The sequence below is a fragment of the Pseudomonas sp. TNT3 genome, assembly GCF_010095445.2.
Lineage (GTDB): Bacteria > Pseudomonadota > Gammaproteobacteria > Pseudomonadales > Pseudomonadaceae > Aquipseudomonas.
In genome coordinates this window covers 1-57,671 of the sequence record NZ_WFGV02000005.1, presented here as the reverse complement: position 1 = coordinate 57,671, position 57,671 = coordinate 1, and the positions used below count along the sequence as shown (strand labels likewise).

The 57,671-nt window shown below is 60.5% G+C and carries 51 protein-coding genes (1 of these 51 running past the window's edge); 25 read left to right on the top strand and 26 right to left on the bottom strand.

Features of this window, described 5'->3' with window-relative positions:
- Positions 1-67, top strand: partial view of a bifunctional aconitate hydratase 2/2-methylisocitrate dehydratase gene (acnB, locus tag GBC55_RS04970; RefSeq protein ID WP_162436832.1) — the final stretch only. The gene continues 2,543 nt to the left of window position 1, outside the view; 67 of the gene's 2,610 nt are visible here — the last part of the coding sequence; the start codon falls outside the window, past its left edge; its stop codon occupies positions 65-67.
- 245 nt (positions 68-312) lie between these two features.
- Here the strand turns inward: acnB and GBC55_RS04965 are convergent, their stop codons facing one another.
- Both GBC55_RS04965 and GBC55_RS04960 read right to left on the bottom strand, forming a co-directional pair.
- On the bottom strand, positions 313-1,965 hold the full coding sequence (locus GBC55_RS04965; RefSeq protein WP_162436806.1) for a SulP family inorganic anion transporter: 1,653 nt from the start codon (positions 1,963-1,965) through the stop codon (positions 313-315).
- A gap of 94 nt (positions 1,966-2,059) precedes the next feature.
- The gene (locus tag GBC55_RS04960; RefSeq protein WP_162436807.1) at positions 2,060-3,340 is read right to left on the bottom strand and encodes a serine/threonine transporter; all 1,281 of its coding nucleotides are present in this window, start codon (positions 3,338-3,340) and stop codon (positions 2,060-2,062) included.
- 278 nt (positions 3,341-3,618) lie between these two features.
- Here GBC55_RS04960 and GBC55_RS04955 point away from each other — a divergent pair, with 278 nt between their 5' ends.
- The 8 genes from GBC55_RS04955 to GBC55_RS04920 all read left to right on the top strand — a co-directional run bounded on the left by GBC55_RS04955 (position 3,619) and on the right by GBC55_RS04920 (position 9,324).
- Positions 3,619-4,002, top strand: a complete 384-nt coding sequence (locus tag GBC55_RS04955) for a tautomerase family protein (RefSeq protein WP_162436808.1) — start codon at positions 3,619-3,621, stop codon at positions 4,000-4,002.
- Between the two features lie 29 nt (positions 4,003-4,031).
- Entirely contained in the window at positions 4,032-4,616 is a 585-nt protein-coding gene (locus GBC55_RS04950) for a TetR/AcrR family transcriptional regulator (RefSeq protein ID WP_162436809.1), read from the top strand.
- A gap of 225 nt (positions 4,617-4,841) precedes the next feature.
- Entirely contained in the window at positions 4,842-5,366 is a 525-nt protein-coding gene (locus tag GBC55_RS04945; protein ID WP_162436810.1) for a DUF4822 domain-containing protein, read from the top strand.
- 100 nt (positions 5,367-5,466) lie between these two features.
- A complete protein-coding gene (locus tag GBC55_RS04940; protein ID WP_162436811.1) occupies positions 5,467-5,907 on the top strand; it encodes a hypothetical protein in 441 nt (146 codons plus the stop codon).
- Positions 5,908-6,117: 210 nt separating this feature from the next.
- A complete protein-coding gene (locus GBC55_RS04935) occupies positions 6,118-7,083 on the top strand; it encodes a 2-hydroxyacid dehydrogenase (protein WP_162436812.1) in 966 nt (321 codons plus the stop codon).
- Between the two features lie 144 nt (positions 7,084-7,227).
- Positions 7,228-8,295, top strand: a complete 1,068-nt coding sequence (locus tag GBC55_RS04930; protein WP_162436813.1) for a phosphotransferase family protein — start codon at positions 7,228-7,230, stop codon at positions 8,293-8,295.
- Between the two features lie 44 nt (positions 8,296-8,339).
- Positions 8,340-9,107 (top strand): SDR family oxidoreductase, encoded by a 768-nt coding sequence (locus GBC55_RS04925; RefSeq protein WP_162436814.1) that lies wholly within the window; start codon positions 8,340-8,342, stop codon positions 9,105-9,107.
- 61 nt (positions 9,108-9,168) lie between these two features.
- A complete protein-coding gene (locus GBC55_RS04920) occupies positions 9,169-9,324 on the top strand; it encodes a hypothetical protein (protein ID WP_162436815.1) in 156 nt (51 codons plus the stop codon).
- Between the two features lie 277 nt (positions 9,325-9,601).
- On the opposite strand, the gene GBC55_RS04915 is transcribed toward GBC55_RS04920, so the two are convergent.
- The 5 genes from GBC55_RS04915 to GBC55_RS04895 form a co-directional block, all read right to left on the bottom strand.
- Complete coding sequence (locus GBC55_RS04915; protein ID WP_162436816.1) at positions 9,602-9,850, bottom strand: DUF1652 domain-containing protein; 249 nt, start codon at positions 9,848-9,850, stop codon at positions 9,602-9,604.
- 194 nt (positions 9,851-10,044) lie between these two features.
- Complete coding sequence (locus GBC55_RS04910; protein ID WP_162436817.1) at positions 10,045-11,541, bottom strand: helix-turn-helix transcriptional regulator; 1,497 nt, start codon at positions 11,539-11,541, stop codon at positions 10,045-10,047.
- A 307-nt stretch (positions 11,542-11,848) separates the two neighbouring features.
- Entirely contained in the window at positions 11,849-12,745 is an 897-nt protein-coding gene (locus GBC55_RS04905) for a LysR substrate-binding domain-containing protein (protein WP_162436818.1), read from the bottom strand.
- Positions 12,746-12,751: 6 nt separating this feature from the next.
- A complete protein-coding gene (locus GBC55_RS04900; RefSeq protein ID WP_162436819.1) occupies positions 12,752-14,956 on the bottom strand; it encodes a molybdopterin cofactor-binding domain-containing protein in 2,205 nt (734 codons plus the stop codon).
- A complete protein-coding gene (locus GBC55_RS04895) occupies positions 14,956-15,420 on the bottom strand; it encodes a (2Fe-2S)-binding protein (protein WP_162436820.1) in 465 nt (154 codons plus the stop codon). Before GBC55_RS04895 ends, GBC55_RS04900 begins: the two co-directional genes overlap by 1 nt.
- Positions 15,421-15,538: 118 nt before the next feature.
- Here GBC55_RS04895 and GBC55_RS04890 point away from each other — a divergent pair, with 118 nt between their 5' ends.
- The 8 genes from GBC55_RS04890 (at position 15,539) to GBC55_RS04855 (ending at position 25,019) form a co-directional block, all read left to right on the top strand.
- Positions 15,539-16,429, top strand: coding sequence for a LysR substrate-binding domain-containing protein (locus GBC55_RS04890; RefSeq protein WP_162436821.1), 891 nt, complete (start codon positions 15,539-15,541; stop codon positions 16,427-16,429).
- 333 nt (positions 16,430-16,762) lie between these two features.
- The gene (locus GBC55_RS04885) at positions 16,763-17,692 is read left to right on the top strand and encodes an amidohydrolase family protein (protein WP_162436822.1); all 930 of its coding nucleotides are present in this window, start codon (positions 16,763-16,765) and stop codon (positions 17,690-17,692) included.
- Between the two features lie 4 nt (positions 17,693-17,696).
- On the top strand, positions 17,697-18,602 hold the full coding sequence (locus tag GBC55_RS04880) for an amidohydrolase family protein (RefSeq protein WP_053158646.1): 906 nt from the start codon (positions 17,697-17,699) through the stop codon (positions 18,600-18,602).
- 277 nt (positions 18,603-18,879) lie between these two features.
- Positions 18,880-20,265, top strand: a complete 1,386-nt coding sequence (locus GBC55_RS04875; RefSeq protein ID WP_162436823.1) for a UbiD family decarboxylase — start codon at positions 18,880-18,882, stop codon at positions 20,263-20,265.
- The gene (locus GBC55_RS04870) at positions 20,262-20,909 is read left to right on the top strand and encodes a UbiX family flavin prenyltransferase (protein WP_162436824.1); all 648 of its coding nucleotides are present in this window, start codon (positions 20,262-20,264) and stop codon (positions 20,907-20,909) included. The genes GBC55_RS04875 and GBC55_RS04870 overlap by 4 nt, the downstream gene beginning before the upstream one ends.
- A 73-nt stretch (positions 20,910-20,982) precedes the next feature.
- The gene (locus GBC55_RS04865) at positions 20,983-22,020 is read left to right on the top strand and encodes a GTP-binding protein (protein WP_162436825.1); all 1,038 of its coding nucleotides are present in this window, start codon (positions 20,983-20,985) and stop codon (positions 22,018-22,020) included.
- A gap of 241 nt (positions 22,021-22,261) precedes the next feature.
- Positions 22,262-23,617, top strand: coding sequence for a nucleobase:cation symporter-2 family protein (locus tag GBC55_RS04860; RefSeq protein ID WP_162436826.1), 1,356 nt, complete (start codon positions 22,262-22,264; stop codon positions 23,615-23,617).
- Positions 23,618-23,630: 13 nt separating this feature from the next.
- A complete protein-coding gene (locus GBC55_RS04855; RefSeq protein ID WP_247266861.1) occupies positions 23,631-25,019 on the top strand; it encodes an amidohydrolase family protein in 1,389 nt (462 codons plus the stop codon).
- Between the two features lie 265 nt (positions 25,020-25,284).
- Here the strand turns inward: GBC55_RS04855 and GBC55_RS04850 are convergent, their stop codons facing one another.
- On the bottom strand, positions 25,285-26,568 hold the full coding sequence (locus tag GBC55_RS04850; RefSeq protein ID WP_162440250.1) for a Zn-dependent hydrolase: 1,284 nt from the start codon (positions 26,566-26,568) through the stop codon (positions 25,285-25,287).
- Between the two features lie 157 nt (positions 26,569-26,725).
- Positions 26,726-28,210, bottom strand: a complete 1,485-nt coding sequence (locus GBC55_RS04845) for an NCS1 family nucleobase:cation symporter-1 (protein ID WP_162440249.1) — start codon at positions 28,208-28,210, stop codon at positions 26,726-26,728.
- A 551-nt stretch (positions 28,211-28,761) separates the two neighbouring features.
- On the opposite strand from GBC55_RS04845, the gene hydA reads away from it, so the two are divergent.
- The 3 genes from hydA (at position 28,762) to preA (ending at position 32,953) form a co-directional block, all read left to right on the top strand.
- Positions 28,762-30,201, top strand: a complete 1,440-nt coding sequence (gene hydA / locus GBC55_RS04840; RefSeq protein WP_162440248.1) for a dihydropyrimidinase — start codon at positions 28,762-28,764, stop codon at positions 30,199-30,201.
- Positions 30,202-30,310: 109 nt separating this feature from the next.
- Positions 30,311-31,678, top strand: a complete 1,368-nt coding sequence (locus tag GBC55_RS04835; RefSeq protein ID WP_162440247.1) for an NAD(P)-dependent oxidoreductase — start codon at positions 30,311-30,313, stop codon at positions 31,676-31,678.
- The gene (preA, locus tag GBC55_RS04830) at positions 31,679-32,953 is read left to right on the top strand and encodes an NAD-dependent dihydropyrimidine dehydrogenase subunit PreA (RefSeq protein WP_162440246.1); all 1,275 of its coding nucleotides are present in this window, start codon (positions 31,679-31,681) and stop codon (positions 32,951-32,953) included.
- A 133-nt stretch (positions 32,954-33,086) separates the two neighbouring features.
- On the opposite strand, the gene GBC55_RS04825 is transcribed toward preA, so the two are convergent.
- Positions 33,087-33,707: a TetR/AcrR family transcriptional regulator gene (locus tag GBC55_RS04825; RefSeq protein WP_162440245.1), complete on the bottom strand. Its 621-nt coding sequence runs from the start codon at positions 33,705-33,707 to the stop codon at positions 33,087-33,089.
- A gap of 140 nt (positions 33,708-33,847) precedes the next feature.
- Here GBC55_RS04825 and copC point away from each other — a divergent pair, with 140 nt between their 5' ends.
- Entirely contained in the window at positions 33,848-34,213 is a 366-nt protein-coding gene (gene copC, locus GBC55_RS04820; RefSeq protein ID WP_162440244.1) for a copper homeostasis periplasmic binding protein CopC, read from the top strand.
- Positions 34,214-34,216: 3 nt separating this feature from the next.
- A complete protein-coding gene (gene copD, locus GBC55_RS04815; RefSeq protein ID WP_162440243.1) occupies positions 34,217-35,077 on the top strand; it encodes a copper homeostasis membrane protein CopD in 861 nt (286 codons plus the stop codon).
- A gap of 27 nt (positions 35,078-35,104) precedes the next feature.
- Here copD and GBC55_RS04810 read toward each other — a convergent pair whose 3' ends face one another.
- Both GBC55_RS04810 and GBC55_RS04805 read right to left on the bottom strand, forming a co-directional pair.
- Positions 35,105-36,280, bottom strand: a complete 1,176-nt coding sequence (locus GBC55_RS04810) for an HlyD family secretion protein (RefSeq protein ID WP_162440242.1) — start codon at positions 36,278-36,280, stop codon at positions 35,105-35,107.
- Positions 36,277-37,932, bottom strand: coding sequence for an MFS transporter (locus GBC55_RS04805; protein WP_162440241.1), 1,656 nt, complete (start codon positions 37,930-37,932; stop codon positions 36,277-36,279). The genes GBC55_RS04810 and GBC55_RS04805 overlap by 4 nt, the downstream gene beginning before the upstream one ends.
- 331 nt (positions 37,933-38,263) lie before the next feature.
- Here GBC55_RS04805 and GBC55_RS04800 point away from each other — a divergent pair, with 331 nt between their 5' ends.
- Positions 38,264-39,121, top strand: coding sequence for an aldose 1-epimerase (locus tag GBC55_RS04800; protein ID WP_162440240.1), 858 nt, complete (start codon positions 38,264-38,266; stop codon positions 39,119-39,121).
- Here GBC55_RS04800 and GBC55_RS04795 read toward each other — a convergent pair whose 3' ends face one another.
- From GBC55_RS04795 to pedF, 12 genes are all read right to left on the bottom strand, one after another.
- A complete protein-coding gene (locus GBC55_RS04795; RefSeq protein WP_162440239.1) occupies positions 39,122-40,849 on the bottom strand; it encodes a NahK/ErcS family hybrid sensor histidine kinase/response regulator in 1,728 nt (575 codons plus the stop codon). It abuts the gene before it with no gap.
- Positions 40,833-41,996, bottom strand: coding sequence for an alcohol dehydrogenase-like regulatory protein ErcA (ercA, locus tag GBC55_RS04790; RefSeq protein ID WP_162440238.1), 1,164 nt, complete (start codon positions 41,994-41,996; stop codon positions 40,833-40,835). The genes GBC55_RS04795 and ercA overlap by 17 nt, the downstream gene beginning before the upstream one ends.
- 264 nt (positions 41,997-42,260) lie before the next feature.
- The gene (pqqE, locus tag GBC55_RS04785; RefSeq protein WP_162440237.1) at positions 42,261-43,394 is read right to left on the bottom strand and encodes a pyrroloquinoline quinone biosynthesis protein PqqE; all 1,134 of its coding nucleotides are present in this window, start codon (positions 43,392-43,394) and stop codon (positions 42,261-42,263) included.
- Positions 43,391-44,143, bottom strand: coding sequence for a pyrroloquinoline-quinone synthase PqqC (gene pqqC / locus GBC55_RS04780; RefSeq protein ID WP_162440236.1), 753 nt, complete (start codon positions 44,141-44,143; stop codon positions 43,391-43,393). Before pqqC ends, pqqE begins: the two co-directional genes overlap by 4 nt.
- A gap of 141 nt (positions 44,144-44,284) precedes the next feature.
- Positions 44,285-45,199 carry a pyrroloquinoline quinone biosynthesis protein PqqB gene (gene pqqB, locus GBC55_RS04775; protein ID WP_162440235.1) on the bottom strand — a complete coding sequence of 305 codons (915 nt, stop codon included), beginning with the start codon at positions 45,197-45,199 and terminating at the stop codon, positions 44,285-44,287.
- Positions 45,200-45,254: 55 nt separating this feature from the next.
- A complete protein-coding gene (gene pqqA, locus GBC55_RS04770) occupies positions 45,255-45,326 on the bottom strand; it encodes a pyrroloquinoline quinone precursor peptide PqqA (RefSeq protein WP_010455123.1) in 72 nt (23 codons plus the stop codon).
- Between the two features lie 256 nt (positions 45,327-45,582).
- The gene (locus GBC55_RS04765; protein ID WP_162440234.1) at positions 45,583-47,103 is read right to left on the bottom strand and encodes an aldehyde dehydrogenase family protein; all 1,521 of its coding nucleotides are present in this window, start codon (positions 47,101-47,103) and stop codon (positions 45,583-45,585) included.
- A gap of 384 nt (positions 47,104-47,487) precedes the next feature.
- On the bottom strand, positions 47,488-49,263 hold the full coding sequence (locus GBC55_RS04760) for a PQQ-dependent methanol/ethanol family dehydrogenase (RefSeq protein ID WP_162440233.1): 1,776 nt from the start codon (positions 49,261-49,263) through the stop codon (positions 47,488-47,490).
- 340 nt (positions 49,264-49,603) lie between these two features.
- Complete coding sequence (locus GBC55_RS04755) at positions 49,604-50,542, bottom strand: quinoprotein relay system zinc metallohydrolase 1 (protein WP_162440232.1); 939 nt, start codon at positions 50,540-50,542, stop codon at positions 49,604-49,606.
- 15 nt (positions 50,543-50,557) lie between these two features.
- Positions 50,558-51,319, bottom strand: a complete 762-nt coding sequence (locus GBC55_RS04750) for a quinoprotein dehydrogenase-associated SoxYZ-like carrier (protein ID WP_162440231.1) — start codon at positions 51,317-51,319, stop codon at positions 50,558-50,560.
- Positions 51,316-52,194 (bottom strand): transporter substrate-binding domain-containing protein, encoded by an 879-nt coding sequence (locus GBC55_RS04745; RefSeq protein ID WP_162440230.1) that lies wholly within the window; start codon positions 52,192-52,194, stop codon positions 51,316-51,318. Before GBC55_RS04745 ends, GBC55_RS04750 begins: the two co-directional genes overlap by 4 nt.
- A gap of 3 nt (positions 52,195-52,197) precedes the next feature.
- Positions 52,198-52,659, bottom strand: a complete 462-nt coding sequence (gene pedF / locus GBC55_RS04740) for a cytochrome c-550 PedF (RefSeq protein WP_162440229.1) — start codon at positions 52,657-52,659, stop codon at positions 52,198-52,200.
- Positions 52,660-52,913: 254 nt separating this feature from the next.
- On the opposite strand from pedF, the gene exaA reads away from it, so the two are divergent.
- Positions 52,914-54,806 carry a quinoprotein ethanol dehydrogenase gene (exaA, locus tag GBC55_RS04735; protein WP_162440228.1) on the top strand — a complete coding sequence of 631 codons (1,893 nt, stop codon included), beginning with the start codon at positions 52,914-52,916 and terminating at the stop codon, positions 54,804-54,806.
- A gap of 351 nt (positions 54,807-55,157) precedes the next feature.
- On the top strand, positions 55,158-55,805 hold the full coding sequence (locus GBC55_RS04730) for a pentapeptide repeat-containing protein (protein WP_162440227.1): 648 nt from the start codon (positions 55,158-55,160) through the stop codon (positions 55,803-55,805).
- A 169-nt stretch (positions 55,806-55,974) separates the two neighbouring features.
- Here GBC55_RS04730 and GBC55_RS04725 read toward each other — a convergent pair whose 3' ends face one another.
- The gene (locus GBC55_RS04725; protein WP_162440226.1) at positions 55,975-56,613 is read right to left on the bottom strand and encodes a response regulator transcription factor; all 639 of its coding nucleotides are present in this window, start codon (positions 56,611-56,613) and stop codon (positions 55,975-55,977) included.
- On the bottom strand, positions 56,610-57,671 hold a 1,062-nt coding region (locus GBC55_RS04720), incomplete at its 5' end, for a histidine kinase (RefSeq protein WP_247266860.1). The genes GBC55_RS04720 and GBC55_RS04725, both read right to left, overlap by 4 nt.

Sequence of the window (57,671 nt, the reverse complement as noted above, 5' to 3'; positions counted from 1 at the left end):
CTTCGACCAGATCGCCGAGTTCCGTGAAGCTGCAGCGAACGCCAACATCCCGGTCGTTCAAGCCTAACGTTACACAGCAATAAAAAACGCCGCCCATCGTGAGATGGGCGGCGTTTTTTTGTGTGTAAGAAAGGTCCTTATAGTACTGGCCTCATCGCGGGCAAGCCCGGTTCCCACAGGGTTTGTGGTGTGTCTAGATGCAGTGCTCGAACGCAGTCACTGTGGGAGCCGGGCTAGCCCGCGATAGCGGTATGTCAGTGGGTACATGGCCAGCAGTCACACTGTCGCAAACAGCCTCACTCTCACGTTAGGTCAAGTGTTCAGCCTCAAGGCCTGCTGAACCGCCCCATCCACGCTCAATCCACTCAGCACCACGCTGTTAGCCTCTACCTCCGGCAACTCAGTCAGCGCGATTTGCGCGCGATACTTGAGACGGGCCAACACCAGCCGTTTACCTTCGCCATGCACGCGTCGAAAAAACTCCTGCAACGCTTCAATACTGGTGCCATCAAGGTCCGGCGACTCCTCCAGACTTAAAATCACCGTGTGAATCGGCGTCTGCGAATGCCGGATCAAGTGCAAAGCGCCGCCCAGAATCCGTTCGACGTTAGCAAAAAACAACGCCTCACTCGGCCTGACAATCAGCACACCGGGTTCCGTTACAGCCGCAGGATGGCGCTGCACATCGACAAAATCGTGTCCGTCATCGATGCGGCCGAGCACCTGGATATCCGCAGCCGACAGCTGCTTGAGCATCAGCAACACACTGATTGCCACCGACACCAGCAAGCCGTCCAGCACACCCAGGACCAGCACCGCGCCGACGGCACAGATCACCAGCACTCGATCACGGCGCCAAATGAAATACCGCCCCAACGGTTGCAGGCTCAAACCACGGCCCAAGGCATGAATGACGATGGCAGCGAGAATGGGCTCCGGGGTCAGGGCAATGTAGGGCAGCACGGTCAAGAGAATCAGCAATACCACCATCGCTGCCACTCCACCGGCCAGGCGTGAAGTGGCGCCCGCGGCTTCATTGGCCGACGTCGCCGAATACCCGGCTCCCGCCGGCATGCCGTGAAACAGGCCCGACAGCAGATTGGAGGCACCCAGGGCCAGCAGATCGCGGTTCGACGTGACGCGATCCCCGTGTTTGAGTGCATACGAACTGATCGAACCAAAGGACTCGGCGTACAGGATCATCACCATGGCAAACGCCAACTCGCCCAGCCGCAGCCAGTCGGTGAATGGCAACGCCGGCCAGGTGGGCACATCCAGGCTCAGGTCGATGACACCGATCAGCTTCACCCCATAGGCCGACAGGTTCAGCCACTGCCCCGCCATGATACCGATCACCACCACCAGCAACCCGCCCGGCAGGCGCCGAAAGCGCGCGAACAGACACAACAAGGCCAATGCCACGGCGCCCACCGCTGCCGCCACCCAGTTCCATTGCGGCAGTTGTTCCAGCAATTGCGGCAGAAACCGCACCAGATTGGTTTCGGTCAGGTGCACGCCAACCACGTTGGCAACCTGCTTCAAGATGATGGTCAGGGCCAGGCCAAAGGCAAAGCCGCGCAGTACCGGTTTGGCGATGAAGGATGTCACGCTCCCCAACTTGAACAGCCCCGCGAGCAGGAAAAACGCGCCCGTCATCAGCACCAGGCCTACGGCCAGGGTTGAGCGCAGTTGCGGATCACCGTCGGCCAGCGTCGCGGTGGCAGCAGCCAACACCGCCGCAGAGGAGGAAGTCGCCGAGACAATGGCAAATCGGCTGGTACCGAACACGCCATAACAGAGCAAACCGGCAAACAGCGCGATCACTCCAGCCTGGGGGGCCAGCGCGGCGATACTCGAATACGCGACCGCTTCCGGCAGCAGCAGGCCGGCAATCGACAACCCGGCCAACAGGTCCCGCCAACGGTTGGGCTGTTCGGTAGAATTTGAGGCTTTGGCACTGGGCAATCCGCTGTCTCCAGGCGAAAAAAAACCGCTGCAGGTAACGCCTGCAGCGGCCACTGTAACTGTCATTCAGGCACTGCGCGAGCAGGCCGGGCGATCACGCACTCAACGAATAAATCAACGCCGAAATCGCCACCAGACCTACCGCCGTCACGAACACATTGGAAGCCTGCCCACGGTACCGCGCCATCGCCGGAACCTTGCGGATCGCGTACATCGGCATCAGGAACAGAATCGCCGCAATGATCGGTCCGCCAAGGGTTTCGATCATGCCCAAAATACTTGGATTGAGCGTCGCAACGATCCAGCACACGATCAACATGAACGCCGCCGTCATGCGATCCAGGGTCTTGGGCGCCGGACGCTTGCCGCTTTTCGCGATCAGGCCCTTGAGACCTTCACTGGCACCGATGTAATGCCCCAGGAACGACTTCGAAATCGCCACAAAGGCAATCAACGGCGCCGCAAAGGCGATGGTCGGATTGCTGAAATGGTTAGCCAGATACGAAAGGATCGACAGGTTCTGCGCCTTCGCTTCTGCCAACTGCGCCGGTGACAAGGTCAACACACAGCTGAAGACGAAGAACAGCACCATGACCACCATCAGCGCGTGGGCGCGCGACAGGATCTGCGAGCTGCGCTCTTCGGCATGCGCACCGTAGCGACGTTTCTGATCCACCGCGAACGCCGAGATGATCGGCGAATGGTTGAACGAGAACACCATCACTGGAATGGCTAGCCACAGCGTGTGCAACAGCGCCGACGGCTCGGGAAGCGTCGACGCGGTGGCCAGGATGCCGCCATTCCAGTGCGGAATCAGGAACACTGCCAGAAACAGCAACGCAACGATGAACGGATAGACCATCAGGCTCATCGCCTTGACGATAACCTGCTCACCGCAGCGCACCACGGCCAACAGGCCAAGAATCAACACCAACGACAACACGGCGCGCGGTGGCGGCATGATGTGCAGCTGATGCTCGAGGAAACTGCCCACGGTATTGGTCAGGGCCACGCTGTAGATCAGCAGGATCGGGAAGATCGCGAAGAAGTACAGCAATGTAATCAGCGCGCCAGCCTTGATCCCGAAGTGCTCTTCAACCACTTCGGTGATGTCGGCACCTTCACGCCCGGACAACACGAAGCGGGTCAGGCCACGGTGCGCATAAAACGTCATCGGGAACGCCAGCACCGCAAGCACCAGCAACGGCCAAAAACCGCCCAGCCCTGCGTTGATGGGCAAAAACAACGTGCCTGCACCGATTGCAGTGCCGAACAGGCCCAGCATCCAGGTGGTGTCATGGCGATTCCAGCCTTCGAGGCTGGTCGGTTTCGCCGTTACATAGCGTTCGTCGACGCTATTGGCCTGATCATTCATCCGGTGGGATCTCCGCATTCCGGTCAGTTGCTACCCGGTCAGGACGAGTCGGAAAAATCCGACAGGCAGCGCCCTGGCCGAAACAGGGGCGCGATTGTCCGGGATTAATGAACAGAAGCAAAGACTTAGCTGAGGAGTGGTTGTACGGATCAGATGATGTACGCGAAATCACCCACCTACAGGTCCCCATTACATTAAAGGAGAACCGTCATTCCCCGCTTGATAAAGGTCCACCATCATGTATTTTGGCTTGACTGACAATTGACTGGAGTCATCCCATGCCACTGGTTCGCGTCGACATCAAAAAAAATCAGGACCCCACCTTCGCCAAACGTGTTGGTCAGCAGATTTATGCCGCGATGCGTAGCGCCATATCTGTGCCGGAGAACGATAATTTTCAGGTCCTGAACGAACACGACGAAGATCATTTCATCTTCGATCCTCAGTACCTGGGCATCCACCGCACCGACAATTTGGTAATGATCCAGATCACCCTGAGTGAAGGCCGTTCCGATGACCTGAAGAAACTCCTCTACAAGACCATCGTCGACAACCTTAATGCTGAGCTGGCGGTGCACCGGGAGGATGTATTCATTAATCTGGTGGAAGTGAAGAAAGAAAACTGGTCGTTCGGCAACGGAATTGCCCAGTACGCCCTCTGATTTCCCACCTTTATAGCTGTGAGCCGCCCATGCCCCGTGTTTCCCGCAAACAAGCTGATCTCAACCGCGAAATCATCGTTGATTCCGCCACGCGCCTGTTCCGTGAGCGGGGGCTGCACGGAATCAGCGTCATCGATGTCATGGCCGCTGCAGGTCTGACCCACGGCGGCTTCTATGGCCATTTCGAGTCCAAGGAAGCCTTGGCGCGGGAGGCCAGTGATCGCGCGTTCCAGCAGTCGGGTGAGCGTTGGCAAGCCAGAATCGCTGAGAGTGCGGATAACGACACTGCCCGCCGCGCCCTCATCGAGCCTTACTTGTCAGCCGCCAGTCGCGACAACCCGGGTGACAGTTGCCCGGTAGTGGCCTTTGCCGGGGACATGTGCCACGAAGCCGTCGATAGCGGATTGCATCAGACATTCAATGAAGGGCTCAACCAATTGCTACAAATTTTTGGATCGTTGCAGAACACTGGCGACGACGCTCAGGATCGACAGCAGGCGCTGGTGCAGTATTCGTTAATGGTGGGGGCACTCACTCTTGCCCGGGCCACTCGGGGCGAACCGTTATCCGATGAGATTCTCGAGGCAGCACGGTGTTTTCTGAGCCAGGCTTGAAATACTCTTCAAGCAATATGATCTATCACTTTATATAAGCAGGAATAGTCCTACAGACAAAACATATAAAAACCTATACAGCGCACTACTTTAAACATAAACACTTAATTGTAACAAGCATCCGCCCGCTATTGAGCGACCCGTCTTCTCGGACTATATTTTTTGCGCTTTGAATGTGTACACCTAAAAAGCGGCAATCAATAAATCTGAGAAGGCGATAGTTCCATGCATAAAAAAACGATGACGTTCAGATGCCTGCTTCTGGCGGCACTGTTGTGTCCACTCGGTAGCTTTGCACAACAAGCGCCCGCCACGGCCGATATCCGAGACCTGGCCTCCTCTCCTCGATGGCTGACCACCAAGGTGTATATCGAGGGTGCCCCACAAACGGACGTGAAAGCCAATTATCCAGGCGTGGTCGGAATATCGACGTGGGACCCGGAACGCAATCGCTATGAGTTTTTTTACACCGACACAGGAAAATCAAAGTACGACAATGGAGGTGGCGGGTACTTCTTTATCACCGGCGATCATAAAACCCACGTTCTGGTACCCGATGTCGGGCCGACCAAGACAATGGTCAGGCGGCTGGAAACATTGAATCAGAGTGAGTTCACCTACTCTCGTGAAGTGCCCCGAGACATGGTAGAAAACAACCCGCTTGTGCGCATTCATGTCGTTCATGCCCCTTACACTGGAACTGTAGAGACACCCTCTGCGCTTAAGCCGGGCACACCTGCAATTCCATAAATCAATCGATCATCTCTACATTATCTCTCTGCCGGGTCCTGACCCGAATTGTAACTTTATTTGAATTACCATCGACCAAGTTCAAACATGGAGATTCACCGTGCGGAAAACAATCAGGACATTGCTGGTATCTACGCTATTTGTTTCCGCAGCCTTCTGCGGCGCGGTCAATGCGCAGACAACAACAAACTCCGCTGCTAAAACTGCCGTTGCCACACCGGAAAATGCCGTCATGCTGACAGTTTTTTTAAAGCATGATCAGTCAAGGCCCCTGGGCGAACTGAAAGCTCAGCTTGCCCGCCAAGGCTTCTATAAGACATTCCCTCCCGCGGGAGTCGAGGTTGTCAGCTGGAACATCATGATGGGCATCGGACAAGTCGTCACACTGCGACTTCCAGCCTCTCGTTTGGCTGAAGTAAACCTTGCACTCGAAAATACGGCGTGGGGAACCTACAGAACCGAGTTCTACCCGACCTATGATTTCAAAGCCATCGCACTGGCGGAACAAAACAAGGCTAACCAGTCGCTAACGACCCAGTAACACTTAAGCAGCACACTGCATTTGCAGTGTGCTGCGCCATGACCTCAAAACCCTTGCAGGTAGCTGAGTCGTAAATTTGCTTCTTGCGCGAAGCAGGCCAGACTGAAAAACACCGACGCGGCGATAACCACCATTGCCAAGTGGTTCTGTAATCAGCACTCTGAAACGACGTATGACGCCCGACACGCCTACGACCACAGGAGCATAGTAATGCCCGCAACCGTTCTGATACTGGTTGAAACTATCAATGACTACCTGCCGATTCTCGAACACCAGGGCTTCCACCTGATTCTGGCCCCGACACCTGCCGAACGCGCGGCAGCCATCACCCGCCATGGTGCTCAAATCGACGCAGTCCTGACCCGTGGCCCGCTGGGTTTATACGCCGATGAAATTGCCGCACTGCCGGCGCTCAAGATCATCTGCGTGATCGGTGCCGGTTATGAACACGTCGACCTGCAAGCCGCTGCCGACCGGGGCATCACCGTCACCAACGGCGCCGGGGTCAACGCCTCCTCGGTTGCCGACCACGCCATGGCCATGCTGCTGTCGCTGGTGCGCGATATCCCCCGCTGTGATTCTGCCGTACGCCGGGGCGAGTGGCCGAAGATCATGCGCCCTTCCCTGGCAGGCAAACACCTGGGCATTCTCGGCCTCGGTGCCGTCGGCATGGCCATCGCCAAACGCGCCGCCCTTGGCTTCGACATGACGGTGAGCTATCACAACCGGCAACACCGCAAAGACGTGCCGTACGATTTTTGCTCCACCCCAACCGAGCTGGCGCGTGCATCGGACTTCCTGGTGGTCGCAACACCCGGCGGCATAGGCACCCGGCACCTGATTAACAGGCAAGTGCTCGATGCTTTGGGCCCGAACGGCTTTATCGTCAACATCGCTCGTGCCAGTGTGGTCGCAACCGCAGACCTGATCAGCGCCCTTGAGCAACGCAGGATCGCCGGAGCGGCGCTGGATGTCTTCGACAATGAACCCCATGTCCCGGATGCCCTGAAAGCCCTGGCCAATGTGATCCTTACTCCGCATGTCGCCGGGCTGTCGCCCGAGGCCACTCAAGGCACCGTGGAATTGGTGGGTCGCAATCTAGTGGCGTTCTTCTCGGGCGAGCCGGTGCTGACACCGGTCAGCCTGCCGACTGCCCTGAGTAGCGCAGTGCTGTAAGCGCAATTCAAACAGCTGTATCAAAAACAATGATCGCCCGGCAACACGCTCACCTATAAGGGCGGTTGGTGGTTGTGGGTGCCGGGTGTGCGCATTAGATTAGCCAATAGTTTCAGGCCACCAGAATAAGCAGAAGGGATAAGCATGGCGCTTACTGACCAGTCCACCCGTACTCGCACCGGCGAAGAACTCGATGCCAGCCTTATCGACCCCTACCTCAAGGCCCACATTCCTGGCTTGAGTGGCTTGCCTCGCATCAGCCAGTTCCCGGGTGGCGCATCAAACCTCACCTATCTACTGGAATACCCCGAACAAGAGTTTGTCCTGCGTCGGCCACCTTTTGGCCACAAGGCCAAGTCCGCGCATGATATGGGCCGCGAATTTCGCATCCTCAATCAACTGCGTGACGGCTTCCCGTACTGTCCCAAAGCCTACGTACACTGCACCGACGAATCGTTGATCGGCTCCGAGTTCTATGTGATGGAACGGGTCAATGGCATCATCCTGCGCTCTGAACTGCCACCGGAACTGGGGCTCGATGCCGCGAACACCGAAACCCTGTGCAAGAGCTTCATCGACAAGTTCGTCGAGCTGCACCAGGTCGACTACAAGGCCTGTGGCTTGGGCGACCTTGGCAAACCCGAAGGCTACGTGGCGCGGCAGATCCGCGGCTGGAGCGATCGCTACGAAAAAGCCCTGACCCCGGACGCCCCTCAATGGGAAGTGGTGAAAGCCTGGCTTAATGACAAGATGCCCGCCGATCACCCAACGTCGAGCATCGTTCACAACGACTACCGCTTTGACAACGTAATCCTCGACCCGAACAACCCAATGCAGATCATCGGTGTGCTCGACTGGGAACTGACCACTCTCGGCGACCCGCTGATGGACCTGGGCAATACCCTCGCCTACTGGATCGAGGCTGGTGATCCCGCGCCGGTCCAACTCATGCGCCGCCAACCGAGCCATGCGCCTGGCATGCTCACGCGCCGCGAGTTCGTCGACTACTACGCCGAGCGTGCGGGCATTCAGATCGACAATTTCGATTTCTACTACACCTACGGCCTGTTTCGCCTGGCCGGGATCGTGCAGCAGATCTACTACCGCTTCTTCCATGGTCAGACCCAGGACAAACGCTTCGCGCAGTTCATTCACATGAACAAACTGCTGGAGCAGATGAGCTTGCAGGTCATCCAGAAATCCAGCCTTTGATAACGCTTCAGGCCCAATAACAAGACTTTTTACAAGGGAATTCCATGTCCAAGACTCAGTTGTTCGACCTCGACGGCAAGATCGCTTTCGTCTCCGGCGCCAGCCGCGGTATCGGTGAAGCCATCGCCAAACTGCTGGCCCAGCAAGGTGCCCACGTGATCGTCTCGAGCCGTAAGCTCGACGGTTGCCAGCACGTCGCCGACGCGATCATCGCGGCAGGCGGCAAAGCCACCGCCGTCGCTTGCCACATTGGTGAAATGGACCAGATCAGCCAGGTCTTCGCCGGTATCAAGGAACAGTTCGGTCGTCTCGATATCCTGGTCAACAATGCCGCGACCAATCCGCAATTCTGCAACGTATTGGACACTGACCTCAGCGCCTTCCAGAAAACCGTCGACGTGAACATTCGCGGCTACTTCTTCATGTCGGTGGAAGCCGGCAAGCTGATGCGCGAGAACGGCGGCGGCAGCATCATCAACGTCGCGTCGATCAATGGCGTTTCGCCGGGCGTGTTCCAGGGCATCTATTCGGTGACCAAGGCCGCCGTGATCAACATGACCAAGGTCTTCGCCAAGGAATGCGCGCAGTTCGGCATCCGCTGCAATGCGCTGCTGCCGGGCCTGACCGACACCAAGTTTGCGTCTGCATTGGTGAAAAACGAGGCCATTCTCAATACCGCACTGCAGCAGATCCCGCTGAAGCGTGTGGCCGATCCGAGTGAAATGGCAGGGGCGGTGCTGTACCTGGCGAGCGATGCTTCGAGCTACACCACCGGTGTTTCCTTGAACGTGGATGGTGGATTCCTTTCCTGATACAACAGCGTCCCCCTGTGGGAGCGTGGCTTGCCCGCGATGGCCGTTAACGATGACGCGTATGTCCAGTAAGAACACATCATCGTTGACGACCATCGCGGGCAAGCCTTGCTCCCACCGGGTGCGGTATTTACTGAGTGATACAGCGCGTCAATTCGGTCTGACGCGTTACCTGACCATCACCTCGCATATCACCTTGCACCTCAGTGCTTTGTGATGTTTCGCAGGTGCGTTCGAGCGGCGGTGGCGGAGCGGGAGGTGGCGGCGGTGGCGGACTGGAACAACCCGCCACAATCAGTGCGCAAAGGACAAGCGACAGCGGCGAAAAAATACGTTTCCCAAGACTGTTCATAGGCTGACCCGCGGTAAGTAATCGACACTTTCCGCGACACGACGACAACACCGCGAAATCGCGGACCGGTCACAGAAAATAATACCCTCGCTTTCCTTATAGCCTAGCCAGCGTTCAATGCCAGTAAATGGCCACTTTGTGACTACAAAGGGCCGAGTTGATGCAGATTGTTACTTTCAAGCTCGTAGCGCAGCTCTTCTACCAGCGCCGCCACCGCATTGGGCGTTCTGAGGTTGTGCAGGCTCAATCCACTGACCACCAGATCCACCTGGCCTGATGCGGGATGGTAAAGCTTCACCGTTAACGAGTTGTCACCCGTCAAACTACAATCACAGGCCAAGGGTGAAAAACTCCGCTCCAGTTCGGTACGCAATTGCACTAGAGAAATCATAAGAATTCACCTCGGCAGCGGCGCAAAATCGACCGGCGTACTGCTGTGTTCGTTGTCAATATTGCAATTCCTTCAGCGGGTTCACAAAAACGCAACCAGGGTCTGGACCCCCATGTCGCATTCTTTACAGGCTACGAGTAGCGCCTCCCGCACGACACGTACATTTGCACCCCCTCGCTTAGTGCATTTGCACCCTATCGCTGTCCTTTGGTTCTCCATTCGCCCGAAAACAAGCCACGCTCCCTCGCCCAGACAATCGCCTCACTCCGGCTGTGTACATTGAGCTTCGAATAGATGGTCGATACGTGATTACGCACCGTGTTGGGCGCCAATTTCAGTCGAGCGGCAATTTCCTTGTCAGCCAAGCCTTCGCAGATCAACTCCAGCACGTCACGCTCGCGCGCCGTCAGATCAGTAAAAGACGCGCTGAGGAGTTTCGGCGAATTGACGCTTTTCACATTGGCAAGCTTCTCGATCAGCGTGCGACTGAACCATGACGCGTCTTTCATCACTTCTTCGATCGCCGCCACCAGCTCCAACTCAGTGCGTTTACGCTCGGTGATGTCCATCATTACCAGCAGGTAGCAAGGGTTGTCCTGAATGTTCACGGTGTCGGCCGACACGGCGCAGTCGATCAGCTCGGCGTTTTTCTTTCGCAGGCTGACATCGATGCGGTCCAGGCTGGCCGATTTCTCCAAGGCGGCAAACAGGCGTGCCTGAGCACCCTTTTCATGGATAAAGCCGATTTCCGTAATGGTCTTGCCCAGCACTTCTTCACTGGGATAAGCGAAGGTGTCGAGGAAGGCTTCATTGATATCCATCACCACCTGATCGCTGGCGCCGCATACCAGGATCGGTACCGGAGTCAGACGAAAAGCCTTGGCGAACCGCTCTTCACTTTGACGCAGCGCTACCTCGACCTTGCGCCGGGGTTCCATATCGACAAAGGAAAACAACATGCAGTCCTCTTCGTTGAAATCCAGCGGCTGCCCGGCAACGATTACCTGTTTGCTACCGCCCTCAGGAAGTTTCAATTCAGCCTGCATTTGCGGAATGGTCGCGTGTTCACGCAATCGTGCGATTGCCAGGTCCTTTTTTTCGGCACCCTCCAGGATATCCAGCTCATAGGTCGAAGCACCGATCACTTGATCGCGGGTGTAACCGGTCATCTCCAAAAAGCCCGAGTTGACCTTGATGTAGCGCAAATCGCTGAGACGGCAGATCACTGCCGGCGCCGGATTGGCATGGAATGTCTTTTCGAACCGCTGTTCAGCGCTGGCCCATTCCGTCACATCGTCCATGATCAGCACCAGCGACTCAGGGTCGCCGGCACTGTCGGTCAGCACCATGCTGCGCACGTTGTGTACCCAGACGCGTTCGTCATCGTCAACCGGGGTCACTTCAACCAGCACGTCGCCGAAGGTCTCGCCACGGGCAACGCGGTTGATCGGGTAGTTTTCGACGGCGACCGGGTGATTATTGCGATAGCGCAAGGCAAAACGCTTGGCGTACTCCGTGGAATCGGCGCCCAGATCGCTGATGCGACCCACACCGTGCATCGTCAGTGCAGCTTCGTTCGCCCACAGAATGGTCTGGTCAAGTTCGAGCAGGATCACACCATCAGACAGGCCGGCGATGATCTGCTGCAATTGGCGGCGATTGGTTTCGGTGGTCAGGACGTCCTGGCTCATTGGCTCTCCACTTATAGGTCCGCACCAACTTGCGGTGCTCAGTGAAGATGTCGACCTCAGCGACTTGCGATAGTGCAAAGACCTTCAACGGCCGCTGCAGTTTCCCTATGTAGCAGCTGTCGAGCCTGCGAGGCTGCGTTCGGCTGCGGTGTGGCGAGGGGATTTAGTGAACCGTCGCACCGCCCCGTTGGGTCGCGCAGCGGCCCCAAAATCTTTGCGACTGCTGCGCAGTCGAACGGGGATAAATCCCCTCGCCACACCGCAGCCTCGCAAGCTCGACAGCTGCTACAGCTGACGACGCCGGTTGTTACTGGTTTTTCGTATCCTCCAGGACCAACTCCCGCAAGGTATCCAAAAACAGCTTCAGCACCGGCGATTCGTCGTCAGCGCGGTACGTGGCGTACAGCGGCACTTCCGGCAATGCCGGCGTCAACCGACGGAACACCAGTCCTGCAGGCGCCAACTGCTCAATAGACGCAGGCAACAGCGCCACGCCGAACCCGGCCCGCACCAGGCTGAGCAGCGTTTGTACTTCGATCACCTGCTGGCGAATCTGCGGGGTGAACCCGGCCTTGATGCAGCACTGATACAGAAAATCCGCAAACCTCGACTGCTTGAGCTCCAATGCCACGAAGGGCTCGGTTGCCAGGTCCAGCGGCTCCAAAACCTCTCGCGCCGCCAAGGGATGTTCAGCGGGCATTACCACGCGAATCGGCTCATAGATCAGCAGCTCATTGCGCAGCAACGGATCGTCGTAACCCACACGAAACACGCAGGCATCAATGCGCTTTTCCTTCAGCGCCTTGACCTGCGCCGCTGGCGTCATCTCATGCAGGCGCCAGTTGACCTGCGGATAGCGCTCGCGAAACAGGTGCAACGCACGAGGCAATACGCCGACCATGACCGAACTGATCATGCCGATTTCCAGCTCACCCAATTGCCCGCGACCGGTCTGACGCGTCAGGTCGAGGGCGCGGTTCAGTTGCTCGAACACCAGCGGCGCCTGTTCCTTGAGCATTTGCCCGGCCGCCGTCAACTCGACCCGGTGGTGACTGCGCTCGAATAACGGTGTGCCGAGTTCATCCTCCAACAAACGAATCTGCTGACTCAACGGCGGCTGGCAAATGTGCAACCGCGTGGCCGCCCGACCGAAATGCAGCTCTTCGGCCAGTGCCATGAAATAGCGCAACAGTCGCAGGTCCATGGCGGTTTATCCCAAGGTCAGAGGCGTCGAACGCTGGCGTACGCCGGTCAGGCTGAACAAGGCGTTGGCGATGGCCGGCGCCACCGATGGGCTGCCCAATTCACCGACGCCACCGGGCTTGCCCGGCTCACCGTCCAGCACCAGGATGTCCACCGCCGGCATGTCGGACATGCGCGTCACCCGGTAGTCATGGAAGTTGCTCTGCACCACCCTGCCCTGTTTGATGTCCATGCGGTCGAACAACGCGTGGCCGAGCCCCCACATCAGACCGCCGTAGATTTGCTCTTCGACGCCTCCCGGTGACACTGCCAGGCCGCAATCGACCACGCAGGTCAGCTTCTCCACGCGAGCAACGGCGTCCTTTTTCGACACCTGCGCGACCACTGCAATAAAACTGGTGTAACCCTGGTTGGTGGCGATACCGAGCGCCGTCCCCTCCGGCAACGACTGCCCCCAACCGGCACGCTCGGCGGCGCTTTTCAGCACCGCGACATGCCGTGGCCGCTCTTGCATGTGGGCGAGCCTGAAGTTCAGCGGATCCTGCCCGGCACCATGGGCCAGCTCATCCATGAAGCTTTCGACCGCGAAAACATTCGGGATGAAACTCACCGAACGGTACCAGCCGCTGGGCACCTGGCTTTCATGCTTGACCCACACCAGATCGAGATTCGCCGGGCGGTACGCAAAGTCCCACGCGGTGATGGCCTCGGTGGTGCTGTAGTCCATGTGATCGGGACGTTCGAAATAGCCCGGTTCCCACTGCTCCGGCGACGCGGGCGACACCGCCTCAAGTCGCAATGCCGTCAAATGTCCCTGGGCATCCAGCGCGCCTTTGGCTCGATGCAAGGTCGCCGGGTGCATGAACAGCGAGCGCATTTCATCTTCGCGGCTGTTCATCAACTTCACCGGCACCTTGGCTTGTTGCGCCAGGTAAGCCACTTCAAACAACCAGTATTTGGCCTCGCGCGCACCGAAACTGCCACCGGACACCAACTCATTGATCGTGACCTTTTCCTTGGCGATCTTGCACACGGTTTGCGCCGCTTCCAGTGCCGAGGACGGCACCTGTACGCCACCCCAATAGGTGATCCCGTCGTTCTGAACCTGTGCGGTGATGCACACCGGCTCCAACGGGTTTTGCACTTTGTAGGGCATGCGGTAATCGGCTTCGAGCAGCTTCGTCGCCATAGGCCATTGACCATCGACATCGCCGGCCTTCATGGCAGACACCCGCTGAGCACGCGTGTCATCGAGGGCCAACGCTTGTGCGGCAGCCAGTTCATCACTGTCGAACCTGGCCAGCGGAGAATCGCTCCACTGCACCTTTAGCACCGCACGCCCCTGCTGCGCGGCCCAGTAGTTCTCGGCCAACACCGCAACGCCTTCCTGATTGCCGCCCAGCACGTCCGGCCGCCCTGGAATCGCGATCACTTTACGCACGCCCGGCACCTGCATCGCTGCCGCCGAATCCACCGACACCACCTTCGCGCCGACCACCGGCGTGCGCTCGATCACGGCCACCAACATCTCGGGCAACACCACATCAATGCTGTACTTGAATCGCCCGCAAACCTTCGCCGCGGCATCACGTTTATGCCGTAGCTTGCCAATGTATTTGAACTGCGCCGGGTCTTTCAGGGTGACGTGGGTCGGGGCGGGCAAATGCGCGGCGACTCCGACCAGTTCGCCGTAACCGAGGCGGCGCTGGCTGGCGCTGTGAACCACGTAACCTTCTTGCGTGGTGCAACTGTCAGGTCTGACCTTCCACTGTTTGGCGGCAGCGCTGATCAGCAACGCCCGAGCCGTGGCGCCGGCCATGCGCAAGCGATCGTACTCCAGGGAAACGCTGGTGCTGCCGCCAGTGGAGAAGACTTTCCAGACCGGGTGAATGTAGGTGTCGAAGAACGGATTTTCCGGGGTGATCACCTGCACGGTCATCGGATTGACGTCCAGTTCCTCCGCAACGCAGGCCGCCAATGCCGTCTGGGTGCCGGTCCCGGAATCGTGCTTGTGCACCACCAGTTTCACCGTGCCATCGGGCAACACCCGAACCCAGGCATTCGGTTCGAAGGTGGCGGCAGGCGCTGGCGCTTTCGGGTCGCTGGCGGCCCCACCCGAAGGCAGGTAAAACGCGATGGCCAGACCGGCAGCAACGGTCGCGGTTTGCTTGAGAAAAAGTCTGCGGGGCAACTCAACTTGAGTGAAGCTCATCACGCCTCCTTCGGCGCATTGGCGGCGCGCTTGATGGCTTTGTTGATCCGTCCATAGGTGCCGCAACGGCACAGGTTGCCGGACATCGCGTTGCGAATAGAGTCATCGGTGACCGCCGCCCCGGTGTTGAGCAATGCTGCCGCCGACATGATCTGACCGGATTGACAGTAACCGCATTGCGGGACATCTTCGGCAACCCAGGCCAGTTGCAGCGGATGCTGTTCGGTCGCTGACAAGCCTTCGATGGTGGTGATGCTGTGCCCCGCCACGGCGGCAACCGGCAGTTGGCACGAACGCACTGCGACACCGTCAAGGTGCACGGTGCAGGCGCCGCACAGCCCCATGCCGCAACCGAACTTGGTGCCCGTGAGTTTCAAGTGGTCACGCAATACCCATAACAAGGGCATGGAGGGCGACGTCTCTACCAGCTCGCGTCGTTCGCCGTTTACCGTGAATTCGATCATTGTCAGGCTCCAAGAGAGCGGCCCGTCTTTGTGCAGGCCTGGTGATCGATTATTGGAAGCCTGCGCAATATCGGGCCAGCGACGATTTCTGCCACGTTGTGTAAGTAGGACTAACAGCATGTACAAGCGATACCCGTCGGTGCAGTCCATGAGCGCATTCATTCAGGCCGCCCGCAGCGGCAGTTTCTCCAGCGCTGCGCGCAAGCTCGACCTGACCCACAGCGCCATCAGCCAGCAAATCCGCTCCCTGGAAGACTTCATCGGCCAGCCCCTGTTCGTCCGGGAAGGCGGCGGCAGCAACCTGACCGACGCCGGGCAGCTGTTCGCCAGCGTGTTGTCCGATGGGCTGGCACAAATCGACCGCGCACTGTCCTCGGTAAAAAACCGCAGCGTGGCGCAACGGCTGACCCTGGATGTCGACAGCGAACTGGCCCAGAGCTGGCTCAATCCACGCCTGCCGCAGCTGCTGGAACTCTTGCCCGACCACGAGGTGGTGCTGCTGTCGATGCCACGCTCGGATCGTAGCTCGTTCGAACGAGTGGACCTGGCGTTGCGCTACGGGTATGGCGATTGGGAAGACTGCGAGATGACGCAGATTTGTGGCGACAGCGTCAGTGCCGTGGCCTCACCGGCGCTGCTTGAGCGGCATGGTTTGCAAGTGCCGATCACGCCAGCGCAGATCCTGCAATTGCCATTGCTGGGGTACACGCGCAGGTCGTGGATTCCGTGGCTGGACGCCGCCGGAATGACCCCGACCGAACCGGCGGCGCGAGTGGTATTCGATAATGCGGCGAACCTGATTGCGGCGGCCGAGGCTGGCGTAGGTGCGGGCTTGGTTCGGGGATTATTGGCGGCGGATGCGCTGCGCAGCGGGCGACTGGTGGCGCTGAACGAGGCGCGGATTCCGGCGCATTACAACCTGTATGCAGTGTGGCCGACCGGGCATCGAGAGCGGGTGGCGCCGGTGGTTGAGGCGATCAAACAGTTGGCTTTGCGTACACAACCCTGACGCCATCGCTGGCAAGCCAGCTCCCACAGGGGCCGAAGTGTTAACCAGATCTCTGTCACACGACAAAAACCTGTGGGAGCTGGCTTGCCAGCGATGAGGCCCGCCCAGTCAACACAAAACCATATCGAACAAGTATCAACCCCTCGCCCAATTAATATTGTACGAACACCACCCCCCCTTCCAATACTCCTCCCCAAGCAGCCAGCGTCCCGAGCCGGATGCGACCAGGCGAGGGAATGCGCAGCCATCTGCGCATAGAAATGGCCGATTGCCCGGGATGCGACTGCTGTGAACCGCAAGGTTCCCTTCCCCGCTATCAGGAGATCGACTTCAATGATCATCGATATCAGCTGCTATCCCACCGACCTGGTGGACCTCGCCTGGAGGCATGACGGTGACCCGTTCACCGGCGAGCGTCTGCTGGAGATGATGGATGGCCCGTACATGGTCAACGGCAAACCTCGCCGCATCGACAAAGCCTTCATCCAGCCGCCGCAGGGCAACACCATTTACACCTGGACCGACGGTGACCTGACCGGTCGCGAGTCCATCGACGCGTACATGGCCTACACCCTGAAAATGGTCCAGACCTACCCGGACCGCTTCATCGGCTGCTTCGTCTACAACCCGCGTTGCGGTGTCGAAAACGGCGTCGAAGCGATCGAGCGCTACGTCAAGGAACACGGCTTCAAGATGGTCCAGATGCAGGCCAACATGCATGCCTACCGTCCTGACCGGGCGCTGGACTGGGTCCGCCCGTGCTTCGAGAAGTGCGCCGAGCTGGGCATCCCGGTCAAGCTGCACACCGGTGACGGGCCCTACAGCATCCCGTCGGAATGGGTGCCGATGATCAAGGAGTTCCCCAACGTCGATTTCATCATGGCCCACTTCGGCGTGCAGACCGGTGGGGTCTACGTATTCGAGCCGATGCAATGGGCGATGGAGCTGCCCAACGTCTACTGCGAATCGGGCTGGTGCCTGCAATCGCGGATCGTCGAGTTCGCCAAGGTCCTGCCCACCCACAAGATCCTCTTCGGCACCGACACCCCGCCGAACGAACCGGGCATGTGGCTGCGCCTGCTGGAAGTGCTCTGCCACGAGCCGCCACAGGGTTTGAACCTCGACGAGGACACCCTCGAAGACTACCTGGGCAACAACACCGCCCGGATGATCGGCCTCGAACCGACCCCGCCGCCACGTTCCGTTTCCGAAGCAGAGGCGCAGCTCAAGCGCCCCGTTACCACTCAACTGGCCAGGAGCTGAACCGATGATTATCGACACCCATCTGCACCCCACCAACCTGGTCGACGAGGCCTGGCGCCACACCGGCGAACCGTTCACCGGCGAGCGCATGCTCAAGCTGATGGACGGCCCGTACATGATCAACGGCAAACCCCGGCGCATCGACATGGGCTTCATCCAGCCGCCACCGGGCAACACCGGTTATCGCGACGGCAACCGCCGGGGCCGCGAGGGCGTGCGTGACTACATGTCCTACGTCGCCGAACTGTGCGTGAAGTACCCGGACCGCTTCATCGGCAACTTCAACTTCAACCCGCGCTGGGGACCGGAAAACGGTGCGGCGGAGCTGGAATTCCACATCAAGGAATACGGCTTCAAGATGCTCAAGCTGCACGCCAACATGCACGGTTATCGTCCGGATCGCGCCCTGGACTGGCTGCGCCCGGCGATGAAAGTCTGCGCCAAGTACAACATCGTGGTGCTGATCCACACCGGTGACGGTCCGTACACCATTCCGACGATGTTCTACCCGATCATCCGCGAGTTCCCGATGGTCAACTTCATCATCGGTCACTTCGGCATACAGACCGGTGGCAACTATTCGTTCGAAGCGTTCTGGATGGCCATGGACACGCCGAACGTGTACTGCGAATCCGGCTGGTGCTTCCAGTCACGCATCGTCGAATTCGCCAAGGACCTGCCACGCAACAAGATCGTCTTCGGCACCGACTCACCGCCGAACGAACCGGGAATGTGGCTGCGCGAACTGGAGGTGCTGTGCTCGCCAGCGCCGCAGGGTCTGGGCATCGATGAGGATCACCTCGAGGATTACCTGGGCAACAACATCGCGCGGTTGTGCGGCATCGAACCAACGCCGCCACCCAAGGACCTGATCGAGGCGGACATCCGACTGACCACGACTTACTTGTAACGTCGGGGTACACAACCCTCTGTGGCGAGGGAGCTTGCTCCCGCTGGGTGGCGAAGCCGCCCCAAAAAATAGGCCTGCTGCGCAGTCCAGCGGGAGCAAGCTCCCTCGCCACAGGGGATCTGTGCACACAGCACACAGCACACAGCACACAGCACACAGCACACAGCGACTTTACAGGCGCGAAGATGAATCGGCGTTCGATCGACCGGCGGGCCAACGGCTTGTCGATAGAGCGTCGCCCTCAACCCTGCGCGCCTGCTTTTTACGAGGTGAAACCATGACCCTCTCTACGCTCGGCGATACCCAGGACTTTCACGCATTCATCGACGCCTATCGCCGGCAGTACCCGGACGATGTGCTGACTATTTCTGAATCGCTTTCTGCCGATCAGGATGTCACCGCCCTGGTCGATGCCCTGGCCGCTCAGGGCCGCGATCCGCTGCTGATCTGCGAAAACGTCGGCACCCTCGGCGTTCCGGTCGCCACCAACCTGTTCGCCTCCCGCACCCGCATCGCCCGTATTTTCGGCGTGCATCCGGCGCAATTGCACGAGACCTTCCAGGCCCGCGCCAACCATCCGATCCCGCCGCGCTACGTTGAAACCGGCCCGGTGCTGGACGAAATCTTCGAAGGCGAAGCGGTAGACCTGGCGCTGTTGCCGATGCTCAAACACTTCGACAGCGACCGCGGCCCGTACATCACCAACGCCATCATCATTGCCGAAGACCCGGTCAGCGGCATTGCCAACATGAGCTACCACCGCTCGATGCGCCACGCCCGCCAGGCCCTCGCCACCAGCCTGCATTCCCGTGGCCACCTGTGGCGCATGCTGCAAACCGCCCGGGAACGCGGCGAGGAATTACGCGTTGCCATGGTCGTCGGCGCCCATCCGCTGTTCATGCTGGCCGCTGCTGCGCGGTTGCCCTTTGGCAGTGATGAGCGCGCGGTCGCCGGCGGCCTGTTTGGCGCACCGCTGGAACTGGTCAAGACCCCGCGCTACGGCATTGGTGTGCCGGCCTACGCAGAGTTCGTACTGGAAGGCGCCATCGATCCTGCGGCCTATGCAGAGGAAGGTCCGTTCGGGGAATTCAGCGGCTATTCCTCAGACCGCTCGACCAACAACGTGCTGCGCGTCGACACCCTGATGCGGCGCAAGGATGCCTGGCTGGTGGACGTGGTGGGCGGCCGTTACGCCGAACACCTGACCCTTGCGCGGCTGCCCCGGGAAGCGGAGATGAGCGAAAAACTCAAGGCGCGCTTCCCCGCCGTCACCGCCGTGCACTACCCCAATTCCGGCACGCACTTCCATTGCTATGTCGCACTGGATCAGAGCCGTGACGGCGAGGCCCGGCAGATCATGCTGGCGTTGCTGGGGTGGGACCCTTACCTGAAAACCGTGATCGCGGTGGACAGCGACATCGACATTACCGACGACAGTCAGGTGCTGTGGGCGCTGGCCACACACTTCCAGCCCCACCAGGACATCTTCGTCATCGACGGTCTGCCGGGCAGCCCACTGGACCCTTCCTCTTCGGTCAACGGCACCACCTCGCGCATGGGCCTGGATGCCACGCGCGGTTCCGGTTTCGACGGAATAAAGGCACAACTGGATCAGGGCGTGGTTGAACGCGCACGCAACCTGCTCGCGAGCTACCCATCATGAATCGCCAGCGCATCGTCGTCGGTATCAGTGGCGCGTCCGGGTTCATTTACGGCGTGCGCCTGCTGGAGTTGTTGGCGCAGTTGAATGTCGAGAGCCACTTGATCATCAGCCGCGCCGCACTGCTGACCATGGCCCATGAAACCGACTACAAACTGGCGGACGTCACCGCCCTGGCGAGTCATTACCACCGTGCTGACGATGTCGCGGCCGGGATTGCCAGCGGTTCGTTCCGCTGCCTGGGCATGGTCGTGGCGCCGTGTTCGATGCGCACCCTGGCGGAAATTGCCACCGGCACGTCATCGGGCCTGATCGGCCGCGCCGCCGACGTGACGCTGAAGGAACGTCGCACCCTGGTGCTGATGGCCCGGGAAACCCCGTTGACCCTCGCGCACCTGCGCAACATGACGGCCGTTACCGAGATGGGCGGGATCATCGCCCCACCCGTCCCGGCCTTCTACGCCCGCCCGGAAAGCCTTGCGCAAATGGTCGATCACAGCCTCGGCCGCGTCCTCGACCTGTTCGGCCTCGATGCCGGCACCGCAACGCGCTGGCGAGAACCCGATATCCCTGAAACCACACACAAAACCTGTGGGAGCGGGCTTGCCCGCGATAGCGGTGGGTCAGTCAGCATCAATGCCAGCTGACAGGCCCTCATCGCTAGCAAGCTAGCTCCCACAGTTGATTGCACTCCGACAACACACAGGTAAGGAGCTCTACATGAACACCCCCTTCAACGCCCCAACCCCCAACACCAAAATCCCCGTGACCATCCTCACCGGCTTCCTCGGCGCCGGTAAAACCACCCTGCTCAACTACATCCTCAAGGAAAACCACGGCCGCAAAATTGCCGTGATCGAAAACGAATTCGGCGAAGTCGGCATCGACGGCGACCTGGTGCTCAGCTCCGAAACCGAAGAAATCTACGAGATGGTCAACGGCTGCGTGTGCTGTACCGCCGAGGTGCGCGAGGACCTGGTGCGTATCGTCCGCGAGTTGGTGGCGCGGCCTGTGCGGCTGGACCATATCCTGATCGAAACCAGCGGCCTGGCCGATCCGTACCCGGTGGCACAGAGCTTCTTCATCAACGACCCGATTGCCGATGAGGTGGAGCTGGATGCGATTGTGACCATGGTCGATGCCAAACACATCGCCCAGCATCTGGAAGACTTGAAGCTCGATGGCGTGGACAACCAGGCCGTGGACCAGATCGTTTGCGCCGACCGGATCGTCATTAACAAAGTCGACCTGGTCAGCGCTGCCGAAGTCGCTGCCCTGAGTGAAAAAATCCGTGGTTTGAACGCGACGGCGGAGCTGGTGACCTCCAGCTACGCCGAGATCGACCTGACGAAAATCCTCGGCATTGGTGCCTTCGAATCCACGCAAAAACTCATGGAAATCGGCTCGGAGCATGACCACCACGCCGAAGAACATCATCACGATCTGGATCATGACCACGACCCGAGTGTTTCGTCGGTCGGGATCGCCGTCGACGGGGCCGTGAACCTCGGTGCGTTCCACCGCTGGATCAGCGAACTGCGCACCGAGCAGGCCGACAATCTGTACCGCATGAAAGGTGTGCTGGCGGTCAAGGATCAGGATCAGCGCTATGTGCTGCAAGGCGTGCACAGCCTGGTCGAGTTCCGCGCATCGACGCCGTGGGGCATAGAACCTCGCTCCAGCAAAATCGTATTCATCGGCCGCGACCTGGACCGCGCGGCGTTGAACCAGGGCTTTGCCGCCTGCCTGGCAGGCTGAACAAAGGCATCGGAGCCGGTGGATGGCGGTTTCGGGGCGCATCGAACGAGTGATTGATGCCAGTCAGAAGAACGATGCAAAACCTGTGGGAGCTGGCTTGCCAGCGATAGCTGATTGTCACTGAACAAGGCCAGCCCTCATCGCTGGCAAGCCAGCTCCCACAAGGATTGCGGCGTCCCTGAACCGGCATCAGAACGAATACCCCTCTCTACAGCATAAAAACAGCAAGAGGTGTTTCTCCATGTCGTTAGCCAACACAACAACCCCCCTCCATCCGGTAGACCAGGTTCTGCCGATCCGACAAATGCTCACCCTCGGCCTGCAGCACATGGCCGTCTCGTACATCGGCGCCATCGCCGTGCCGTTGATCGTCGCCAGCGCCTTGAAAATGTCCCAGGCGGACACCGTGGTCCTGATCAGCACCACGCTGTTTTGCTCGGGCATCGCCACCTTGTTGCAAACCGTGGGTTTCTGGAAATTCGGCGTGCGCCTGCCGATCCTTCAGGGCGTTGCATTCAGCAGCGTTGGCCCGGTCATCGCCATCGGCAGCAACCCGGAGGTGGGATTTGCCGGGGTCTGCGGAGCGGTGATCGGCGCGGGGATTTTCACCATGCTGGTCGCGCCCTTCGTGGGGCGATTGCGGCGGTATTTTCCGCCGGTGGTCACCGGGTGCATCGTCACCGTAATCGGCTTGCAGCTGTTCCCGATTGCCTATGAGTGGGTCGGTGGCGGGCGACATGCCAGCGATTTCGGCGCGCCGGCGTACCTGGCCGTGGCCGCCGTGGTGCTGCTGACCATTCTGCTGGTCAACCGCTATGGCAGCCCGATGCTGCGCAACATGGCGGTGCTGGTGGGCATGCTGGTGGGGGCCGCGCTGGCCTATGGACTGGGCATGGGCAGTTTCAGCAGCGTGCAGGAATCGCCCTGGCTCACCGTGCCCTACCCCTTCTACTTTGGCCTGCCGACCTTCAGCCTGATCCCGATCGCCACCATGGTGGTGGTGATGATCGTGCAGATGGTCGAATCCATGGGGTTGTTCGTCGCGATCGGCGACATCGTCGACAAACCCGTGGAAGACAAACAGGTGATCAACGGCCTGCGCGCCAACGGCCTGGCGAGCACCATCGCCGGCATGTTCGCGGCGTTCCCGTTCATTGCCTTCATGGAAAACGTCGGGCTGGTGATTCTTACCGGCGTGCGCAGTCGCTGGGTGGTGGCGATCAGCGGGTTGCTGATGTGTTCCGTGGCGCTGGTGCCAAAGGCCGGGGCGATCATCGCTTCAATGCCGACCGCGGCCCTCGGTGGCGCCGGGATCGCGATGTTTGGTGTGGTCGCCGCAGCCGGTATCCAGACCCTGGCCAAGGTCGACTACGAGCGCAATCGCTACAACGTGCTGATTGTCGGTTTCACCATCGCCGCCGCCCTGGTGCCGGTGCTGGCCCCGGCCTTGTTCAAGCAACTGCCTGAGTGGAGCCAGCCGTTCCTGCACAGCAGTGTCGTGATCGCCTGCCTCGTATCGGTGCTGCTCAACGCCTCGCTCAACGGCGTCAGCGTTCCTGACAGCGCCGCCACCAAACCCGCCTCCCACAGCCTTTGACTGGAGAAGCCCCATGACTCAACTGCAAAATATCCTGATCAAAAACCCGCTGGCGGTGATGACCGGCCTGCGGGGCGCCCGTGCCCGGGCCGGCAGCGTCGACATCCGCGTGGTCAACGGGCGCATCGCCGAAATGGCCGCCGGACTGGAGGCGCAACCCGGCGAGCGCGTCATCGATGCTCGATACTGCCTGGTGTATCCGGGCTGGATCAACACGCACCATCACCTGTTCCAGAATCTGCTGAAAGCCGTGCCTGAAGGCTTGAACGAGGACCTGCAAGGCTGGCTGGCGAGCGTGCCCTACCCGCGTCTCAACCGTTTCACGCCACAGTTGTCACGCATTGCCGCGCGGTTGGGCATGGCCGAATTGTTGCTTTCGGGCGTGACGACCTGCGCCGATCACCATTACCTCTATCACGCCCACGGCACCACCGAGACCGGGGACCTGCTGTTCGACATGGCCGACGAATTCGGCCTGCGATTTGTCCTGTGCCGCGGCGGTGCACTGGAGTCCGCCAGCGCCCACCCGGGGTTCTCGAAAACCGCACTGCAACCGGAGACGCTGGACCAGATGGTCGGCGACATCGAGCGGCTCAAGTCGACGTATCACCAGGACATCCCGGACGCAATGCGCCGGGTCGTGGTAGCCCCCACCACGCCGACTTTTTCGCTGCCGCCGACCTTGCTGCGGGAACTGGCACACACCGCACGCGGCCTCGGCCTGCGGCTGCACACACACCTGTCAGAGACGCAGAACTACGTGAATTTCTGCCGGGAAAAATACAACTGCCTGCCCGTGGAATTCGTCGCCGAACACGAATGGCTCGGCCCCGACGTCTGGTTCGCCCATGCCGTACACCTGCAACCCGGCGAGATCCGCATGCTGGCGCAAACCGGCACCGGTGTTTCCCACTGCCCGGTGAGCAATGCGCGGTTGGGCAGCGGGATCGCGCCGATCCCCCAGATGGTCGAAGCCGGCGTGCCCGTTTCCCTCGGCGTGGACGGCGTGGCGTCGAACGAGTCCGGGAGCATGGTCGGCGAAGCCAACACCGCATGGCTGATTCATCGGGCGGAACAAGGGGCCTCGGCAACCACGGCAGAAGACGTCATCCACTGGGGCACGGCCGGCGGCGCGCAGGTGCTGGGACTCGGTGCGGTGGGCACGCTGGAGATCGGTCAAGCGGCGGATCTGGTGATCTATGGCCTGGACCACCCACGCTTCTTCGGCTTCCACGACATCGCCGTTGCACCCGTGGTCGCAGGTGAACCGATTGCCGTGCGCTACAGCCTGGTCGGTGGACGCGTCGTGGTGGATGACGGCGTGATCCCGGGCCTGGACCTCGAGCGCATGCGCGCCGAAGCCTGGGAAGGTGTGCAGCAACTTATGTACGTCGACGACTGATCAAGGTGCCCCAAGTCTGCACCCTGTAGGACCTGCAGGAGCTGCAGAAACTGTAGGACCTGTAGGACCTGTAGGACCTGTTGGACCTGTAGGACCTGTAGGAGCTGTCGGACCTGTAGGACCTGTAGGAGCTGTCGAGTGAAACGAGGCTGCGATCTTTTGACTTGGCTTTTAAAAGCAAGATCAAAAGATCGCAGCCTCGTTTCACTCGACAGCTCCTACAGGGGATTTGCACCCAGGTAATCGATGCCCGTTACGGAGATCTTCAGGCAGCCAACTGCCCTTTCGCAATCGCCGCCGAAGCCGCGAGCATCGCCCGCAACAACACCGCACACCCGGCTGCCAGATCATCTGGCGCTGCGTTTTCAATTTCGTTGTGGCTGATCCCCCCTTCACACGGCACGAAGATCATTCCCGCCGGACCCAGTTCAGCCAGGAAGATCGCGTCGTGCCCCGCTCCACTGACAATATCCATGTGCGACAAGCCCAGCCCCTGCGCCGCATTGCGTACCGCTTCGACACACCCCTTGTCGAAGTACAGCGGCGGAAAATCAGCCGTCGGTGTGAGTTCGAACGTCAGCCCATGCTGCTCGCACGTGGTCTCGATGATCTCGCGCACTTCGGCAATCATCGAATCCAGACGGGCCGGCTCCAGATGCCGGAAGTCCAGGGTCATGCGCACTTCACCGGGGATCACATTACGCGAGCCGGGATACGCCTGCAGGCACCCGACCGTGCCGCAGGCGTGAGGTTGATGGCCGAGCGCGGCGCGGTTGACGGCGCCGACGATGATCGATGCGCCGACCAGAGCATCCTTGCGCAGATGCATCGGTGTCGGACCGGCGTGGGCTTCGACGCCACGCAGTTTCAGGTCGAACCATTTTTGCCCGAGGGCCCCCATAACCACGCCGATGGTTTTGCGTTCGTCTTCAAGGATCGGACCTTGCTCGATGTGCGCTTCAAAATAGGCACCCACCGCATGGCCGCTGACCTTGCGTGGGCCGGCGTAGCCGATGGCATTCAGCGCTTCGCCGACCGTGACACCCTCGGCATCGACTTTGGCCAGGGTTTCTTCAAGCGTGAATTTTTCCGCGAACACGCCGGACCCCATCATGCACGGTGCGAAACGCGAGCCTTCTTCATTGGTCCAGACCACCACCTCCAGCGGCGCTTCGGTTTCCACGCCAAGATCGTTGAGTGTGCGCAGCACTTCGACGCCGGCCAGCACGCCGAAGCAGCCGTCGAACTTGCCGCCGGTGGGCTGGGTGTCAATGTGACTGCCGGTCATCACCGGGGGAAGGTTGGGGTTACGACCGGGGCGGCGGGCAAAGATATTGCCGACGGCGTCGATGCTGACGGTGCAGCCAGCCTCTTCGCACCACCGGACGAAAATGTCCCTGGCCTGACGATCCAGGTCGGTCAGGGCCAGGCGACAGACGCCGCCCTTGACCGTGGCGCCGAGCTGGGCCAGTTCCATGAGCGACTGCCACAGGCGGTCGCGGTTGATGTGCTGATGGGTGGACTGCAGAACGTCTACAGCAGCGTTCATGGTGATCTCCTCAGGCTGTTCTTATGAGTTTTTCTGTTGTGTCTGTCAGGCCGCCATCGCGAGCAAGCTCGGCTCCCACAGGTGTAGCGGTGTTCACAGCATTTGTGTACACCACGAAACCTGTGGGAGCCGAGCTTGCTCGCGATGAGGCCACCCGCTACACCGCCGATTTCACGACTGACGCACTGGGTCGCATCGAGCACAACCCGTAATAAATCAACCCGCCAAGCGCCGAGCCGGTGAACCAGCCATAGCTGTAGAACCAGCTGAACGCATCACTGCCCAGCGACAGCAGCGTCAACACCACGGGCACGCCAAACGCAATAAAACCGTTCCAGTTCCACGCCGGGTACACGTCATCGCGGTACAAACCTGCCAGGTCCAGCCGCTGTTTCTTGATCAGGAAATAGTCCACCACCATGATCCCGGCAATCGGTCCCAGCAGGCTGGAATAGCCCAGCAGCCAGTTGGAATACACCGTCTCAAGGCTCACGTCAGACACAATCAAACCGAGCTTTTTCAGCAGCTCATGGGCCATCAGCAACAACCCTACCAGCCCGGTCAGCATGACTGCCTTCGTGCGGTTGATCACCTTCGGCGCGATGTTCTGGAAGTCGTTGGTGGGCGAGACGATGTTAGCTGCGGTGTTGGTGGACAGCGTGGCAATGATGATCAGCGCCATGGCCAGCGCAACCCAGACCGGGCTCTGGATATGACCGATCAAGGTCACCGGATCAGAGACCGTGACACCCACCAGCTTCACCGAGGCAGCGGTCATCACCACACCCAATGAGGCGAACAGGAACATGGTCAGTGGCAAGCCGATAATCTGCCCGACGATCTGGTCCTTCTGGCTTTTCGCATAGCGGCTGAAGTCCGGAATGTTCAGAGACAGGGTGGCCCAGAAGCCGACCATTGCGGTCAGTCCGGCGGCGAAGTAGCTGACCACGCTCGCGCCTTCCGGACGTTTGGCCGGGATCGCCATCAGCTCGGTCATCGACACGTTCGGCATCGCCCACACCAGCAGCCCTGCGCCCACCAGCACCAACAACGGTGCGGACAGGGTTTCCAGCCACTTGATCGACTCGGCGCCACGAATCACCACCCACAGGTTCAGCGCCCAGAACACCATGAAGCCGATGACTTCACCGGTGCCACCCAGGGATTTCCAGCCCTCGAACACCGATCCCAGAAACAGGTGGATCGCCAGCCCGCCGAACATTGTCTGGATCCCGAACCAGCCACACGCCACCAGTGCCCGGATCAGGCAGGGAACGTTGGAGCCGAGGATGCCGAAAGAGGATCGCAGTAACACCGGAAACGGGATGCCGTATTTGGTGCCGGGGAACGCGTTAAGCGTCAGGGGGATCAGGACAATGATGTTGGCGAACAGAATCGCCAGCAGCGCCTCACCCACGCTCAACCCGAAATAGGCGGTGAGCACACCACCGAGGGTGTACGTGGGCACGCAGATCGACATGCCGACCCACAACGCGGTGATGTGCCATTTGTTCCAGGTTCGTTCGCGCACCTTGGTAGGTGCCATGTCGTGGTTGTAACGGGGACTGTCGAGGACATCGCTGCCGGCTTCAAGCTCAAACAAGCCGTCGCGCTCGGTCACTTGCGATCTGATCTGTTGCATGGCCGCTCCACTGTTCTTTTGATTATTTTTGCTCATCAGGGGCTGGCGACATCAATAAACATGCCGATCACCCCGCTTGCGCATCGGGCAGATCCATAAAAAAACGGTAACTAACTGAAGTTCATCAGTTTTATTTAAACAACTCATGAGTCCTCGGTAACAGGTCTGTTCACTCATGCCGAATGCCAGGCAAGTTGTCCGATCAGTCAGGACTCAATCTGGTGCATCAAACTTTTTTCGCGTGTTGCGCATTAACCATAGCCCCTTCTCAAGCAGCTGATTTCACATAGGAAATCTCGTCTATTTTTCGAACCTGTCAAGTGCGTCAAAATGGTGAGAGACGGTACCATTTTGGTGATTCTCGGTTTTATTCGTTATTTATCAATACCTTAAAACAGTCATAAGCTTATAAAAAATAATCTTGCTCATTTCTTGAACTCAGACTAGCTTCTATTCCTGACAGCGATGACAGGAATACACCTGTTTGCGTCTGCTTCATATAAAACATTTAGAACCGGCACAAGTCGGTCATTGCCTGCGAGGAACTCGGAATGTCTCTGTTGATCCGTGGCGCCACCGTTGTTACCCATGATGAAAGTTATCGCGCCGACGTCTATTGCGCCGACGGCGTGATTAAAGCCATCGGTGAAAACCTTGATGTTCCGGCGGGTGCGCAAGTGCTCGACGGCAGTGGTCAATACCTGATGCCGGGCGGCATCGACCCACACACCCATATGCAACTGCCCTTCATGGGCACCGTGGCCAGTGAAGATTTTTTCAGCGGCACCGCAGCGGGACTTGCAGGTGGCACCACGTCGATCATCGACTTCGTGATTCCCAACCCGCAGCAGCCCTTGATGGAAGCCTTTCATCAGTGGCGCGGCTGGGCGGAAAAGTCGGCATCGGATTACGGTTTCCACGTCGCCATTACCTGGTGGAGCGAGCAGGTCCGCGAAGAAATGGCCGAGCTGGTCAGCCATCACGGCGTCAACAGCTTCAAGCATTTCATGGCGTACAAAAACGCGATCATGGCGGCCGACGACACGCTGGTCGCGAGTTTCGAACGTTGCCTTGAGCTCGGTGCGGTGCCCACCGTGCACGCCGAGAACGGCGAGCTGGTGTATCACCTGCAACGCAAGTTGATGGCCCAGGGCATGACCGGGCCGGAAGCGCATCCGCTGTCGCGACCTTCGCAAGTGGAAGGTGAAGCGGCCAGCCGGGCGATCCGCATCGCCGAAACCCTGGGCACGCCGCTGTACCTGGTGCATGTCTCGACCAAGGAAGCCCTCGACGAAATCACCTATGCCCGCAGCAAGGGGCAGCCAGTCTATGGCGAAGTGTTGGCCGGGCATCTGCTGCTGGACGACAGCGTCTATCAACACCCGGACTGGCAGACTGCCGCCGGTTACGTCATGAGCCCACCGTTCCGTCCTCGCGGCCATCAAGAAGCACTGTGGCATGGCCTGCAATCGGGCAACCTGCACACCACCGCCACCGACCATTGCTGCTTCTGCGCCGAGCAAAAAGCCGCTGGCCGTGACGACTTCAGCAAGATCCCCAACGGCACCGCCGGCATCGAAGATCGCATGGCCGTGCTCTGGGATGAAGGGGTCAATACCGGGCGCTTTTCGATGCAACAGTTCGTGGCCCTGACCTCTACCAACACCGCCAAGATTTTCAATCTGTATCCGCGCAAAGGCGCGATCCGCGTTGGCGCCGATGCCGATCTGGTGTTGTGGGACCCGCAGGGCACGCGGACCATTTCGGCAGCGACGCATCACCAGCAGGTCGACTTCAACATCTTCGAAGGCAAGACCGTGCGCGGGGTGCCGAGCCATACCGTGAGCCAGGGCAAGGTTGTCTGGGCGGACGGTGACCTGCGGGCCGAGCGAGGTGCCGGGCGATACGTCGAACGGCCGGCGTATCCGGCGGTGTTTGATTTGTTGAGCAAGCGGGCTGAGCAGAACAAGCCCACTGCGGTGAAACGCTGAAATCCAGGCCTTCGGCCATCGCGGGCAAGCCCGCTCCCACATTTGAAATGCAGGTGATCCAGACACTGCCCATCAGAGGCAGCACCTCAATAACCGTGAGGCAAAAACCGTGATCAAGACCCTCGACCATCTCCCGCATCCCTATGAAAATGCGGCCGCCCTCGCCGGCCACTTCACCGACCTTGCGCCGCCGCTCAACGACCGCCAGGCGCACCTCGAAGCGTCGCGCTGCCTGTATTGCTACGACGCCCCGTGCGTGAATGCCTGCCCGAGCGAGATCGACATCCCCTCGTTCATCCGCAATATTCACGCGGAAAACGTTCAGGGCGCCGCGCACAAAATCCTCTCGGCGAACATCCTCGGTGGCAGTTGCGCTCGCGTTTGCCCCACGGAAATCCTTTGCCAGCAAGCCTGTGTGCGCAACAACGACCATGAATGCGCGCCGGTGCTGATCGGCCTGCTGCAGCGCTACGCCGTGGACAACGCGCACTTCACTGAGCACCCGTTCGCACGCGCCGCCGCCACGGGCAAACGCATTGCCGTGGTGGGCGCCGGTCCGGCAGGGCTTTCCTGCGCTCACCGCAGCGCCATGCACGGCCATGATGTGGTGATTTTCGAGGCGCGCGAAAAGGCCGGAGGCCTCAATGAATACGGAATTGCCAAATACAAACTGGTGGACGATTACGCACAGAAGGAACTGGACTTCCTCCTGCAAATCGGCGGCATTGAGATCCGCCACGGGCAGAAGCTCGGCGAGAACCTGACCCTCAGCGAACTGCACCAGCAATTCGACGCGGTGTTTCTCGGCCTGGGTCTCAACGCCAGCAAGCAACTGGGCCTCAACCACGAAGACGCCCCCGGTTTAGTCGCCGCCACGGATTACATCCGCGAACTGCGCCAGGCCGACGACCTGACCCAACTGCCGCTGGCGGATCGCTGCATTGTCCTCGGTGCCGGCAACACCGCCATCGACATGGCGGTGCAAATGGCCCGCCTCGGTGCTCGTGACGTCAATCTGGTGTACCGCCGTGGCGTGGAAGAAATGGGCGCCACCGGCCACGAACAGGACATCGCCAAAGCCAATCAGGTGCGTTTGCTGACCTGGGCCCAACCTGAGGAAGTATTGCTCGACGCCAACGGCAATGTCCGCGGCATGCGTTTCGCCCGTACCCGGCTGGTGGATGGCCGTCTGCAAACCACCGGTGAAACCTTCGAACTGGCCGCCGACGCCATCTTCAAAGCCATCGGGCAGGCCTTCGACGGCACAGCTCTCAGCGACCCGCTGGCCCGCGAACTCAAGCGCCAGGGCGATCGGATCGAGGTCGATGCACAGCTGCGCACCAGTATCCCCGGCGTGTACGCCGGTGGCGACTGCACCAGCCTCGATCAGGACCTCACCGTGCAGGCCGTGCAACACGGCAAACTGGCCGCCGAGGCCATTCACGCCCAACTCGTGCTCAATGTGGAGGCTGCGTAAATGGCCGATCTATCGATCAACTTCGCCGGTATCAAATCCCCTAACCCATTCTGGCTCGCCTCCGCGCCGCCCACCGACAAGGCCTACAACGTGGTCCGCGCCTTCGAGGCCGGCTGGGGTGGCGTGGTCTGGAAAACCCTGGGTGAAGACCCGGCGGCGGTCAACGTGTCTTCGCGCTACTCGGCGCACTTCGGCGCCAACCGTGAAGTGATGGGGTTCAACAACATCGAGCTGATTACCGACCGCTCACTGGAAATCAACCTGCGGGAAATCACCCAGGTCAAAAAGGACTGGCCGGACCGCGCGCTGATCGTTTCGCTGATGGTGCCCTGCGTCGAAGAGTCGTGGAAATTCATCCTGCCGCTGGTGGAAGCCACCGGTGCCGACGGCATCGAACTGAACTTCGGTTGCCCCCATGGCATGCCCGAACGCGGCATGGGCGCAGCGGTCGGACAGGTCCCGGAGTATGTCGAACAGGTCACCCGTTGGTGCAAGACCTATTGCTCGCTCCCGGTCATCGTCAAGCTCACGCCAAACATCACCGACATCCGCGTCGCCGCCCGCGCGGCCCATCGAGGCGGTGCCGATGCGGTGTCGTTGATCAACACCATCAACTCGATCACCAGCGTCAACCTGGAGCGCATGGTCGCCAACCCTGTCGTCGGCAGCCAAAGCACCCACGGCGGTTACTGCGGTTCAGCGGTCAAGCCCATTGCGCTGAACATGGTCGCCGAGATCGCGCGGGATCCGCAGACCCGGGGCCTGCCGATCTCCGGCATCGGCGGCATTGGCACGTGGCGCGACGCCGCAGAGTTCATCGCTCTGGGCAGCGGATCGGTTCAGGTGTGCACGGCGGCGATGCTGCACGGTTTCAGGATTGTCGAGGAAATGAAAGACGGACTGTCCCGCTGGATGGACAGCCAGGGCTACGCCAGCGTGGCGGATTTTTCAGGACGTGCGGTGGCCAACACCACGGACTGGAAGTACCTGGATATCAACTATCAGGTGATCGCCAAGATCGATCAGGAGGCCTGCATCGGCTGCGGTCGTTGCCACATTGCCTGCGAAGACACCTCGCACCAGGCGGTGGCCAGCATCAAGCAGGCGGACGGAACGCATAAATATGAAGTGATCGACGACGAGTGCGTAGGCTGCAACCTGTGCCAGATCACCTGCCCGGTGCAGGACTGCATCGAGATGGTGCCGATGGACAGCGGCAAGCCGTTTCTGGACTGGAATCATGACCCGAGGAACCCGTATCACGTTGCTGTTTGATCGGTGAATTAAAGATCAAGAGATCGCAGCCTCGTTTCACTCGACAGCTCCTACAGGGGATCACGCAAGCCTGTAGGAGCTGTCGAGTGAAACGAGGCTGCGATCTTTTCCAGCCGACACCCACCTCGAACAGTTACGGCTCCAACCCAATCCCCCGCAAAATCACACTCGTCACCGTCTGCACCGCTCTTTCAAACTGCATGTCCGACAACGGCTGATGATCATTGAGGATATTCACCTGATGATCAAAGTCGGCGTAGTGCTGGGTCGAGGCCCAGATCATGTACAGCAGGCTTGAGGGTTCCACCGGCAGGATGCGTTTGTCTTCGACCCATTGGCGGATCTTGGCTTCTTTCATCTTGGCCCAATCGTAGAGGCTCACGTCCAGTGCCTCGCCCAGGGTCGGGGCGCCGTGGATGATCTCGTTGGCCCAGACTTTGGAGCCGTAGGGACGGCTGCGGGAGTGGTTCATTTTGGCGCGGATGTAGCTGCTCAGCACCACGCGCGGATCGTCGAACATTTCAAAGCACAGGGCGTCCTGCTTCCAGACTTCCAGCAAATCGAACAGCACGGCGCTGTAGAGTTCGTTCTTGGTGCTGAAGTAGTAATGCAGGTTCGAGCGCGGCAGTTGCACTTCGGCGGCGATGTCGGCCATGGCGGTGCTGCCGAAGCCTTTTTCGGCGAAGACCTTTTCGGCCCCCAGCAGAATCTTTTCGACGTTACTGCGACGAATCTCGATCTTGTGATTGCCCATGAGGGCTCCCTGACGACAGCGTTGGTCAAGACTAGCATCCGCTCTACCTCGCGGCGACAAGGGAAAACGAAACTTCGTACAGGCCGTCTGCGGAAGGTAAACTGACGGCCTCTTCGAACCTGCCCAAGAGGTATTCCACGATGCTGCTCAAGAAAGCCCTGACCACCGCTGCCCTCCTCGGCAGCCTGTTCGCCGCCTCGTCGGTGTTTGCCCACGCCCACCTGAAAAGCCAGACGCCCGCTGCCGACAGCACCGTGAGCGCGCCTGCCGAGTTGCGCCTGGTGTTTTCCGAAGGTGTCGAAGCCACCTTCACCAAGGTCACCCTCAGCAAAGACGGGACTGACGTGCCGGTGAAAAGCCTGACCACCGAAGGCAGCGATAAAAAAACCCTGATCGTGACGCCAGCCGCGCCGTTGACCGCCGGAGCCTATAAAGTCCAATGGCACGCCGTGTCCGTCGACACCCACAAAAGCGAAGGCGCCTACAGCTTCAAGGTGGGTCAGTAATTCATGACGAGCGCGATGGTGCTGTGTCGTTTCCTGCATTTCACCGTGGTGCTGATGCTGTTCGGGGCCTGGGTATTCAGGCCTCTGCTGTTAAACCATGAATCGCTGGCGCTGGACCGACGTTTGGCAAGCGTATGCCGTTGGCTGACGGCGGTGGCGCTGGTCAGCGGCGTGTGCTGGTTGCTGTTGATCACCGCCAGCATGGCCGGCGACTGGGAAGCGGCGTTCGACCCGGCGACTTTGCAATTAGTGCTGACCAACACGTTCTTCGGCCAGGTCTGGGGCTGGCACCTGCTGATCAACGGGGTGTTGATGTCGCTGTTGCTGACACCCTTGGGCGCTAACCTGCCTATTCGGCTGATCCTGGCCAGTCTGTTGCTGGCGACTCTGGCGCCGGTTGGTCATGGCGCGATGCTCGACGGCCTGAGCGGACAGTTGTTGATCCTCAACCAGATTGTCCACCTGACCTGCGTCGGCATCTGGCTCGGCGGATTGATGTTGCTGGTGATGATCCTGCGGCAACCCACGGGTCATACAGTCAGCGTCATTCTGCAGCGATTCAGTGGCGTGGGTTACGCGTTGGTCGCGGGATTAGTCATCACCGGACTGATCAATGTCCGGGTACTCACCGGGCAATTCTGGCCGACGCCGTTGTGGTCCGGTTTTGCCTTGATCCTGTTGATCAAGGTCGTGCTGGTCCTGGTGATGCTGGGGCTGGCGTTGTTCAACCGACTGCGGATCAAGGATTGCGAACAGCGCATGGGGGCGCTTAAAAGCAGCGTGATCATGGAGTGGCTGCTGGGAATTGGCGCCGTGGCGGCAGTGTCGCTGCTGGGCACCATGCCGCCGATGGTTGCGGCCTGAATACCTCTATCCTGCGGGCCATGCAGTTCACTCAAGTGGTACGCCTACTCTGTGGCGAGGGGATTTATCGTTATCTCCCTCCGCCGCTGTATCGATACTCACCACCACCGACATCCCCGGCCGCAGACGCTCGCTGCCTTCCTGCCCGTCATTCACCGTAATCCGCACCGGCACGCGCTGGGCGATCTTGACGAAGTTGCCGGTGGCGTTGTCCGCCTGCAACAACGCGAACTCCGACCCGGTCCCCGGTGATATGCGCTGCACCTGCCCATGAAATAGTCGGTGATTGAGGGCATCCACGGTAAACGTTACCGGCTGGCCGACCCTCACGTTGTTCATCTGGGTTTCCTTCATGTTGGCGATCACCCACAACTGATGCGGCACCAGCGCCATCAGCTGCGCGCCGGAGCTCACATAGGCGCCGAGGCGCACGCCGATCTGCCCGAGCTGACCGTCGCGCGGCGCAATGATCCGGGTGTTGGACAGGTCGATGCGCGCCAGTTGCACCGCGGCGTCCGCACTGGCGACCGCCGCTTCCAGCGAGCCACGATTGACGATCACCGACTGCAAATCCTGGCGCGCAATTTCCAGATTGGCCTGGGCTTGAGCCACTGCCGCAATGGACTGCGCGTTCGCCGCCAAGGTGACGTCCAACTCGCGCTTGGACACAGAACCGTCACGCACCAGCTCGTTGTTTCGGCGCAGATCCGCTTCACTTTTACGCGCCTGAGCCTGGCTGTCAGCGACGGCGGCCTGACGCAGCTTGATGGTCGCCTCGGCGCTGTTGCGTTGCTGTACCACGTTGGCCAGGGCCGCTTTCTGTACCGCCAACTGCGCCAGCGATTGATCGAGACGCTGCTGGTAGATCCGGTCGTCGAGCCGCACCAGCAGATCCCCGGCTTTCACAAACTGAAAGTCCGACACCGGCACTTCATACACATAGCCGCTGAGCTGCGGGCCGATGATCGTCACCTGACCACGCACCAAGGCGTTCTCAGTGGTTTCGACCGCGCTGCTGAACGGCGGCAGTTGCCAGGCGTACAACACGATCAGTACACCCACGATGGCAATGGCCGCAAAGCCCATGGACGAAAGCACCCGCACTCGCAATGAACGTGGTTCTGTGGCGGGCGTGGACGGTGGTTCAACACCTTCAGGCGTCGCGGCGATGGCATTGGTGGTGGTTGTGGTCGGTTCGGTCATGAAGAAGAAACACCGCTAGGGGCTACGGGAGGCGTTGGGGCGACGTTTTTGGTGGTGCTCATCAGCCACAGGGCGCGAAGGGAAATCCAGATCATGGTCAACACGGCAATCACCGCGATCAGCATGAACACATCGTTATAGGCGAGCACATTGGCCTCGCGTGCGGCGGCCGTAGCCAGACTGCGTATGCCTTGCAGATTGCGCAGGCTCGGGTCAGCGATCACTGAACCGAGGGCATTGCCGCCGCTCTGAACCCGTGCGGCCACACGCGGATCGGTCATGGTCAGGTGTTCGACAATGTTGCTGGAATGGAATTTCTCGCGAGCGATCTGAAACGTACCCAGCAGTGCCGCACCAATCAGGCCGCCGAGGTTCTGGCAGATACCGAACAGCACGGAAAAGCTCACCAGGTTGCGCGGGTTGGTCAGGACGTTGCGCGTCCCCAGCACCATCGTCGGGCCCAGGAAAAAGGTCCCGCCAAAGGCTAGCAGGAACTGGCTGAAATACATGTTTTCCGGGCGGGTCAGGTTATTCGAATGGCTGTCGATCACCGAACCGACGGCCATCAGCGCCAGCGACACGATCAGCGGCATGAACAAGTGCTTGGGGTTGATCGTCAGGGCGCTGGTGACCAGCCCGGCGATGCTGCCGATCATCATCACCACATAAAGACTGTGCAGCTGCTGGCTGCTCATGTTGAGGAACTGCATGAACCCGACAGCACCGGTGGATTGCTCCGAGGTCACCATGCGGATAAGGACCACCGCCAGTGCCAGGCGAATCATCACGCCACTGCCGAGCCAACGGGTCATCAGCATCGGGTTGCTGCGGTTGTGTTCGATCGCCAGCCCCCCGAGGATCAATGCGATGGACGCCGCCAACGCCACGCCAATCCACGGCGCTTCCAGCCACCAGTCGATCCTCCCCAGCGACAGCACCGCGCAGAGCAACGCCACACCGCTTGAAAGAATGGCGAAAGTCAGGAAATCGAGTTTTTCGAAGGTCTTGAAGCGGTCGCCCGGTGGCAACTTGAGGAGAAACACGCAACCCAGGGACAGCAGCGCCATGCCCAGTTCAAACAGATAGAGGCCGCGCCACTCGGCGATCTGCAGCAGGTCTTCGGAGAACAGCCGTGCCAGCGGCAAGGCCAGTTGCGAGGTCCCGAGCCCCAGGACCAGCGCCTTCATTCGCCACTTCGCCGGGAACGCCTGGATCATGTAATACAGGCCCAGGGAACTCAACGCCGCCCCCACCATCCCGTGCGCCGCCCGCACCGCGATCGCCGAATTCAGGTCGTTGACGAACAAGTGGCCGAAAGTGACCAGCGCATAGAGCACCAGAAACACTTCCGTGAACGCCCGCAGACCGAACTGTTGGCGAAATTTCACCAGCAGCAGGTTCATCGACACGTTGGTCATGACATAGGCTGCCGGCAGCCAGGCCATCTCGGCCGTGGTCGCCCCCAACGCGCCTTGCAGGTAAGTCAGATTGGCGATCACCAACGAGTTGCCCAGGCCGCCGGTCAACGCCACCAGCAATCCCACCAGCGCGAAGGCGAACCGCTTCGGCGTGGAGTGCAGCGGCGTCGAGGGGGAACCGGGCAGGCTGGGCCGTTCATGGGGTTGCCAGTCGCGCGGGGCGTAGTGATCCATTCAATGACCTTGTTCTAGATATGTCGCCAGTTTGCCGCAAATCCCTGTTCAACACACACAACGGTCATCGCACAAACCCTCCCTCAGGTTGTAGAGGTAATCAACGCCTGCACAGAACCTGTGGCGAGGGAGTTTACTCCCGCTGGGTTGCGAAGCGACCCTCTCCATTTTGCGCCCGCTTCGCAGCCGAGCGGGAGTAAACTCCCTCGCCACAAGAGCGCTGCCTCATCGTGCGGTGAAAAAACCACCGGCATCCAGGGGCTGCCGGAGCCGACGCAAGCTGCTACAGGGTTTAGCGTATTTCTCAGGGCAAAAAGACAAGGCACCCAGATTGATCGAGCTCAAAGACGAACTTACCCATCTCACCCTCGCCCCCGAGATCGGCGGCAGCATCGTCAACTGGACCGTGCGCAGCACCGGGCAGCCGCTGCTTCGACACAGCGACACCCACGCGCTGAACACCGGATTGCCCGGCAAGCTCGCCTGCTTCCCTTTGGCACCCTGGTCAAACCGAGTATCAGCAGGCGGTTTCGACTGCCCCGATGGCTGGCTCACTTTGACGCCCAACAGCCTCACTGACCCGCTGCCGATTCATGGCAGTGCCTGGCAGCAGCCGTGGCAGGTGGTGGCGCAGTCGCGGAATGACGCCGTGCTGCAACTCGACAGCACCACACCCTTCGCCTATCGCGCCTGGCAACGTTTTCATCTGAACGAGGGTCGACTGAGCATCGAGTTGCACGTCACTCATCTGGCCGAACGCGCCGCTTGGCACGGCCTGGGTTTGCATCCCTACCTGCCACGCACCCCGGATACGCGCCTACAGGCAAAGGCCGGGCACGTGTGGATGTGCGACGCGAGCAAACTGCCCACCCAGCTCAGCGCTGTACCGACAGACTGGGAATTCCAGTCGCTCAAGGCGTTGCCCGACAGACTGGTCGACAACGGATTCTGCGAATGGGACGGGCATTGCCTGATCCAGCAACCCGACCTCGGTTACGAGCTGCACTGCCAGGCCACTGGCAGCGATGTTTTTCTGCTCTACTGCCCACCGGTACTGGATTTTTTCTGCATCGAACCGGTCAGCCATCCGGTGGATGCACACCACCTGCCGGGCCGACCTGGCTTGCGCCTGCTGGAGCACGGGCAAACCACCGAACTCGGTTTCAGCCTGCAATACCGCGCATGCTGATCACCCCAGCAACTGGCTCAGCACCGCACGCAACTTGCCGGGTTTCACCGGTTTGTTCAGCAGCGGCGCATTGAGTCGCTGCAGCGAACGCCGGCACTGATCGGTGCGGTCGGCGGTGATGATCACGGCCGGGATGGTTTGACTGAAGTGCTCGCGCAAATGCCTGACCACCTCGCAACCCACCACCCCGTGATCGAGGTGATAGTCCGCCAGAATCAACTCCGGCGCCTGTCCCTGCAACGCGCTCAACGCTGAAGCCTCGTCCGTGGCCGTCACCACCTCACAGCCCCACTGCCCGAGCAACGCGCTCATGCTTTCAAGGATGCTCACTTCGTTGTCGAGCACCAGCAAACGTCGACCCGGCAGCGGATTGCCCGTACCCGGTTGCGGCACCGCCAGGCTGATGGGCAACGGCACCTCGCGGGACATGGGCACCTCGATGGCGAACCGCGAGCCCCGGCCCGGCAATGAATGCACCTGGACCCGATAATCAAGAATCTTGGCGATGCGTTCGACGATCGCCAGCCCCAGGCCCACCCCTTTGCGGTCGGCCGCCCGGCCAACGTCCAGCTGATTGAATTCGAGGAAGATCGAGTCGAGGCGATCGGCTGCAATCCCACGCCCGGTGTCCCACACTTCCAGGCTCAACTGCTCGCCCCGGCGACGTGCCGCGAGCAAAATGCAGCCCTGATCGGTGTAGCGGCACGCGTTGCTGAGGAAGTTGCGCAGGATGCGCGTCATCAGCCGCAAGTCGGTGCGGATCGCGTAGTCGCCCATGTGCACACGCAAGTTCAAACCGGCCGCCTCGGCCACCGATTGAAACTCCGACACCAACGGCCCGAGCAATTCGTCGAGGCGATACAGCGCGATGTCCGGCTTCACGGCGGCCTGGTCAAGCCGGGAAATATCCAGCAGATCCGTGAGCAAATCCTCTGCCCCTTCCAGCGCCTGGTGCGTGCGCTCAACCAGTACCTGCTCGATGTCGGGCAGCTTGCGCTCGCGCAGGGTAGAGATCAGCAAACGTGCCGCGTTGAGCGGTTGCAGCAGGTCATGGCTGGCGGCCGCAAGGTACTTGTCCTTGCTGTGATTGGCCGCCTCCGCAGCGTCACGGGCATCGCGCAAGGCTTCGGCGATCTGTTTGCGCTGGGTGATCTGCTGCTGCAGGTTGCGGTTGGCTTCAAGTAGTTCATCGGTGCGCGCAGTGACCCGCTGTTCCAGTTCGTCATTGAGCTGCTGCAGGCGTTCCTGAGCCAGTTTGCGTTCGGTGATGTCGGCGACAAAACCTTCCACCAGACCTTCCTGATCGGGCTTGAGCAACAGGTTCATCAGCACGTCGAGGCTGGTGCCGTCCTTGCGCCGCAGCTGGGTCTCATAGCCGTGCAGGCTGCGTTGGGTTTTCAGCAGCTCGCCGATGTTTTCGAGCTCCTGGGCGCCACCGACAAACAGGTTGCTGGCCAGGTCCGCCAGGGAGAACAACACCTCTTGCGGGTCTTGATAACCCAGCATTCGCGCCAGTGCCGGATTGGCGGCGCGCATGCCTTCGAGCAGGCTGGCCTGGAAGATCCCGTGCACGGCATTTTCGAACAACCATTTGTAGCGATTGCGCTCGGCTTCCAGCTCGTCAAGGCGCGCCGCGAGTTCCGGATAATGGCTCTTGCGTGCCGAATGGCTGCCTAAACCCAGTAACCCGGCCAGCGCCCGTTGTTGCTCGTCAGAGGGCTTCGCCATAGACGACCTCGACATCACGCTGACTGGATTCACGCGGATTGGTGAGGATGCACGGATCGTCCATCGCGTGTTGCGACAGGAATGGAATGTCCGCCGTCCGGACACCGTGCAACCCCAGGGTTTCATGGAACCCGATGGCGTGTTTGAGGGCAATCAGGTGGTCGACCAGGCGCCCGCAGATCTCCCGATGATTGAGGCCCCGGCAATCGATGCCAAAGGTCTCGGCAATGACTTTGAAGCGGTCCGGTGCCGAGCTGTAGTTGAACGCCACCACGTGTTCTACCAGCACCGCGTTGCACAGGCCATGGGGCAAGTCGAGAAACCCGCCGAGGCTGTGGGACATGGCGTGCACGGCCCCCAGAATCGCGTTGGAAAACGCCAGCCCGGCCTGCATGCTGCCCAGCATGATTTTCTCGCGCAGGGCAATGTCCGTCGGGTTGGCGATCATCTGCACCAGATTGCCATTGATCAGGCGCATGGCCTCCAGCGCATGAGGATCGGTCAACGGCCCGTGCCCGGTGGACACGAAGGCTTCGATGGCATGCACCAGGGCGTCGATGCCGGTACAGGCCGACAGGAACGGGTCCATGCTGAGGGTGGTTTCCGGGTCGATCAGCGACACGTCTGGCACCACGGCCTTGCTGACGATCGAAAACTTCATGCGTTCTTGCTGGTTGGAAATGATCACGAATTGCGAGACGTCCGCCGACGTGCCGGCGGTGGTCGGGATCAGGATCAGCGGTGGGCTTGGCACGCGGATGGTATCGACGCCTTCGAACTCGAGGATGCTGCGCCCGTGAGCGACGACAATGCCGATGCCTTTGCCGCAATCCATCGGGCTGCCGCCTCCGACCGCCACGATCACGTCGCAGTGGTTTTCCCGGTACAGCTCGGCGCCGAGCATGACTTCTTCGACACGGGGGTTGGGCGACACGTCGCTATACAGAAAGTAGTCGATGCCTTGGGATTGCAGGCTGGCCTCGACGTCGGCGACCCACCCGGCGGCAATCACCCCGGGATCGCTGACCACCAGGACCTTGCGCGCACCAAAGGTCTTGGCGTAGTTACCGACGTTATGCCGGCAACCGGCACCGAAGATGATTTCAGGGGAAACGAATTTACGCAGCTGGCTGAGACTCTGGCTCATTGGAAAGCCTGTTTTTTATTGTTTTGAAAGGTAAAGCCACACTAACCCATCCGGCGGTGAATGCAATCAGACCAATGGGTAGCGCTGATCACTGTCAACGGTAGATCCCTCGTGATACCGGGATACCCGCCGGATGATGCTCTTCCTGTGGCGAGGGAGCTTGCTCCCGCTGGGTTGCGGAGCGACCCCAGTCTTTTAGGGCTGCTGCGCAGCCCAGCGGGAGCAAGCTCCCTCGCCACAAAAGCTCACTCGGTGTAGGGCAACCTATCCGCGGTAGATCAGCCGCGACGCCTTTTCGTTGCGCAAGGTCAGGTGTTCCATGCCCTGCCCCGGTGCGTCCGCTTCATCCCGGGCCTTGAGGATGACGCCGTGATGCGCTGACTTGCTGCACACCGGATCGGCATTTTCCGCATCGCCCGTGAGCATGAACGCCTGGCATCGGCACCCGCCCAGGTCCTTGTGTTTTTCATCACAGGAACGGCACGGCTCCTTCATCCACTCATCACCGCGAAAGCGGTTGAAGCCGAAAGACTCCGTCCAGATGTATTCAATGCTGTGCTCGCGCACGTTGGGAAATTCAACCGGCAGTTGTCGGGCGCTGTGGCATGGCAGCGCGGTACCGTCCGGGGTGATATCGAGAAACAGGTTGGCCCAGCCGTTCATGCAGGTCTTGGGGCGCTCTTCGTAATAGTCCGGGGTGACGAAGATCAGCTTGCACGGGTGACCCTGGGCTTCAAGGCGCTCACGGTACTCGTTGGTGATGCGTTCGGCGCGTTGCAACTGTTCGCGGGTCGGCAGCAGGCCGACGCGATTGAGCTCGGCCCAGCCGTAGAACTGACACGTCGCCAACTCAACGAAATCCGCCCCCAGCTCCAGGCACAGCTCGATGATCTGCGCGATCTGGTCAATGTTGTGCCGATGGGTGACGAAATTCAGCACCATCGGGTAACCCTGGTCTTTCACCGCCCGCGCCATGGCCATCTTCTGCGCGAAGGCCTTGCGCGAGCCGGCCAGCATGTTATTGACCGTCTCGTCCGCGGCCTGAAAGCTGATCTGGATGTGGTCGAGACCGGCGACCTTGAAATCGCGGACTTTCTGCTCGGTCAAGCCGATGCCCGAGGTGATCAGGTTGGTGTAGTAGCCCATGTCCCGCGCGGCTTTGATCAACTCCGCCAGGTCTTGGCGAACCAGTGGTTCGCCGCCGGAGAACCCCAACTGTGCGGCGCCCATTTCCCGTGCTTCACGGAACACGCGAATCCATTCTTCGGTGGTCAATTCGGCACCCTGTTGGGCGAAGTCCAGCGGGTTCGAGCAATACGGGCATTGCAACGGGCAGCGATAGGTCAGTTCGGCCAACAGCCACAGCGGTGGTCCGGGCTGCGCGCTGATCCCGTTCACAAGGCAATCCCCCGGTGCCAGACGTGCTGCGTTGTCACGGTGTGATACGGCGGGCGCTCAAGCTCGTAGGCCATGCTCATGGCGTCGAGCATGCTCCACAGCACATCGAGCTTGAATTGCAGGATCTCCAGCATGCGTTGCTGACCTTCGGCGGTCACGTAATGCGCCAGAGTGATGCGCAATCCGTGCTCGACATCCCGCCGCGCCTGCCCCAGACGTGTCCGAAAATAGTCATAGCCGGCCACATCGATCCACGGGTAATGGGTCGGCCAGGCGTCGAGCCGAGACTGATGGATCTGCGGCGCGAACAACTCGGTCAGGGAGCTGCTGGCCGCTTCCTGCCAACAGGCACGACGGGCGAAGTTGACATAGGCGTCAACGGCGAAACGCACACCCGGCAGCACCAATTCCTGAGAGAGTATCTGCTCGCGATCGAGTCCTACTGCCTCGCCCAGCCGCAACCAGGCTTCGATGCCGCCCTCGCTGCCGGGAACGCCGTCATGGTCGAGGATGCGTTGCAGCCATTCACGGCGCACGTCGCGGTCGGGGCAATTGGCGAGGATCGCGGCGTCCTTCAGGGGGATGTTGACCTGGTAATAGAAGCGGTTGGCGACCCAGCCCTGGATCTGCTCGCGGGTCGCGCGGCCGGCGTACATGGCTTGATGGAAGGGGTGGTGGATGTGGTAGTAGGCGCCTTTGGCACGCAGGGCCTGTTCGAATTCGGTGGGGGTCATTGCCGGGGTGGTCATTTTGTTCTCCTTATCGGCATAGCGGCGTCTGGACCGGCCTCATCGCGAGCAGGCTCACTCCTACAGGTTTTGGGTACATCGCAGTGCTGGGTAAACCGAAAATCCCTGAGGGAGTGAGCCTGCTCGCGATGGGGCCAGCCGCTACAACTCAATACTCATGCCGTCATAGGCCACTTCAATCCCGCGCCGATCCAGCAGCGCGCGCTCCGCCGAGTCTTCATTGAGGATCGGATTGGTGTTGTTGATGTGGATCAGCACCTTGCGTTGGCGCGGGTAAGCCTCCAGCAACTCGAGCATGCCACCCGGTCCGCTCTGCGCCAGATGGCCCATCTCACTGCCGAGGCTCTGCCCGACTTCACACACGCGCATCTCGTCATCGCGCCACAAGGTGCCGTCCAGCAACAGGCAATCGGCTTGCTGCATCCAGCCCAGCACTTCCTCATCGACCTGCCCCAGGCCCGGCGCATAGAACACAGAGGCGCCGCTGCGCAGGTCCTCGATGAACAGACCGATGGTGTCGCCTGGTTGCGGATTGCCGCGATTCGGCGAATACGGTGGTGCGTTGCTGGTCAGTGGAATCGCGCGAAACTGCAAGTGCTTGCAGGCCGCGATACTGAAGGGTTCACGGTCCAGGGCTATGGGGTGCCACTGCAAGCCGCCGTTCCAGTGCGTGAGCATGGTGAACAACGGAAAACCACTGCTCAGGTCTTCATGCACGCGCTCGGTGCAATACACCGAATGCGGGCAGCCTTCGCGCAGGCTCAGCAGGCCGGTGCAATGGTCGATCTGGCTGTCCATCAGCACGATCCCGGCAATCGCCGTATCGCGCAATCGACGAGCCGGTTGCAGCGGCGCGAAGCTTTCAAGCTGCGCGCGAATATCCGGTGAAGCATTGCACAGCACCCAATCCACACCGTTGTCGCTCAGGGCAATGGACGACTGCGTCCTTCGCTGCGCGCGCAGGCTGGCGTTGCGCACGCCGGTGCATTGGCGGCAGTTGCAGTTCCACTGCGGAAAACCACCACCGGCGGCGGAACCAAGAACACGGATGTGCATGAGCAATGCTCCAGAAGGCAGGCCCGGCCAACACAACGGCTGGCCGGGTGGACAATCAACGATTGGCGAAATACATCGTCACTTCGAAGCCAATGCGCAGATCGGTAAACGCGGGTTTATTCCACATGGGTCAATCCTCTTCTTGTGCCGGGCAATTCCGGTAGAGCCATTAATGCACGGCGGACCAGGCGGCCGAATGCTACTTTCGAACGAAGTCGCGGGTGCGTTGGTAGGGGGTGTTGCACGGTTTTCCAAATACACACAAAACCTTGTGGGAGCGGGCTTGCCCGCGATGGCGGCGTCACATTCAACACACTTGTTGACTGACATTGCGCTATCGCGAGCAAGCTCGCTCCCACAGGTTTTTCAGTGTTCTTGAGGAATCAGAAGAACCCCAGCGGATTGATGTCGTAGCTCACCAGCAGGTTTTTGGTCTGCTGATAATGGTCGAGCATCATTTTGTGGTTTTCACGACCGACACCGGATTTCTTGTAGCCACCGAATGCGGCGTGCGCCGGGTACAGGTGATAGCAGTTGGTCCATACCCGTCCGGCCTTGATCGCCCGGCCCATGCGATACGCGCGGTTGATGTCGCGGGTCCAGAGGCCCGCACCCAGGCCGAACTCGCTGTCGTTGGCGATCGCCAGTGCCTCGGCTTCGTCCTTGAACGTGGTCACACCCACCACCGGGCCGAAGATTTCTTCCTGGAACACACGCATCTTGTTGTGCCCCTTGAGCAGGGTCGGCTGGATGTAATAACCCGTCGACAAGTCACCCTCCAGACGCTCGGCCGCGCCGCCGGTCAACAATTCGGCACCCTCCTCCTGAGCGATTTTCAGGTACGAGAGGATCTTGTCGTATTGCTGCTCGGACGCCTGGGCGCCGACCATGGTTTCGGTGTCCAGCGGGTTGCCGCGTTTGATCTTGACGATTTTCTTCATCACCTCGGCCATGAACGGTTCGTAGATCGACTCCTGAACCAGCGCGCGTGACGGGCAGGTGCACACCTCGCCCTGGTTGAAGAACGCCAGCACCAGACCTTCAGCGGCTTTCTCGATGAACTGCGGCTCGGCGTTCATGATGTCTTCGAAGAAGATGTTCGGCGACTTGCCGCCCAGTTCGACGGTGCTTGGAATGATGTTCTCGGCAGCGCAATGCATGATGTGCGCGCCTACCGGAGTGGAGCCGGTGAAGGCAATCTTGGCGATGCGTTTGCTGGTGGCCAATGCCTCGCCGGCTTCGCGACCGAAGCCCTGAACGATGTTCAATACGCCGGCCGGCAGCAAATCGGCGATCAATTCCGCGAAGACCATGATCGACAGCGGCGTCTGCTCGGCAGGCTTGAGCACCACGCAGTTACCGGCAGCCAGGGCCGGCGCGAGTTTCCAGGCGGCCATCAACAACGGGAAGTTCCACGGGATGATCTGCCCGACCACGCCCAGTGGTTCGTGGAAGTGATAGGCGGTGGTCAGCTCATTGATTTCAGCGGCGCCGCCTTCCTGTGCGCGGATGCACCCGGCGAAATAGCGAAAATGGTCAGCGGCCAGCGGCACGTCGGCGTTCAGGGTTTCGCGCACGGCCTTGCCGTTGTCCCAGGTTTCGGTGACGGCGAGGATTTCCAGGTTCTGTTCGATACGGTCGGCGATTTTCAGCAGCACCAGAGAGCGGTCCTGCGCCGAGGTCTTGCCCCAGGCATCCGCAGCGGCGTGGGCGGCATCGAGAGCTTTGTCGATGTCGGCAGCACTGGAACGAGGGAACTCGGCGATCGCCTCACCGGTGACGGGGGACGTGTTGGTGAAATACTCGCCATTGACCGGGGCGACAAACTCGCCGCCGATGAAGTTGCCATAGCGCTGTTTGAAGGAAACGACGGCGCCGGGGGTTCCGGGTTGTGCGTAGATCATGATTAGGCCTCAGTCTGGGTCGATGCCTGTCGGGCAAACAGGCGATGAACCGATAGTAGAGAGCCCCGCGTGCCAGACGAATGCGCCGTTGGCAGGGGGACTCTCGTTATTTGGTCGTAGAAAAAAGCGTCGGTGCGATCCGGTACTAGTGGCATCGCGCATGTGTGGCAGGGTGAATGCCTTTGTGGCGAGGGGATTCATCCCCGTTCGGCTGCGCAGCAGTCGTAAAACCATCACACACGGCGTACCTGATACACCTGGGTTGCAGGTTTTGGGGCTGCTTCGCAGCCCAACGGGGATGAATCCCCTCGCCACAGGTCAGCGAGCGCCACACACAGTCGTGGGAACGATCAGCAACGATCAGCGCAATCAGCGCAATCAGCGTCAGTGTTTAGCAACCAGGTCTTTCGGCAATTTGAACGTCCAGAGCATCCCGCCCTGGTTGAAGTCCTTGATCCGCTTGGCCACTTCGCCGCCCCATAACGGCACCGCGCCACCCCAGCCGGACAGCACCGACACATACTGCTCGCCGTCCATTTCCCAGGTCACAGGCGAACCGAGGACGCCGGAGCCGGTCTGGAATTCCCAGACTTTCTCACCCGTCTTGGCGTTGAACGCTTGCAGGAACCCTTCAGGCGTTCCGGTGAACACCAGGTTGCCCTTGGTGGTCAGCACCCCGCCCCACAGCGGCGCGAAGTTCTTGTGGCGCCAGACTTCCTTGCCGGTTTTCGGGTCAATGGCCCGCAGCACGCCGATGTAGTCCTCGTTCAATGGCTTGATGGTGAAACCGGCTCCAAGGAACGCGGCGCCTTTCTTGTAGGCAATGCCTTCGTTCCAGATGTCCATGCCCCATTCGTTCGACGGCACGTAGAACAACCCGGTGTCTCTGTTGTACGCCATCGGCATCCAGTTCTTCGCACCCAGGAACGCCGGCGCCACGAACACCGAACTGCCTTTGGCTTCAGTACCCGGCGCGCCCGGCCGGCTGGCTTCGTTGTAGATCGGCCGGCCCTCCTTATCCAGCCCGGTGGCCCAGGTGATCTTGTCCACGAACGGGAAGCCGCGGATGAACTTGCCGTTGGTGCGGTCCAGCACGTAGAAGAAACCGTTGCGGTCAGCGGTGGCGGCGGCTTTGATTTCCTTGCCACCCTCGGTGTAGTTGAACGAGACCAGCTCGTTGACGCCGTCATAGTCCCAGCCGTCGTGAGGCGTGCTCTGGAAGTGCCATTTGATCGTGCCGTCGTCGGGGTTCAGTGCCAGGCGCGAGGACGAGTAAAGGTTGTCGCCAGGACGCAAGTGCGAGTTCCACGGTGCCGGGTTGCCGGTGCCGAACAGCAGCAGATTGGTTTCCGGGTCGTAGTAGCCGCCCAGCCAAGGGGCCGCACCACCGGTTTTCCAGAGGTCGCCGGGCCAGGTCTTGCCCGCTTCGCCGCCAGAGATGCCGTTTTCAATGGCTTTGCCGTCTTTGTAGACGTAGCCCATATGGCCTTCCACCGTAGGGCGGGTCCACAGCAGGTCGCCGTTTTTCGGATCGTAGGCTTCGATCTTGCCGACCACCCCGAACTCGCCACCGGCCACGCCGGTAATCAGCTTGCCGTTGATCACCATGGGTGCGGCGCTGATCGAATAACCCTCTTTATGATCGGCAACTTTCTTGCTCCAGACGACTTTGCCGGTGTCCTTGTTCAGGGCCACGAGCTTGGCGTCGAGGGTGCCGAAGAACACCAGGTCGCCGTACAGCGCGACACCACGGTTGATCACGTCGCAGCATGGACGGATGTCATCGGGCAGGCGTGCATCGTATTGCCAGAGTTTTTTGCCGGTGCGCGCATCCACTGCGAAGACCCGTGAGTAGGAACCGGTCATGTACATCACGCCGTCCTTGATCATCGGCTGCGCTTGCTGACCGCGCTGCTTCTCGCCGCCAAAGGAAAACGCCCAGACCGGCCGCAGTTCCTTCACGTTATCGACGTTAAGCGTGTCCAGCGGGCTGTAGCGCTGGCCCTGGACGCCCAGACCGTTGGTGACAATCTGGTCCGGGTTTTTAGGGTCCTGGAGGATGTCCTGGTCGGTAACGCCCGCCAGCGCCTGGCCGGACAGCAGCATGGCACTGAACAGAACGCTCAAGATGAAGGGTTGGCGACGTGCGGGTTGGGTCATGACGGCTACCTCTGCGATTTTTGTTATACCCGGGAAATTTTCCCGGTCAGGTGCAGATTCTTGGGCGCCGCCGCCCTGGCAACAATTGCCCGCAGTGCTGAGATTGCTAGTCCCTTAGTACCGGGTCGGATGAGACCAAACCCGGACATACACGTCCCCTGTAGCAGCAGCCGTACACCGCCCCTGTAGCAGCTGCCGAGCCTGCGAGGCTGCGTTCGAGTGCGCAGCGCTCGCAAAATGGCTGGCGAATGCTTCGCATCCGAACGCAGCCTCGCAGGCTCGGCAGCTGCTACAGGGGACGTGTTGGCAGTGGGGTAAAGGGTTGCGTCGGCAGAGCGGGTTATTTGCCCGCAGCGGAATCGACTCGGCTCATCTGTTCCCGCTCATAGCGCGGATACAGATGGCTGACGCTGCGGATCAGCTCGTAGCGGCTCAGATTGATGCCCGCGAAACGCTCGGGAATGGGGCTGCGGATCATCTCGGACATGTCGCTGCCCTGGGCGGCGCCGTCGCGCAGGAGTTGATCGAGCCAGGACAGGTAATCGCGCATCTGCTCGAAGGGTTTTGCATCTGTGGCCACCGGCCCGTGACCGGGCACCACCAGCGTCCAGGGCAACGCCTGCAGGGTCGCGATGTCTGCCAGCCACACCGCCAGCCCGGGAGAATTGGGCGTGGTCAGCGCCCGTTGATAAAACACCAGATCACCGGCAAACAGCACCCCGGTTTGCTGGTCGAGAATAGCCAGATCCGCGCCCGTGTGCCCACCCAGGCTCAGTACGCGTAAATCGTGATTCCCAAAACTTTTCACACCCGGCTCCAGCGTCCGGGTCGGCAACACCACCTCGGTGCCGCGCATCCAGTCGCCCACCAGTCGATACATGTTCTCGGCCATCGCATCACCCTGCTGATGCAACAACTCGGTAGTGCCCGCCAACGCGGCAATCGGCACATCACTGAAGGCCTGATTGCCCAGCACATGATCAGGGTGATGGTGGGTCAGCCACACCTCGATCACCGGCTTGTCGGTGGTCGCGGCAATGACCTTGCGCATGGCTTCGCCGTAGCGCTTCGAGGGCCCGGTATCGATCACCACCACGCCGCGTTCGGTGACAATGAACGCGGCGTTGACGATGTTGCCGCCATTGGCCTTGGCGAAATTGTCGGTGCGGCCTTCCAGCAACCAGGTGTCCGGGGCGATGAGCCTGGGTTTGAGCGAATACTCAAGATCGGCCAGTGCCGGCCAGCTCAAACCGATGAACAACAACAGCATCCAGCGCATCGCGCGCTCCTTGGGTCAGGGTATGGCCGCATCGAACTCATTGCCGCTGTTGTCACGCAGCAACAGGCGCGTCTGCCCTGCCCCTTCGATGTCGAAGGTCAGGTTGGGGTTTTCGCTGACGGCGGGAAACAGCTCGAGACGGGCCAGCACCTGATCGTTCTGGTCCCTCAGCTCGGCGTGATTGATAAAGAATTCCGGGATGCCGCTGACCATGCCGTTGTCCATCGGATGCGCCACCTGCACGCGCACGCGACTGAACTCGCCACGGGGATACCGGCCGCCCAGCACTTCGCCGATGTGCTCCTCCCAACCGGGCTGAGTGCGCACCACACTCGGTGCGGTGCAGCCGCCGCCCGCCGCATCGATCAGGGTCGAACCCACATGCCACAGGCCATCCCGGGTCAGCACCGCCGCGCGCAAAGGCGTGGCCTGTTCAATGCGAATACGGATCGACAGCCAGGGCAGCACGCCGGTCACAGGCTGGAAATCGACGATTTTGGGCAAGGGATTGAGTTCGGCCCAGGCGAGGATTTTCACCACATCGCCCTTGAAAGCCCTGGCGTCGATTTCCAGGGGGACTTGCCGCGCGTCCTCGGCGAACGGTGGTGCCAGCAGCTTGACCCGGTCATCGAACACGAACGGCGCATCGCCCAGCATCTGCTTGTGGTAGAACGCCCACATCACGGACGGCACCGGGTCTTTGCCGGGGTCGATGTCCGCCGCGTGTGCCGCGATCGGCAACCAGACGGCTAACAGGCAACTCGCTCGCCAGTTCACTGTTGATACATCTCCGGCACGTCATAACGCAGGCCGTAACGGGCATACAGGGATTTGACCGAACCGTCGCGAATCAGGCCTTCCAGCGCCTCTTCCACGGCATACGCCAGCTGCCGGTTGCTTTCGTGTACCGCCATGCCGATCTCCCAGCGTTGCTTGCCCATGTTCGGGTAGGCGTTTTCCGCCAGCGCCACCTGCGGATCGGCCGCTTCGTGGACTTGCCAGTCAATCTCGCCACGCATCGCCATTACCGCATCGACTTCGCCTGCCTTCATCCCCGCAAAAGCCTGGGGCACACCGGGATAGTGGCGGGTTTTAGCGGCGAGCATGCCGTTGAACACAGAGGTCAGGTAGAACGACGGCACGCTGTCGACTTCGACGCCGATGGGATGCTGTTCAAACACGGCGACACTGCCGACTTTGTCCAGTCGACGACGGTCATAAGCGACTTGCCATTGTTCAGTCTGGTAAGGCCCGAACATCACCACGTGAGCGTTTTCCAGTTCGCCCAGGTCGTTGCGTTTGCGGGCGTAATCCTGATCGTAAGGCACGCGCATCATCATGTCGGCCAGTTGCAGATCGTGCAGCTGACTGGCGCGCCAGATGTAATCGCGCAGGTCGTCGTCGAGCTTCTCACCCGCCGGCGCCCAGATCAGGGTCAGGTGCACGCCTAGGGCTTTGGCGAGCGCCTCGGCAAGTTCGACGTCCACGCCTCGCGGCTGTCCGGCGTCTTCGAAACTGTAGGGGGCGAAGTCCTTGTAGACAGCGACTTTCAGCTCCCCGGCGGCGATCATTTCGTCATAGGTTCGCACTTGCGCCTGCGCCGTCTGGCAGCACAGCAACAGCGCACTGATCAATACCGCGAGCAGGCGCATGGATTACTCCTCGACGTGAACCGTGTCCAGGTAAGTGCGCACCGCCCACAAGGCTTCCTGGCTCAGGTAATCCGCCATTTTCGGCATGTACACCCGCCCGTCACGCACCGCGCCGTGGCGCACGCGCTCGACGAACCACTCGTCCCCGGCGTCACCGACGTCAAGCATGCGCAAATCCGGAGCGATGCCGCCCGACTTGGCTTCCAGGCCATGGCACGCCGCGCAGTTCTGGTTGTAGGCTGAAGAGCCGATTTCCACGGCCTTATCGTGCTGCGGGGAGCTGCGATACGGGTTCACCGCTGCCCAGCCATCGGCATCGACCTGTACGCCGGCATCCTTGACCGGGGTCAGGCCCTGGGTTTCCACCGCTTGCGGTACGACGTTGCCGTGTGCCCAGACGGAGCCTGCGCTGATCACGCCAGCCAGTAAGCCGGCAATTAGCAAGGCGTTGTGTTTTGTTGTCATTGTTATGCCCTCAGGATTGCACGCAAAACCTCTTGGCAGAGGCTATGGCAACCATCTTAGGAAGCGCATTGCGCCAGCCCCATGCTGCTTTGGTGGCCGCTTTCTAGTCCCTTGGTAGTAAGGCCTGTGGCGCACACCCAAATCAGGTCCTACTTGGGAAGTTTTCCCGGCAACAGCGGGACTTTTTCCGTATCCGGCAACATGCCGGGAGCACCACCCTGTGCAGGCCAAAACCTCCACTGGGAACTGCAACCATGACAATAAGATCGCTACCCGCCCTTTCCCCTTTGACCCTTGCCGTGCAAGCCTTTTTGCTGGTGAGCAGCCTGTCGTTGAGCACTGCCAGTCATGCCGCCACTGCTCCGGCCACCCCCACCCGCAATGTGACGTGGGAAGACATTGCCAACGATCACCTGACCACCAAAGACGTGCTGCAATACGGCATGGGCACCAACGCCCAGCGCTGGAGCCCGCTGGCCCAGGTCAATGACAAGAACGTGTTCAAGCTCACGCCGGCCTGGTCCTATTCGTTCGGCGATGAAAAACAGCGTGGCCAGGAATCCCAGGCCATCGTCAGCGACGGCGTGGTGTATGTCACCGGTTCCTATTCCCGGGTGTTCGCCCTCGACGCGAAGACCGGCAAGCGCCTGTGGACCTACAACCATCGCCTGCCGGACAACATTCGTCCGTGCTGCGATGTGGTCAACCGCGGTGCGGCTATCTATGGCGACAAGATCTACTTCGGCACCCTCGATGCGCGGCTGATCGCGCTGGACAAGAACACCGGCAAAGTCGTCTGGAACAAGAAATTCGGCGACCACGCGGCGGGCTACACCATGACCGGCGCCCCGGTGCTGATCAAAGACAAAACCAGCGGCAAGGTGCTGTTGATCCACGGCAGTTCCGGTGATGAGTTCGGCGTTGTCGGCCAGCTGTTTGCCCGCGACCCGGACACCGGTGAAGAAGTCTGGATGCGGCCTTTCGTCGAGGGTCACATGGGCCGTCTGAACGGCAAGGACAGCACCACCACCGGCGACGTCAAGGCGCCGTCGTGGCCGAACGACCCGACCACCGAAACCGGCAAGGTCGAAGCCTGGAGCCACGGTGGCGGCGCGCCTTGGCAGAGCGCGAGTTTCGATCCGGAAACCAACACCATCATTGTCGGTGCCGGCAACCCTGGCCCGTGGAACACTTGGGCGCGCACGTCCAAGGACGGCAATCCCCACGACTACGACAGCCTCTACACCTCTGGCCAGGTTGGCGTCGACCCGAGCACCGGCGAGGTGAAATGGTTCTACCAGCACACCCCGAACGATGCCTGGGATTTCTCCGGCAACAACGAACTGGTGCTGTTCGACTACAAGGACAAGGACGGCAAAACGGTCAAGGCGACCGGCCACGCGGACCGCAACGGTTTCTTCTATGTGGTCGACCGCAACAACGGCAAATTGCAGAACGCCTTCCCCTTCGTCGACAACATCACCTGGGCCAGCCACATCGACCTGAAGACAGGCAGGCCGGTAGAGAACGAAGGCCAGCGTCCGGCCAAGCCATTGCCGGGCGAAACCAAGGGTAAATCCGTGGAAGTGTCGCCACCGTTCCTCGGTGGCAAGAACTGGAACCCGATGGCGTACAGCCAGGACACCGGGCTGTTCTACATTCCGGGCAACCAGTGGAAGGAGGAATACTGGACCGAAGAGGTCAGCTACAAGAAAGGCTCGGCTTACCTGGGCATGGGTTTCCGCATCAAGCGCATGTACGACGATCACGTCGGCACCCTGCGCGCCATGAACCCGACTACCGGCAAGGTGGTGTGGGAGCACAAGGAAGCGTTGCCGTTGTGGGCCGGCGTGCTGGCGACCAAGGGCAACCTGGTGTTCACCGGGACCGGCGACGGGTTCTTCAAGGCCTTCGATGCGAAAACCGGTGAGGAATTGTGGAAGTTCCAGACCGGTAGCGGCATCGTCTCGCCGCCGATCACCTGGGAACAGGATGGTGAGCAGTACGTCGGCGTGACTGTGGGCTACGGCGGCGCGGTGCCGTTGTGGGGTGGCGACATGGCCGAGCTGACGAAACCGGTAGCTCAGGGCGGGTCGTTCTGGGTGTTCAAGATCCCGAGTTGGGATAGCAAGACGGCGCAGAAGTAGGCCGTTTGCCCCCTGTGCTCGCAGGGGGCTTGCCTGTGTTCAGAACTTCTGTGGCGAGGGAGCTTTTGTGGCAAGGGAGTTTACTCCCGCTGGGTTGCGAAGCAGCCCCGTGCATTCTTCAGTTGAACCGAGTCGCCTGGGTTGCGACTGCTACGCAGCCGAGCGGGAGCAAGCTCCCTCGCCACAAAAGCTCACTTGCCCAATGAAACCCACTTGCCACAAAAGCTCACTGCCCGATGAAGCCCATTTGCCACAAAAACTCACTTGCCAATGGAGCTCACCGGCCAAAGAAATTTCATTTACCACATTGGCTTTGTGTCTCCGATGCCCTTCCGACTTCAAGGACCTGACATGAAATACCTGCCCCTGCTTTTATTGCTGGCAACCCTTCCGGTAGTTGCCGACGACGGCGACGACGCCCCGCTCATCATCAACGGTTGCACCATCGCTGATCATAGCCAGTGCCCCGGCGCCGATCTCAAAGGCGCGAACCTGCGTAATCAGGACTTGCGCAACATGAACCTCAGCGGCGCGGACTTGCGCGGTGCCGATCTGCGCCATGCCCGACTCGACCTCGCCAACCTGGAAAAAACCCAGCTGCAAGGCGCCAACCTGACGCGCGCCAGCCTGCAACAGAGCAATCTGCGGCTGGCGGATCTCACCGGTGCCACCTTGATGGCGATTCAGGGCTGGGGAATGTTTGCCCAAGGCGCGCAGTTCCAGGACGCCAACCTCAGCGCCGCCTACCTGCAATTCGCCCGCCTCTCCGGCGCCAGACTGCACAACGCCAACCTGCGCGCCGCCGACCTGGAGATGACCTGGCTGAGCAAGGCCGACCTCAAGGGCGCCAACCTGAGTGATGCCAACCTGCAGGAGGCCAAGTTTGGTGAAAGCAATCTGGAGCGGGCCAACCTGACCGGCTCGCGTCAGCATTACGCGAATTTCCAGGATGCGAACATGGAGGGCTGCACCGGTTGCCCGACGACTTGGGATAAGTGAACAATCTGATCCCTACAACAAATCCCTGTAGCAGCTGCCGAGCCTGCGAGGCTGCGTTCGAGTGCGCAGCGCTCGCAAAAAGAACGGCGAATGCTGCGCATTCGAACGCAGCCTCGCAGGCTCGACAGCTGCTACAGAATGACCAGTGCGCGATAGAATCGCACAGGGCTCAACCCGCCTTTCTCACCACCCCCATATCAATCCCCAAATGCACCAACTCCGCGTGGGAGCTGACCTGCAATTTGCTCTTCAGCAAGGTCAGGTGATTGGAGACGGTCTTGCCGCTGATGCTCAGTTGTTCAGCAATCATCCGTGCCGGCGTGCCTTTGGCGAGCATCACGAAAATCTCCAGCTCGCGCTGGGTCATGCTCTGCAAGCGCGGGTCGCTGGCGTCCTGTTGCGGGTGACACGCGAGTTGAGTGGCCAAGGGCTGTTCGATGTAAGCGTGGCCGGCCAGGATGCGCCGTACCGCCTCGATCAACACGTCGGGTGCCGAGCTTTTCGTCAGGTAGCCCGACGCCCCCGCGTCCAGCGCCTGGCGCACTAACGGCAACTCATCGTGCATGCTGAAAAACAGCACCCGCAGTTGCGGCAGGCGCTGACGCAAGCGCCGGGTGGTTTCCAGTCCGCTGATGCCCGGCAAGCCGAAATCCATGATCACCAGGTTCGGCACGGCTTCCTGCACGCGGATCAATGCGTCCTCCCCCGTCGCCGCTTCACGCACTTCCATGGCGGGCAGCAAGGCCCGCAACAGACTGGCGTAGCCCTGACGGACCACCGCATGGTCATCGACCAGCAAAATATTCATGACACCTCCAACGGCATGTTCAAAGCCAACGCCCAACCAGCGCCGGGACGACTGAAAACCCGCAACTCGCCGCCCAGGCTGCGGGCGCGCTCCTGCATCGAGTACAAGCCCACACCAGGCTGCGGCGGCTGCTGTGCTCCTCGCCCGTTATCCCGAACCAGCAAGCGCAAACGCCCGCCACGATGTTGCAGGCGAATCCGCACCTGACTGGCGTCGGCGTGGCGTGCGATGTTGGTCAGGGCTTCCTGGAGCAGGCGATAGAGGTGGGTTTTGTCCGATGTGGTCAGCGCTGGCAACTGCAGGCCGACCCGCAACTGGCACTCGATACCCTGGCGCATCTGCCATTGGTCCACCAGCAAACCAAAGGCCTCGGCCAACGACAAATGCTGCAGCATCACCGGGTACAGATCATGCACCAGCGCACGAAATCCCTGTTGCAGGTGTTCGCAGTTGTGTTCCAGATCGCGCACGGTGCGCTCCACCGTCGCCGGCTGATCCGCCACCAGTCGCAGCAAACAGGCCTGGGCGCGAATACCTGCCAGGTACTGGCCCAGATCATCGTGCAGGGTTTGCGCCAGATGCGTGCGCTCCTGCTCCTGCACCGCGAGCAGGGTCCGGGTCAAATGAGCGTTATCGGCACGGGCGTGTTCCAGCGCCTGGGTCATGTGGTTGAAATGACTTGCCAGTTGCCGCGCTTCCGGCACGCCTTCAGCACGCAATCGCACGTTTAGCTGGCCGCCCGAGACCTGCTGCAACGCACGCAGCAGCTCACCGAGCAGCCCCATTCCCCGGCGTACGGCCCAGCGAATGGTCAACAGGCTCAGCAACAACGCCAACCCGCACAACGCCAGCAATTGCTGCAGGGAGTCCCAGACTTCGTCGATTTCATCTCGGGGATCCACGGCAATCTGCACCCGTCGACCGTCCTTCAAATCCAGCACCCGCGCACTGTGCCGGGCGTCAGCGAAGAGTAACCGCCCAAGCCAGCCATCAATCCCGTTCTGCCCCGGCAACCGCGCCGTTTCGCCGGGCGCCAGCCAGCGCACCCGCACATGACG

Bases quoted from the DNA above. Each gene is read 5' to 3' on its own strand.
- GBC55_RS04920 (WP_162436815.1), top strand. From the start codon at position 9,169: ATGTCCAGTAAGAACACATCATCGTTGACGACCATCGCGGGCAAGCCT.
- GBC55_RS04745 (WP_162440230.1), bottom strand. From the start codon at position 52,194: ATGCGCCTGCTCGCGGTATTGATCAGTGCGCTGTTGCTGTGCTGCCAG.
- GBC55_RS04855 (WP_247266861.1), top strand. From the start codon at position 23,631: ATGACTCAACTGCAAAATATCCTGATCAAAAACCCGCTGGCGGTGATG.
- GBC55_RS04935 (WP_162436812.1), top strand. From the start codon at position 6,118: ATGCCCGCAACCGTTCTGATACTGGTTGAAACTATCAATGACTACCTG.
- GBC55_RS04755 (WP_162440232.1), bottom strand. From the start codon at position 50,542: ATGCGCTGGATGCTGTTGTTGTTCATCGGTTTGAGCTGGCCGGCACTG.
- GBC55_RS04845 (WP_162440249.1), bottom strand. From the start codon at position 28,210: ATGCAACAGATCAGATCGCAAGTGACCGAGCGCGACGGCTTGTTTGAG.
- GBC55_RS04865 (WP_162436825.1), top strand. From the start codon at position 20,983: ATGAACACCCCCTTCAACGCCCCAACCCCCAACACCAAAATCCCCGTG.
- GBC55_RS04960 (WP_162436807.1), bottom strand. From the start codon at position 3,340: ATGAATGATCAGGCCAATAGCGTCGACGAACGCTATGTAACGGCGAAA.
- GBC55_RS04900 (WP_162436819.1), bottom strand. From the start codon at position 14,956: ATGAGCTTCACTCAAGTTGAGTTGCCCCGCAGACTTTTTCTCAAGCAA.
- GBC55_RS04895 (WP_162436820.1), bottom strand. From the start codon at position 15,420: ATGATCGAATTCACGGTAAACGGCGAACGACGCGAGCTGGTAGAGACG.
- GBC55_RS04850 (WP_162440250.1), bottom strand. From the start codon at position 26,568: ATGAACGCTGCTGTAGACGTTCTGCAGTCCACCCATCAGCACATCAAC.
- GBC55_RS04930 (WP_162436813.1), top strand. From the start codon at position 7,228: ATGGCGCTTACTGACCAGTCCACCCGTACTCGCACCGGCGAAGAACTC.
- GBC55_RS04760 (WP_162440233.1), bottom strand. From the start codon at position 49,263: ATGACCCAACCCGCACGTCGCCAACCCTTCATCTTGAGCGTTCTGTTC.
- GBC55_RS04805 (WP_162440241.1), bottom strand. From the start codon at position 37,932: ATGGATCACTACGCCCCGCGCGACTGGCAACCCCATGAACGGCCCAGC.
- GBC55_RS04910 (WP_162436817.1), bottom strand. From the start codon at position 11,541: ATGAGCCAGGACGTCCTGACCACCGAAACCAATCGCCGCCAATTGCAG.
- copC (WP_162440244.1), top strand. From the start codon at position 33,848: ATGCTGCTCAAGAAAGCCCTGACCACCGCTGCCCTCCTCGGCAGCCTG.
- GBC55_RS04730 (WP_162440227.1), top strand. From the start codon at position 55,158: ATGAAATACCTGCCCCTGCTTTTATTGCTGGCAACCCTTCCGGTAGTT.
- GBC55_RS04885 (WP_162436822.1), top strand. From the start codon at position 16,763: ATGATCATCGATATCAGCTGCTATCCCACCGACCTGGTGGACCTCGCC.
- pqqB (WP_162440235.1), bottom strand. From the start codon at position 45,199: ATGCACATCCGTGTTCTTGGTTCCGCCGCCGGTGGTGGTTTTCCGCAG.
- GBC55_RS04880 (WP_053158646.1), top strand. From the start codon at position 17,697: ATGATTATCGACACCCATCTGCACCCCACCAACCTGGTCGACGAGGCC.
- pqqC (WP_162440236.1), bottom strand. From the start codon at position 44,143: ATGACCACCCCGGCAATGACCCCCACCGAATTCGAACAGGCCCTGCGT.
- hydA (WP_162440248.1), top strand. From the start codon at position 28,762: ATGTCTCTGTTGATCCGTGGCGCCACCGTTGTTACCCATGATGAAAGT.
- GBC55_RS04955 (WP_162436808.1), top strand. From the start codon at position 3,619: ATGCCACTGGTTCGCGTCGACATCAAAAAAAATCAGGACCCCACCTTC.
- GBC55_RS04725 (WP_162440226.1), bottom strand. From the start codon at position 56,613: ATGAATATTTTGCTGGTCGATGACCATGCGGTGGTCCGTCAGGGCTAC.
- exaA (WP_162440228.1), top strand. From the start codon at position 52,914: ATGACAATAAGATCGCTACCCGCCCTTTCCCCTTTGACCCTTGCCGTG.
- GBC55_RS04915 (WP_162436816.1), bottom strand. From the start codon at position 9,850: ATGATTTCTCTAGTGCAATTGCGTACCGAACTGGAGCGGAGTTTTTCA.
- GBC55_RS04950 (WP_162436809.1), top strand. From the start codon at position 4,032: ATGCCCCGTGTTTCCCGCAAACAAGCTGATCTCAACCGCGAAATCATC.
- pedF (WP_162440229.1), bottom strand. From the start codon at position 52,659: ATGACAACAAAACACAACGCCTTGCTAATTGCCGGCTTACTGGCTGGC.
- ercA (WP_162440238.1), bottom strand. From the start codon at position 41,996: ATGAGCCAGAGTCTCAGCCAGCTGCGTAAATTCGTTTCCCCTGAAATC.
- GBC55_RS04875 (WP_162436823.1), top strand. From the start codon at position 18,880: ATGACCCTCTCTACGCTCGGCGATACCCAGGACTTTCACGCATTCATC.
- GBC55_RS04795 (WP_162440239.1), bottom strand. From the start codon at position 40,849: ATGGCGAAGCCCTCTGACGAGCAACAACGGGCGCTGGCCGGGTTACTG.
- GBC55_RS04925 (WP_162436814.1), top strand. From the start codon at position 8,340: ATGTCCAAGACTCAGTTGTTCGACCTCGACGGCAAGATCGCTTTCGTC.
- GBC55_RS04825 (WP_162440245.1), bottom strand. From the start codon at position 33,707: ATGGGCAATCACAAGATCGAGATTCGTCGCAGTAACGTCGAAAAGATT.
- GBC55_RS04870 (WP_162436824.1), top strand. From the start codon at position 20,262: ATGAATCGCCAGCGCATCGTCGTCGGTATCAGTGGCGCGTCCGGGTTC.
- GBC55_RS04765 (WP_162440234.1), bottom strand. From the start codon at position 47,103: ATGATCTACGCACAACCCGGAACCCCCGGCGCCGTCGTTTCCTTCAAA.
- GBC55_RS04810 (WP_162440242.1), bottom strand. From the start codon at position 36,280: ATGACCGAACCGACCACAACCACCACCAATGCCATCGCCGCGACGCCT.
- GBC55_RS04890 (WP_162436821.1), top strand. From the start codon at position 15,539: ATGTACAAGCGATACCCGTCGGTGCAGTCCATGAGCGCATTCATTCAG.
- copD (WP_162440243.1), top strand. From the start codon at position 34,217: ATGACGAGCGCGATGGTGCTGTGTCGTTTCCTGCATTTCACCGTGGTG.
- GBC55_RS04945 (WP_162436810.1), top strand. From the start codon at position 4,842: ATGCATAAAAAAACGATGACGTTCAGATGCCTGCTTCTGGCGGCACTG.
- GBC55_RS04860 (WP_162436826.1), top strand. From the start codon at position 22,262: ATGTCGTTAGCCAACACAACAACCCCCCTCCATCCGGTAGACCAGGTT.
- preA (WP_162440246.1), top strand. From the start codon at position 31,679: ATGGCCGATCTATCGATCAACTTCGCCGGTATCAAATCCCCTAACCCA.
- GBC55_RS04905 (WP_162436818.1), bottom strand. From the start codon at position 12,745: ATGGACCTGCGACTGTTGCGCTATTTCATGGCACTGGCCGAAGAGCTG.